The sequence below is a fragment of the Bacillus sp. SH5-2 genome (assembly GCF_008368905.1).
Classification (GTDB): domain Bacteria; phylum Bacillota; class Bacilli; order Bacillales; family Bacillaceae_G; genus Bacillus_A; species Bacillus_A luti.
Map to the genome: position 1 here is coordinate 515,282 of NZ_QOSD01000020.1, position 57,671 is coordinate 572,952.

Here is a 57,671-nt window from a genome sequence, read left to right on the forward strand (position 1 = left end):
GAGTAGGCGGACGGTATAAGAGTGCTACCAACACTACTTATACACGCTGTGCTCTTTTGTTTTATTTATTTGTAGTAACTAAATGTCTAACATCGGCGAAGGAACCCCGCCCCCGGTCCATATAGCTGCAATTTGCCCGAGTGCTGTTAATGTAGCTGTTCCATGTCCAAGTGCTGTTCCAAAAAGATTGGCAATTGAACCAGCAAGTGAAATGCCGGAAAATCCTGATCCATCTAAACCGGTAATGACACCAACGATAGTTAATGTTCCTGCCGATACATATTGGTTTAAAGGAACAGTTTGAGATAAAGCGATTCCTAAGTCATTAATGATTCCATGTGAACCTTTCGGTAAATAGTCTCCAATAATTTTTACAAATCCGCTATCTCCTAAATAAAAAAGTGCAGCAATTGGAATAACTGGGCCGAAAATTTTAAAGCCAAATTGGAGCCCTTCTATAAAATAATCGGTCGTTTTATTCAGTCCCTTTCCTTTGTAGGCGATGAGAGAAATGATGATAATCATAATAACAGTCGTTCCGCCGATTAGCGCTGTAGCATCGCTTCCTTGTAGTTTAAACTGGATCATACAAAGGATATCAAGGATATATACGATAGGGATACATATAGCGAGCCATTTTTTTATGCGAGGAGATAAAGAAATAGTAGTTTTAGATGATTCAGTTGATGAAGAGGTATCTTGCAGCGATAATCCTGTATGAAATTCTTTTCGTAAGAAGAAAAATGCGACGGAAGTTGTCACAACGCCCATAACGATAACGAGGGGAACACTGGCAGAAACAACGCTAGAAACAGGCAGACCAGCAGCGTCCGCAGTTAATTTCGGAGCGCCTTGAATAACGAAGTCACCAGATAAGGCGATGCCGTGTCCGAATAAGTTCATAGCAATGGCAACACCAATTGGCGGAAGACCGACGCGTACAGCGACGGGTAATAAAATAGCTCCCATTAAAGCGACAGCTGGAGAAGGCCAAAAGAAGAATGAAATTGTCATCATCAAAAGACCGATAATCCAGTAGGCAAGGGTGGGGGTACGAATCATTTTTGTAAATGGTGAAATCATCGTATCATTTATGCCGGTATGAACGAGTAGAGTGCTCATTGATACGATAATGGAGATAATTAATATAGTTGGTAATAGCTCAGTAATGGCGTAAATGAAACTTTGAAAAATCCCGCTAATAGCAAGAGGGATAGAATTTGTAGCGGTTAATGCTAATAAAAAGATAAAAACGATACAAATAATCGTCGTATCTTTCCGGAGAATAAAAAAGGTAATAATAGTGAGTAAACAAAGAACATAGAGAGCGTGCAATAGCGTTAATTCAACTCCCATAACATTCACATCCTTTAGGCGTTCGTGTAGTTTATTGTATGGAAGCAGTGAAAGTATGTGAGTATAGGAAAAAGAAAAAAGGTGAAATTTCATGTACTGCATTGGTAAGAATAAAAAAATGGATGTTACAATACAATTAAACCTAAAAATGGAATTTAAGGAGAAGGAGAATGGGGGAGTACGAATGAGAGAGAAAATAGGGTATTATGGTGTGCTCGTTTGTTTACTATTATCAGTTATTTCGGGGCAATTTCTTAAAAGTGAATGGATACCAGTTATATTATGTATAGGAGTATTGATTTTTGCTCCTATGTATCGCTGGAATGAATGGAAAGCATATAGTCGAAAAAAGAAAATGGTTTTTAGCATCGAGTTTGTCATTATAATTAGTACGATCCCATTTTTGTTATTAAAAGGAAATGAGATAATAGATGGAATTGTAATGTTTCAAGGGTGGTTGTTCATTGCGAAATTGCCATATTTAATTTGCACTTTAATGTTGGTAGTGGTAGTTACTAAAACAGTAAACGAAAAGTTATTCGTTAATGAATAACAGAAAATGCCACCTTATTCGGTGGCATTTTCTCATTTTACTGCATGAGCTTTTTGCATCTTTTTAATTAAACGAATTTGTCCGCGATGATTGATTTCATCTTCAAAAACGTGAAACCATTTAAAATAGTTATTTGCTGGTTTGTCATACCAAAAGTTTGTCGTTTTAAATAACCAATCATCAGGTAACGATTGAAAAGTCTCGATTGTTTTGGAACGTACTTCTTGTAATGTATTGATGTAAAATTCTATAGTGTTTCCTTTTATTTTCTCACGACCAAGATCACCTAACTCAATACCGGGTAACCAACGTTCTAATTCAGCTTCCGTCGGTTCACGGTCTTCAAAGGTATGAATTTGGTAGTAAAATTCAATAGCTGCCATATGGTACAATAGCATACCAATTGAGTTTGCTTCATCATCATACAAATAATCAAGTTCTTCAATTGTTAAGCCTTCGACAGCTTGCATCGTTGTGTAACGAGCGTAATTCATCATGGAAACAAGTTTTGAAAACTCAACTTGTAAACCATCTATTTTATCAATTACAAAATTCAATTTTAATTCCCCCTCTTTAAATGAACACTCCAGAGAAGAAATTCTATGTGCAACGAAAAAATCCTGTTAAAAACTTTAAACTATTAACAAGGAATAACAATTAGCTCTCTATTTGATTTTGTAATAACTTCATATCCGTCTTTTGTAATGACGATATCATCTTCAATTCTACAACCGCCCCAGTTTGGTATGTAAATACCTGGTTCAACGGTAACAACCATACCTTCTTCTAATGTAGCTTTACTTTCCTGGGATAGGCGAAGAGGTTCATGTATTTCTAAGCCAAGACCGTGCCCTGTAGAGTGACCAAAATATTGACCATATCCACAATCTGTAATGTAGTTTCTTGTTACATCATCGATACTTTTTGCAGTTTCTCCAGGCTTAATTGCTTCCGTTCCACGTTTTAATGCTTCGCGTATAACATTGTATATTTTTTTGAATTCTTCTGATGGCTCACCGATTGCTACAGTACGTGTTATATCGGAACAATATCCGTTGTAAAGTGCACCGAAATCTAATGTAACAATGTCACCTCGCTCGATTATTTTATTTGATGCAACGCCATGAGGAAGAGAAGAACGAACACCAGAAGCTACAATAATTTGAAATGATGAGGATGTAGCCCCTTTTTTTCGCATGAAAAATTCTAATTCATCTCGGACATCAGTTTCACTTATTCCTGGTTTTAGAAACGTAAGGATATGATGAAATGCTTCATCCGCGATATTAGCTGCGATTTTCATTGTTTCTATTTCAGGCATGTCTTTAATAAGGCGAATATTTTCAATGATTTCGCACACTTGAATCATTTCCGCATGTACGTATTTTTGTAAGTTTTTATATTGTTGCAATGTCATGTTATTTTCTTCAATTCCAAGTTTTTGAATGTTTAATTTCGATACTTGATTTGCAATTTCTTTTTCTAAATTTCCTTTATGCATTATAATTTCAGCATCTTGTATTTGTGATCTCGCTTGATCTACATAGCGAAAGTCAGTTATAAAAACAGCTTTATCCGCAGAGATTAAGACGACGCCAGCACTACCTGTAAATCCTGTCGCATATTGGCGATTTTCTTTTTTTGTAATAAGTAATCCATCAATTTCATAGTTTTGTAGTTGATTTTGGATTTTATTAATTTTTAAAGTCATGTAAATTCCCCCTATTCACAGTATTGAATAAAGCAAATAGTGTGCCAAAATATAAATTGTAGAGAAAATAAAAAGTAGCTAGCTATTTGTGAGAGGCGGGCTGCTTATAATATCTAGATTACTTTAATAATTAGTAGTGGATAAAAAACATGGAGTTGAGGTGCACTGTATTTACATACTGTAAAGAAATTTATACAGATGTGGAATAACACTGTCAATTTTTTTGAAAATATATAAAATGACAAAAGAAAGATGTTATGAATTAGTTAATGGGTATAGGAACGAATAAAAAAATGCGCTGCATACAAGCAACGCATTTTTTATATTTAAGCTTTTAATTTCATTACAGTGTCAGCATCAGGTGTTACATATACGGTTTGTTGGTTGTCGTACGTAACAAAACCAAGTTTTGCACCACTCGGTTTTTTCACATGGCGTATTTTTGTGAAATCAACAGGTACAGAGCTAGACTCTTTTGCTTTACTGTAATAAGCGGCAATTTTTGCAGCTTCTAGTAAAGTTTCTTCAGCTGGTTCTAAAGAACGAATGACAACGTGAGAGCCTGGTATGTCTTTCGTATGTAACCAAATTTCATCACGACGGGCAAATTTTGTTGTTAAATAATCATTTTGCTTATTGTTTTTACCGACGAAAATTTCAGTGCCGTCACTAGCCAAGTATCTATCTAATACTGGTTTAGTTGGTTTTTTCTTTGCGTTTTTCGTTTTACGATTGCGCATATAACCTTCTTCAGCTAATTCCTCGCGAATTTCTTCAATATCTTTTGAAGAAGCAGCTTCCATTTGTTGAAGTAAGCTATCAAAATAAAGAATTTCTTCATTTGTTTTTTTGATTTGTTCTTCTACAACAACAACTGAATTTTTTGCTTTTTGGTACTTTTGGAAATAACGTTGCGCATTGTCAGATGGTGTTTTTAAAGGATCTAATGTGATCTTTACAGTTCCACCATTTTCATCGTAATAGTTAACGACTTCAATATCTTTATCACCTTTTTTTAAAGCATACATATTGGCTGTAAGTAGTTCTCCAAAAAGTTGATATTTATCTGCTTTTCCAGCATCTTGTAACGTCTTTTCAAGTTTAATAAGTTTCTTCTCGTTTTTATTTTTTTCGTTTTGCATAAAGCGCTCTAAATCATGAGCTTGTTGTTTTACACGGTCACGCTCTGCTTTACCGAAGAAGAAGCGATCTAACAATTCACTTACGGATGAGAATGTTTTTTCTTCTCCTTGCAAGTGTGTAAGAGGGAAAAGATAAAAGAATTCTTTCCCGTTTGCAGTAATCATTGCTGGTGTATATGTATGAGTAAGTAATGGTTTTTGTATGGAGAAAAATGCTTCAGATAAAGCTTTTTCATTTACCATACCTGCAGTTTTCACTACTTCTTTTGCGAATAACGGCGATATTCCCGTAAAAGTGCCGACAAGCTGTTTATCCATATTTCCAGATAGAAAGTCCAGCGGTCTAATAAATTCATCATCCGTTTCAATCTGAAGTGGGTTAATTTTATGTTGTGCGGGCGGTGCAACGTATTCAGCGCCAGCATATACCGTTCGATGACGGTTTACGGCTAACGAAACGTGTTTTAAGCTATCTAAAATAACGTTCGTTTTCGTGTCTAATAAGATGATGTTACTGTGTCGTCCCATTATTTCAATTACTAGTGTTTTTAGTGATTCATCACCAATTTCATTTCTGCTGCGCACTGTGATTTGAATAATACGTTCTAAATCAATTTGTTCAATTTTTTCAATGAACCCACCTTCTAAATGCTTACGGAGAAGCATACAGAACATTGGTGGAAGTGCAGGTGAATCGTAATTTTGATTTGTTAAGTGTAAACGTGCATATGTCGGATGAGCGGAAAGAATCAGTTTTTGATTTTTTCCGTTTGCTCGAATATGTAATAAAATTTCGTATTTTGAAGGTTGATATATTTTTGAAATTCTTCCCGTGTAAAGAGAATTTGCAATTTCATGTGTAATCGCTCTTGTAAATAATCCATCGAATGCCATGATTAAACACTCCTTTCTAACTAAAAGTTAATTATAGCATTTTTTTGGACGAGGCTGAATAAGCTTTCAATAGAGTATGTCTGGAATCAGGAGGTCGATAGCAGGATGAACTGGTATGGAATGCGGGCACATGAAGTAGAAGAAAGAACGAATACAAATGTGAAGGTTGGACTTACGGAGAAAGAAGCAGAGGGCCGAATCAAAAAATTTGGTACAAATGAATTAGATGAAGCAAAAAGGCCTTCGGCACTAATGGTGTTTTTAGCGCAATTTAAAGATTTTATGGTACTCGTTTTGTTTGGTGCAACAATAGTTTCTGCTTATTTAGGTGAATATATTGATTCTATCGCCATTGTTGCCATTGTTATTATCAATGGAATTCTAGGTTTTTTTCAAGAGAGAAAGGCCGAAAAATCATTGGAAGCCCTAAAGGAGTTAGCCGCCCCGCAAGTTACTGTGATGCGGAATGGAAAGTGGGTAAAGGCGCCATCTAAAGCGCTTGTTTTAGGTGATATTATTAAATTTTCCAGTGGAGATCGTATTGGGGCTGATGTACGTCTCGTTGAGGCATCGAGTTTATATATTGAAGAGTCTGCTTTGACAGGAGAGTCCGTACCAGTGCAAAAAAAGGTAGAAGCATTGCAAGGGCAAGAAATTGCAATTGGAGATCAAAAAAATATGGCTTTTATGGGTACGATGATTACGAGAGGATCTGGAACAGGGGTAGTTGTAGCAACTGGTATGAATACAGCGATGGGCCAAATTGCAAATATGTTGCAAAATGCAGAGCAAATGGAAACACCACTGCAAAGAAGATTAGAGCAACTTGGAAAAATATTAATTATTGTGGCTCTTATTTTGACAGCGCTCGTTGTATTAGCTGGTGTGTATCAAGGGAATGAAGTATATCATATGTTTTTAGCTGGCGTGTCGCTAGCTGTTGCTGCTATTCCAGAAGGATTACCAGCAATCGTTACAGTAGCGTTATCGCTTGGTGTACAGCGTATGATAAAAAAGAGAGCAATTGTAAGGAAGTTACCGGCAGTAGAAACGTTAGGCTGCGCTTCTGTCATATGCTCTGATAAAACAGGAACAATGACGCAAAACAAAATGATGGTAACACATATGTGGTCAGGTGGAGAGTTATGGAAAGTGACGGGGCAAGGATACGAACCTAATGGATCTTTTATGAAAGGTGAAAAAGAAGTTGATCCAGCTCGGACAAAATCACTTTATCAATTACTTACATTTGGTTCATTATGTAACAATGCAAATATTATTCAAAAGAAAAAGGCGTATGTATTAGATGGAGATCCAACAGAAGGAGCGCTTGTAGCTGCAGCAATGAAAGCAGGGATAACGCGTGAAGCGCTGAAAGGGAAATTTGAAATTATTCGTGAATTTCCATTTGATTCGACCCGAAAAATGATGAGTGTAATTGTGCGAGATCGAGAGGGGAAAAAGTTTGTGGTGACAAAAGGGGCGCCAGATGTCCTGTTGCAAATGAGCCAAACGATCTTATGGGCGGATAGGCAGCAACCATTAAGTGAGTTGTATAGAAAAGAAGTACAGGCGGCTATTCATAGTTTAGGCAGTCAAGCACTTCGAACAATTGCAGTTGCATTTAAGCCATTAAAAGCAACTGACTCTATTGAACATGAAAGAGACGTTGAAAAAGATTTTATGTTAGTTGGGATACAAGGAATGATTGATCCGCCAAGACCAGAGGTAGAACAGGCGGTAAAAGAGTGTAAAGAAGCTGGTATTCGAACAGTGATGATTACAGGAGATCATAAAGTGACAGCAATGGCGATTGCAGAACAATTAGGAGTTTTACCAACTGGTGGACGCGTTGTTGAAGGGGTAGAACTTGCGAATATGGATGTAGAGGAATTAGAAAATGTTGTAGAAGATACGTATGTATTTGCTCGTGTATCACCTGAACATAAATTGAAAATTGTTAAGGCGCTGCAAAATAAAGGACATATAGTAGCGATGACAGGTGATGGAGTGAACGATGCCCCAGCTATAAAAACAGCGGATATTGGGATAGCGATGGGAATTACAGGGACAGATGTTGCGAAAGAAGCATCTTCACTCGTTCTACTAGACGATAATTTTGCTACGATAAAATCAGCAATTAAAGAAGGTAGAAATATATACGAGAACATACGTAAGTTTATTCGATACTTATTAGCATCAAATGTTGGAGAAATCTTAGTTATGTTATTTGCAATGTTACTTGCGTTACCATTACCGATGGTTCCAATTCAAATTTTATGGGTGAATTTAGTGACTGACGGTTTACCAGCGATGGCATTAGGTCTGGATAAAGCTGAAGGAGATGTGATGAAGAGAACGCCGCGCCATCCGAAAGAAGGAGTATTTGCTAGAGGGCTTGCTTGGAAGATTATAAGTCGAGGATTTCTCATCGGGGCAGTGACGTTAGTGGCGTTTATTATTGCGTATAATCAACATCCAAATGAACTGAAATATGCACAAACCGTAGCATTTGCGACGTTGGTACTTGCGCAGCTTATTCATGTATTTGATTGCCGTAGTGAACATTCTGTCTTCCACCGCAATCCATTTGGGAACGTGTATTTAGTAGGAGCGGTTATCATTTCTTTACTGTTAATGCTAGTAGTTATATATTATCCACCGCTACAACCGATTTTTAGCACAATGCCAATACAGGCAAGAGATTGGTTGTTAATTGGAGGGTTGTCATCAATTCCGACTTTCTTACTAGTGGGATCTTTATTAACAGGGAAAAAAAGGGGAAAGAAAAAGCCGATATTATATAAGAAGGGATTAAACTTGAAATAGTCAATGATATGAAAATGTGATATAATTTACAGAAGGTAGTAGAGCCTTGTCTCTATTACCTTTTTCATTGAGTTATTTCATGGCTTGGATGTGATAAAAATGATTTGTAGCATGACAGGATTTGGAAGGGCGAAAGTTGAAAATGATACTTTTCAAATTACAGTAGAAATGAAATCGGTGAACCACCGTTTTCTAGAGATGAGTATTCGACTTCCGAAGCAAATGATGGTATTTGAAGACAAACTTCGTAAAATAATTGCAGAACAAGTTCGACGTGGGCGCATTGAAGTGTCTATTAGTATAACGGGTGAAGGGCTTGTTGAAAGAAAATTAAGTGTGAATTGGTCGCTTCTTGAGCAGTACCAATCGATTATGGAAGCTATAAAAGGAAAGTTTCAATTACAAGATTCTATTACACTTGAGCAGTTGATGGCAATGCCAGAAGTAACAGCGATTGAAGAAATAGAAAAAGTAAATGAACAATTCGAAAACAGTTTATATGAGGCTGTTCGTCAAGCTACTCATATGTTAAAAACGATGAGAGTTGGCGAAGGAGAACGATTACATAAAGATATAGCGTATCGTTTGCAAGAGATTCACAATTGTGTAGACGCAATTATTCCACATGCACCGATGGTTACACAAAAATATCGTGAACGATTAGAGAATCGCTTAAAAGAATTACATAATCAAGATCTGGATGAACAAAGATTGCTAACAGAAGTCGCAATGTTTGCAGAGCGTTGTGATATTCATGAGGAATTAGTTCGTTTGCAAAGTCATTTAGATCAATTTCGTGAAACACTGCAGATTGAAGAGCCTGTTGGAAGGAAAATGGACTTCATCGTGCAAGAGATGCATAGAGAAATTAATACGATTGGTTCTAAGGCAAATGACTTAACAATTTCAAAATATGTGGTAGAAATGAAAAATAACCTTGAAAAAATTCGTGAACAAGTACAAAATATTGAGTAGCTTTCAAAAAATATATAAAGTTATACGTGGTGGAGAAATCGGATAGACTTACTAGGAGGCGCAAACTATGGCCATGCGGTTTTTAAATATTGGATACGGAAATATTGTATCTGCTCATCGAATTATTGCTATTGTAAGTCCGGAGTCAGCTCCTATTAAACGAACAGTACAGGAAGCACGTGAACATAACGCTTTACTTGATGCTACGTATGGGAGAAAAACAAGGGCGGTTATTGTTATGGATGATGGGCATGTTGTATTAAGTCCAATTCAGCCAGAGACGATTGCACATCGTTTGAATAATAAAGAAGATTTAAGTGAGGAAGGGTAGGTTTTACATATTTATGAGAAGTAGAAGAGGATTGCTCATCGTTCTTTCAGGACCTTCTGGGGTTGGAAAAGGAACGGTTCGAAAAGAGCTGTTTAGCCATGAGGATACACGTTTTCAGTACTCTATTTCAGTAACGACACGTAAGCCACGTGAAGGTGAAGTAGACGGTGTGGATTATTTTTTTAAAGAGAGAGAAGAATTCGAGGAAATGATTCGTAATGAAAAATTACTTGAATGGGCTGAGTTCGTAGGTAATTATTACGGAACACCGATTGACTATGTTGAAAAAACATTACAAGAAGGAAAAGACGTATTCTTAGAAATTGAAGTGCAAGGAGCAATTCAAGTTAAGAAAGCTTTCCCAGAAGGTGTATTTATTTTCTTAGCACCTCCAAGTTTATCTGAGCTAAAGAACCGAATTGTCGGTCGTGGTACAGAAACTGAAGATGTTATTGAAAATCGTTTAACTGTAGCGAAAGAGGAAATCGAAATGATGGACGCTTACGACTATGTAGTAGAAAACGACCAAGTTGAATTGGCTTGTGAAAGAATTAAAGCAATTGTGGTTGGCGAACATTGCCGCCGCGAAAGAGTAGCAAAATATTATAAAGAAATGACGGAGGGTCTATAATTATGTTAAATCCATCAATTGATTCATTATTAACAAAAATCGATTCTAAATATACACTTGTAACAGTAGCTGCAAAGCGTGCGCGTGAAATGCAACTTGCTAATAATTGTGTGATTGAACAACCTGTTTCTCATAAATGTGTTGGTAAAGCATTAGAAGAAATCGATGCAGAAGTATTAAGCTACGTACCAAGTGAAGATAGAGTAGCTGAATAAGACTTTGTCTTCGACAATTTAAAACATAGACTTTATAATTTTCTATGTAACGGTAACAACCTATTTACAAGTAGGTTGTTATTTTTTTACGGTAGGATGAAATATTGGTACTGACGAGCTGAAAATTCTATTTCGGTATTATAAGTTTGAAAAAGAAAGAGGACGAGTCATATGCTAAAAGGGAAAAAGCTACTTCTATGTGTAACAGGAGGCATTGCGGTCTTTAAAGCGGCTGCGTTAACGAGTAAATTGACACAAGCTGGTGCTATTGTAAAAGTAATGATGAGTGAGTCAGCAATGAAGTTTGTTACACCTCTTACATTCCAAGCACTTTCTCGCCATGATGTATATACGGATACATTCGATGAGAAAGACTCAGCTGTTATTGCTCATATCGATTTAGCAGATTGGGCAGATGTTGTACTTGTTGCACCTGCTACAGCCAATTGTATTGGAAAGTTAGCTAACGGTATTGCAGATGATATGATTACAACTACTTTGTTAGCTACTACAGCCCCAGTGTGGATTGCACCTGCTATGAATGTGCATATGTATGAAAATAAAATTGTTCAAAAAAATATGATGACGTTAAAAACGTTAGGGTATACATTTATTGAGCCTGGAGAAGGTTTTTTAGCGTGTGGTTATGTAGCGAAGGGAAGATTAGAAGAACCTGAAGCGATTATTGCACGGTTAGAAGAGGCTTTTTCAGAACAAAAACCACTGCAAGGAAAAAGAATATTAATAACTGCTGGCCCAACTCGTGAAAAGATTGATCCAGTCCGTTTTATGACCAATTTTTCTTCTGGAAAAATGGGATATGCGATTGCGGAAGTGGCAGCGAACTTAGGCGCTGAAGTCATACTTGTTTCGGGACCGACAGCATTAAATCCACCATTGCATGTAACTACAATGCAAGTGGAATCTGCACAAGATATGTTAGAGGCAGTTATTCAACATTATCAAAACGTAGATGTTGTCATTAAAACAGCAGCAGTTGCAGATTATCGTCCGAAATATGTTCATGATAATAAAATGAAAAAGAAAAATGGCGATGCTGTAATTGAACTTGAGAGAACAGTAGATATTTTAAAAACGTTAGGTGAAATGAAGGACAAGCAGTTACTTATCGGTTTTGCGGCTGAAACGACAAACGTAGAGGAATACGCAACGAAAAAATTGCGTGAGAAAAATGCGAATATGATTGTTGCGAATGATGTAAAGGCGCAAGGAGCTGGATTTGGTACAGATACGAATATTGTAACAATGTATAGAAAAGATGGAGAAGTTATTGAGTTGCCACTTTTAACGAAGAAAGAGGTTGCTCGTGAAATATTAAAGCAAATCGAAATGATGCTGGAAGATGATCGTTTATGAAATTTGCAAGTGTAATTGTTGATGTACCTGCTCGTCAGACAGATCGCCCATTTGATTATATTATCCCTAGAAAATGGGAAGATATTGTCCAGACAGGAATGCGTGTAGTTGTTCCGTTCGGCCCAAGGAAATTGCAAGGATTTATTATTGGGATTAAAGATTCTGTTGACGTAGAAAGTAAGAAACTAAAAACAATCCATGAAATATTGGACGTAACACCGGTTTTAAATGAGGAATTATTAAAGCTTGGGTATTGGCTTACAAGTGAAACGTTATGTTATATGATTTCAGCTTTTCAAGTAATGCTTCCGACGGCGATTAAAGCAACATATAAAAAGCGTCTACAACTTCGTGAAAAAGAAACAGTAGCATCTGAAATACTGTTTTTATTTCAGGACAAGGAAGCGATAGATTGGGAAGCAATTGAGACGCAGCCACATTTATACCGCACTATTCAACAAGAAATTAAAAAGGGCACGATTGAAGTCGTCTATCAAGTGAAGGATAAAGTGCAGAAGAAGAAACAAAGGGTAGTTCAGCCGGAGTTGCCAGAAGATAAATTGGAATTAGCGGCATTTGAACTGAAAAGTAAAAAACAACAAGATGTACTCTATTATTTTGTGGAAAATTATAAAAGTGTACCGTTGAAAGTGATAACAGAAGAATTACAAATAACAGATGCCCCAATAAAAGCACTTGTTAAAAAGGGGCTAATCTCAGAAAAGTATGTGGAAGTATACCGGAATCCGTATGACGATGATGATTTTGAACAAACGAAACCATTTCCACTTACTGAGGAACAAAAACAAGTCATTACACCGATTTTATCATCAATTACAAATGAAACTTACAATCCATTTTTACTATATGGTGTTACAGGAAGTGGAAAGACAGAAGTGTACTTACAATCTATAGCAGCAGTGCTCGAGAAAGGGAAAGAAGCTATTGTACTTGTTCCTGAAATTGCGCTAACGCCTCAAATGGTAGATCGTTTTAAAGGCAGATTTGGCTCACAAGTTGCAGTTCTTCATAGTGCGCTGTCTGTTGGAGAAAAATATGATGAATGGCGTAAGATTTTAAGAAAAGAAGTGAAAGTCGTAGTTGGTGCGCGTTCAGCTGTTTTTGCGCCTTTTGAAAATTTAGGAATTATTATTATCGATGAAGAACATGAATCGAGTTATAAGCAAGAAGATAATCCGCGGTATCATGCAAGAGATGTAGCTGTGTGGAGAGGACAATATCATAAATGTCCTATCGTTCTTGGTAGCGCAACACCGACGCTTGAATCGTTTGCAAGAGCAAAGAAAGGTGTTTATGAACTACTAACGATGGAAAAACGCATGAATGAACAAGCTTTACCAACTGTAGAGATTGTTGACATGCGTGAGGAACTTCGTGATGGGAACCGATCAATGTTTTCCAAGGCATTGCATGAAAAAATAGCAGATCGATTAGAAAAGAAAGAACAAATGGTACTCTTTTTAAATAGAAGAGGTCATTCTACATTTGTTATGTGTCGTGATTGCGGGTATGTTGTACAATGTCCGCATTGTGATATTTCGCTGACATATCATAAAATGAACCATCGTTTAAAATGTCATTATTGCAGTTACGAAGAGAATATGCCATCTGCGTGTCCTGCTTGTCAAAGTACATATATTCGTTTCTTTGGTACAGGTACACAAAAGGTAGAAGAAGAAATTACAAAACTATTTCCTGAGGCGAGAGTTATTCGAATGGATGTAGATACGACAAGCCGTAAAGGAATGCATGAAAAATTATTAAAGGCGTTTGGGGAAGAAAAGGCAGATATATTACTTGGAACACAAATGATTGCTAAAGGATTAGACTTTCCGAAAGTAACGCTCGTTGGAGTTTTAACTGCAGATACGATGCTGCACCTACCTGATTTTCGGGCGAGTGAAAAGACGTATCAGTTATTGACGCAAGTGAGTGGACGAGCGGGTAGACATGAATTGCCAGGGGAAGTTGTAATTCAAACATACACACCGGAGCATTACAGTATTGAGTTAGCAAAACAACAGCAATATGATATATTTTTCGATCACGAAATGCAAATGAGACGAATGAGGCAATACCCACCTTATTACTATGTTGTACTTGTAACTGTATCTCATCCGGAATTATTAAAGGCAGTGCAAGTGACGGAAAAGATTGTCGGTCAATTACGAATGCATTGCACGCAGCAGACGATGGTATTAGGACCAGTTGCTTCAGCAATTCCAAGGATAAAAGATAGATATCGTTATCAATGCATGATAAAATACAAACGGGAACCAAACTTAAAGAACGTGCTCAAAATGGTAAATGAACATTATCAAGCAGAAATGCAAAAAGAGCTACAAATCTCAATTGATTTTAATCCAACAATGTTAATGTAGCGGAGGGAAATATGGCAGTTTTAGAAATAGTAAAGCATCCAAATGAAGTGTTAGAAACACCATGTGAAAGAGTAATTAACTTTGATAAAAAGTTGGTAAAATTGTTAAAAGATATGCATGAAACAATGCTAATTGCGGATGGAGTTGGTTTAGCTGCGCCTCAAGTAGGTGTAAGCTTGCAAGTAGCGGTAGTTGATATTGGTGATGATACGGGAAAAATCGAGTTAATCAATCCAGCCATCCTAGAAAAACGTGGTGAACAAGTAGGTCCCGAAGGCTGTTTAAGCTTCCCGGGACTTTATGGTGAAGTGGAGCGTGCGGATTATATTAAAGTAAGAGCGCAAAATCGTCGTGGTAAAGTATTTTTATTAGAAGCGGAAGGTTTTTTAGCGCGTGCCATTCAACATGAAATCGATCATTTACACGGTGTATTATTTACATCTAAAGTGACGAGATATTACGAAGAAAACGAATTAGAATAGGCATTAAAGGAGCGGTTTTTGAATGATAAAAGTTGTATTTATGGGAACACCGGACTTTTCAGTGCCGGTGCTTCGTCGTCTTATCGAAGATGGTTATGATGTAGTAGGTGTTGTGACACAACCCGATCGTCCAGTCGGTAGAAAAAAAGTATTAACACCTACACCTGTTAAAGTTGAAGCAGAAAAACACGGTATTCCGGTGTTACAACCGTTAAAAATTCGTGAAAAAGACGAATATGAAAAAGTATTGGCATTAGAACCAGATTTAATTGTAACAGCTGCGTTCGGTCAAATTGTACCAAATGAAATTTTAGAGTCACCAAAGTATGGATGTATTAATGTCCATGCCTCTTTACTTCCAGAACTTCGTGGTGGTGCACCGATTCATTATGCAATTATGGAAGGTAAGGAAAAAACAGGTATTACAATTATGTATATGGTAGAAAAATTGGATGCTGGTGATATTTTAACGCAAGTGGAAGTGGAAATTGACGAGCGTGAAACGACAGGCTCATTATTTGATAAGTTAAGTGAAGCTGGGTCACACCTTCTATCTAAAACAGTACCGTTATTAATTCAAGGTAAGTTAGAACCAATCAAACAAAACGAAGAAGAAGTAACGTTTGCATATAATATAAAACGTGAGCAAGAGAAAATTGATTGGACAAAAACAGGTGAGGAAGTATACAATCACATTCGCGGATTGAATCCATGGCCAGTTGCTTATACGACTTTAGCAGGACAAGTTGTTAAAGTATGGTGGGGAGAAAAAGTACCCGTAACGGAAGCGGCTGAAGCAGGAACGATTGTTGCGATCGAAGAAGATGGTTTTGTTGTAGCAACTAGCAATGAAACGGGTGTTAAAATTACTGAGTTGCAACCTTCTGGTAAAAAGCGTATGAGTTGTTCGCAATTTTTACGTGGCACAAAACCTGAAATTGGAACGAAGTTAGGAGAAAATGAATGAGACAAAATGTTCGTGAGTTAGCTCTTGATGGTTTAATTCAAGTAGAAAAAAGTGGTGCATATAGCAACTTACTTTTAAATAATTTAATCGAAAAAAGTTCAATTGATCGAAAAGATATTGGTTTATTAACTGAAATTGTATACGGGACGATTCAACGTCGTGATACATTAGATTATTATTTACAACCTTTTTTAAAAAAGAAGGTTGAGGCATGGGTAAGGGTATTGCTTCGTTTATCGTTATATCAAATGATCTATTTAGACCGAGTACCAGAAAGAGCGGTTATTCATGAAGCAGTTGAGATTGCAAAGCGCCGTGGGCATAAAGGGATTGCTGGTATGGTGAACGGTGTATTACGTTCGATTCAAAGGGAAGGTGTACCTTCTTTAGAAGAAATCAAGGATCCAGTAGAACGTCTTGCAATTGCAACGAGTCATCCAGTTTGGCTTGTACAAGAGTGGGCTTCAGAATATGATTTAGAAACTGCAGGAAAAATGTGTGAAGTAAACATGTTACCGCCTGTACCAACAGCACGTGTAAATGTTGATAAAGTAACAGTAGAAGAAGCGGTTGAGTTATTGGCAAGTGAAGGTATAGAAGCAAAACGTGGTGATTTGTCAGAAGATGCAATTCAAATTGAAAGAGGGAATATAGCGCATACAGATGCGTTCAAAAAAGGTTTTCTTTCTATTCAAGATGAAAGCTCTATGCTTGTAGCACGTGCTTTAGAACCGAATGAGGGAGATGTAGTTCTAGATAGTTGTGCTGCTCCGGGCGGAAAAACAACGCATATCGCAGAGCGACTAAAAGGAACTGGTAAGGTCATGTCTCTTGATTTACATGCACACAAAGTGCGTTTAATTAAACAACAAGCAGATCGACTTGGTCTAGAAAATGTAGAAACAAAGGCATTAGATGCTAGAAAGGTGCAAGAGCACTTTGCTAATGAAACGTTTGATAAAATATTAGTAGATGCACCATGTTCTGGATTTGGTGTAATTAGACGTAAACCTGATATTAAGTTAGGAAAAGATAAAGGCGATAGTGAAAGATTATCGACGATTCAACTTGCCATACTAGAAAAAATAGCACCGTTATTAAAACAAGGTGGTCGCCTTGTTTATAGTACGTGTACAATTGAAAAAATAGAAAATGAACAAGTAATAGAGCGATTTTTACAAGAGAATCCTGAATTTGAGTGGGATACTACGATAAAAGAGCGTATGCCAGAAAAGTTAAGTCCGTATATTGATGAAGGTCAAGTACAAATTTTACCGCATTATTTTGCAACAGATGGCTTTTATATTGCTTGTTTAAGGAAGAAGGTGTAGCATCATGGAAACGACTGTAAGAAAACAAAAGAAAAATGTAGAAACGAAAAAACCATCAATTTACTCATTACAACTTCATGAAATGCAAGATTGGTTAAAGGAACAAGGAGAACCGAAGTTCCGCGCTGGACAAATTTTTGACTGGTTATATAAAAAACGCGTAAAAAATTATGAGGATATGTCAAACCTTTCTAAAGGATTGCGTGATAAATTGTCGAATTCCTTTGATATTACTACATTAAACACGTTAGTAAAACAAACGTCTTCGGATGGGACAATTAAATTCTTATTCCAGTTATATGATGGATATTCTATTGAAACGGTATTAATGCGACATGAATATGGAAATTCTATTTGCGTAACAACGCAAGTTGGTTGTCGTATTGGATGTACGTTCTGTGCTTCTACACTTGGTGGATTAAAACGAAACCTAGAAGCTGGAGAAATCGTAGCGCAAGTAGTAGAGGTGCAACGTGCGCTTGATGAAACATCCGAACGTGTAAGCTCTCTTGTTGTTATGGGAATTGGAGAACCATTTGATAACTACGATAACTTAATGGGCTTTTTACGCATCACTAACCATGAAAAAGGTCTTCATATCGGTGCGAGACATATGACAGTTTCGACGAGTGGAATTATCCCGAAAATTTATAAGTTCGCTGAAGAAGATTTACAAATTAATTTTGCGATTTCATTGCATGCTCCAAATTCAGAGTTACGTTCAAAATTAATGCCGATTAACCGTGCTTATAAGCTACCTGATTTAATGGAAGCTATTAAATACTATGTAAATAGAACAGGGCGTCGTATTACATTTGAATATGGATTATTTGGAGGAGAAAACGACCAAGTTGAGCACGCTGAAGAACTTGCTGCGCTCTTAAAAGGTGTAAAATGTCATGTGAACTTAATTCCGGTAAACTACGTACCTGAACGTGATTATGTACGAACACCACGTGAGCAAATTTTCTTATTTGAAAAGACGCTAAAAGATCGTGGAGTGAATGTAACAATTCGCCGTGAACAAGGTCATGATATTGATGCTGCCTGCGGTCAGTTGCGTGCGAAGGAGCGCAAAGAAGAGACGAGGTGACGAGATGAAAGCCGTGTTTCTATCAGATAAAGGAAAAGTTCGTCAACATAATGAAGATAGTGCAGGAGTTTTTCACAATTTAGATGGAAATATTTTAGCGGTAGTAGCAGATGGAATGGGGGGGCATCGAGCTGGTGATGTAGCTAGCTCGATGGCCATTCAATTATTCCATGATTATTGGAAGCAAACGCATAATATGAATGAGCCGAAAAAAGTAGAAGAGTGGTTACATACTAGTGTTGGAATTATTAATGAACGTATTTATGAATATTCTAAACAACATGTAGAATGTAATGGCATGGGAACAACAGTTATCATAGCAATTTGCACGCCTAATTTTGTAACAATTGGCCATATAGGAGATAGTCGTTGTTATATGGTATCAGAGGGAGAGATATCGCTTGTAACGGAAGATCATTCTCTTGTAAATGAACTTGTGAGACATGGTGAAATTTCAAGGGAAGATGCAGAATATCACCCGAAAAAGAATGTTTTGTTGAGGGCATTGGGAACAGAAGAGAAAGTCGGATTAGATGTTAAAACATTGGTGTTAGAGGAAGATGATCAATTACTTCTTTGCTCTGATGGATTATCTAATAAAGTTTCCATTGCTGATATGAAACAAATTTTACAGTTAAATGAACAACTTGAAGTTAAGGGACAACGTCTCATTCAATTGGCAAATGATCGTGGCGGAGAAGATAATATCACCCTTGTTCTTATTGATTATGCGGATTCGACAAACGAAAGTAGGTGAAGTGCAACGTGCTGATTGGAAAACGCTTAAATGACCGTTATAAGCTACTAAAAATGATTGGTGGCGGAGGAATGGCCAATGTATATTTAGCTCATGATGACATACTCGGCCGAGATGTAGCGGTAAAGATATTAAGACTCGACTATTCAAACAATGAAGAGTTTATTAAGCGTTTCCATCGAGAAGCGCAATCTGTTACAACGTTGTCGCATCCAAATATTGTGAATATGTATGATGTTGGGGAAGAGGATGGTATATATTATCTTGTAATGGAATATGTACCTGGACAAACATTGAAGCAATACATAACAGAGCGAGGGATGTTACCTATAGGAGAGGCTCTTGATATAATGGAGCAGTTAACATCCGCCATGGCACACGCCCATCATTTTGAAATTGTGCATCGTGATATAAAACCGCACAATATTTTAATTCGAGCTGATGGAGTAATAAAAGTAACAGATTTTGGAATTGCGACAGCTACAAGTGCAACAACAATTACACATACAAATTCAGTACTCGGTTCGGTGCATTACTTATCACCAGAACAAGCACGCGGCGGGATAGCAAATAAACAATCAGATATTTATTCCCTAGGAATTGTTATGTTTGAGTTGTTAACAGGAAGACAACCGTTTTCTGGCGAATCTGCTGTTGCTATAGCTTTAAAACATTTACAAAGTGAAATTCCGTCTCCAAAAAGATGGAATGAAAATATTCCGCAAAGTGTCGAAAATATTATATTAAAGGCAACTGCGAAAGATCCGTTTCATCGATATCAATCTGCTAATGCGATGAAACGAGATATTGAAACTGCACTATATCCAGAGAGGATAAATGAGCAACCATTTTACATACCGGAAGATATGGAAGCGACAAAAGCGATTCCGATTATTCAACAGGAACAATTATTCGAAAATGTAACTGATGAAACAATTGTCTTAAAGGGAAGTAAAGTGGATGAACAGACAAGAAAAGAAGATGCAGATTTAAATAAGAAGAAAAAACGAAGTAGTAAATGGCTCAAAATTTTAATTACTACATTTTTACTTTTAGCGATTGGAATAACGTTAGCGCTTACTGTTATTCCGGGATTCTTTATTCCGAAAGATGTAAAAGTCCCTGATGTGGCTGGTATGAAGTATACGACAGCAGTAAATACGTTAGTTGAAAAGGGTTTTGAGGTTACGGAACCTAATATTGTATATACAGATGATGTTGAATCCGGGGATGTCATAAAAACAGACCCTGTGGCAGGAAGAGTTGTAAAGGAAAACTCTAAAATTACTATCTATCAATCAGGTGGAAAAAAGAAAAGTAAGATGAGTGATCTCACAGGAAAAGATTTTGAGAGTATAAGGTCTGAATTAGAAGAAAAATATAAACATGTTACAATAAATTATATTGAAAATGATAGGCCAAAAGGTGAAATCGTTGAGCAAATTCCGACGCCGGATCAAATGGTAGTAGAAGAGGAACAAGAACTGAAAATTTGGGTAAGTAAAGGTCCTTATCAAATTAGACCAGGTGATTTTTCGGGATGGACTGAAAATAGCGTAAATGGTTATTTGAATGAGAGAAAACTAACTCCAGATATAAAACGAGAGTATTCCGATACTGTTGATAAAGGACTTGTAATTTCGCAATCTCCAAAACCAGGAACACCGTTAAAAGAAGGAGATAAAGTGACGATTATCATCTCGGAGGGTCCTAAGCCGAAAGTAACGAAAACAGTGAAAGTGGATAATATTTCTATTCCGTATGAATCTTCTATAATAGGTGAGAAAAAACCGCAAACGATAGAAATTTATAAAGAAGATATGCAACAAAAAATGGATAGACCAATTGAAACTAGAACGATTACAGAGTCGGCAACGATTTCTTTAGAATTTATCATCCAAGAAGGTACAAAGGGACACTATAAAATCGTAAGAGATGGAGTTACGATTATTGACAATGAAGTACCATATCCAACTCAATAATAGTGATCGCTTTCTATAAAGAAATATGATGTATTACTCTTGCCTGTTATGCTATCTACAATGTGGATGGTATAACAGGCAAAAATATATGATTCAAAAAGTTATAAAGGTGATACTGTTATAAATAATATGTCGAATTTGATGGTAGATTAAATATAGTAACCTTGGTGTAGATTTGATGGGTTTGAAATGATTATTTAAAGAATTCTAGTCCATTCAATATTAGTGACAGCTTCACTTTATACAAAATAAAGGAGAATTATATGCCAGAAGGAAAAATTATAAAAGCTCTAAGTGGGTTTTATTATGTGCAGCATGAAGAAGGAATTACACAATGTCGCGGGCGTGGTGTATTTAGAAAGAATAAAATTACGCCACTTGTAGGAGACCAAGTCGTTTTTCAAGCAGATAATCCGAGTGAAGGATACGTGCTTGAAGTATTTGATCGAAAAAACGAACTTGTGAGACCTCCTATTGCTAATGTTGATCAAGCGATTCTCGTTTTCTCTGCAGTAGAACCAGATTTTAATCCCGGATTGTTAGATCGATTTTTAGTGCTGATTGAATATCATAACATTAAGCCGATTATCTGTATTAGTAAGATGGATTTAGTGGATGAAAAAATGAGAGAGACTGTTGAATCGTATGCAAATGACTATCGTGAAATGGGATATGATGTATTATTTACTTCTATAAATACATCGGAAAGTATTGATATTTTAAAACCATTTTTAGAAGGTTGTGTTTCTGTCGTTGCAGGGCAATCTGGTGTTGGAAAATCTTCAATGCTTAACGTTTTACGTCCAGAGTTAGAACTGAAAACGAATGATATTTCCTCGCACTTAGGACGCGGGAAACATACGACAAGACACGTGGAATTAATTGCGATTGGAAGTGGACTAGTTGCAGATACACCTGGTTTTAGTTCACTTGATTTCATAGATATAGAGGTAGAAGATCTTACATATTGTTTTCCAGAGTTGAAAGAAGCGAGCCAATACTGTAAATTTAGAGGGTGTACACATCTTTCTGAACCGAAATGTGCTGTAAAGGCAGCGGTTGAAGAGGGGAAAATTACAGAATATCGTTATAAGAATTACAAACAATTCGTAGAAGAAATTAGAGAGAGAAAGCCGAGGTATTAGTTATGATTAAAATTGCACCATCGATCTTATCAGCAGATTTTTCAAAATTAGGGGAAGAGATTAAAGATGTAGAAAAAGGCGGAGCAGATTACATTCACATCGATGTAATGGATGGACATTTCGTACCAAACATTACAATTGGACCATTAATTGTAGAAGCTATCCGTCCGATTACATCGTTACCGTTAGATGTACATTTAATGATTGAAAATCCTGATAATTATATCCCGACTTTCGCAAAAGCGGGAGCGGATATTATTACTGTTCATGTAGAAGCTTGTCCTCATCTGCATCGTACAATTCAGTTAATTAAATCTCATGGTATTAAGGCGGGAGTTGTATTAAACCCTCATACGCCAGTTTCAACGATTGAGCATGTATTAGAAGATATCGATATGGTATTACTTATGACAGTAAACCCTGGATTTGGTGGACAGAAATTTATCCATTCTGTATTACCGAAAATTAAACAAGTTGCAGAAATGGTTAAAGAGCGCAATCTAGAAGTAGAAATTGAAGTTGATGGTGGTGTGAACGCTGAAACAGCAAGACTTTGTATCGAAGCAGGAGCAAATGTACTTGTAGCTGGATCAGCAGTATACAATCAAAAAGACCGCGGTGAAGCAATTCGTGTCATTCGTGGATAATGAATGAACGAATCTTTATCCTAGTGAAGCTTTTAGTTCAGTAAGCTTTCACTATTTACAAAGGGTAGAGAAAAATATGTAAAAAGGCAATCTACCGAATGGCAGATTGCCTTTTTACAATAGAAGGGGAAGGAAACATGATTATTCATATTTTAGCAGGAGGTCCTGCAGAATATTGTGCAGATTTTTCGCGATATGAAAATGAGCAAGTAGTGTGGGTAGCGGTTGATAGAGGAGTGTATCGTTTATTAAAAAGAGGTATTACTCCTACTGTTGCGTTTGGGGATTACGATTCAGTTACGGAAGAGGAATTAGTATGGATGGGACAGCAAACGAGTGAATTACATATTGTTCCGCGGGAAAAAGATCAAACGGATTTAGAAATTGCAATTAACTGGGCGTTAGAACAGAAACCGGCATTAATTCGTATTTTTGGTGCTACGGGCGGAAGACTTGATCACGGTTTAGCAAATATACAGATGCTTTTAAGAGGGTTAAAAGTAGAGATAGAAATGTGCATTGTAGACAATAAAAATGAAATAAGTGTAAAAAAAGTGGGTACACATATAATTGAAGAAAATAAAAATTTCCCTTACGTATCTTTTGTGCCGGTTACTGAAATAGTGGAAGGGATTACATTACTTGGTTTTAAATATCCTCTAACTAATAAAACAATAGAGTGGGGATCAACACTTTGTATTAGTAATGAACTCGTTGAGGAAAAAGGTACTTTTTCATTTACTTCTGGCATATTAATGGTGATAAGAAGCACTGATTAAAGAAACAATTTTGCTCCTTACATCATATAGTGAACAAGTGGAGTAATGGGGATTAGGAGGGAAACCATGAGATTTTATACAATTAAGTTACCTAAATTTCTTGGTGGAATTGTTCGTGCCATGTTAAATACCTTCAAAAAAGATTGAAAAAAGCACCTATTATCGGTGCTTTTTCCATTGGTATAGTAAAAAAAGAGCCTAGCGGCTCTTTTTTTTATTATTAAACACGTTCGATTTTGCCAGATTTTAATGCTCTAGCAGAAACGTAAACACGTTGAACTTTTCCGTCGATGCGTACGCGAACTTTTTGAAGGTTAGCGCCCCACTTACGTTTTGTAGCGTTCATTGCGTGAGAACGAGAGTTACCAGAACGAGCTTTTCTTCCAGTAATAGCACAAACACGAGCCATTTATATTTCCCTCCCTTGATACCTTACCATACGTAATTTTTCAATGTTAGTCTTTTATGCGATGCTAAAAACACTACTATAATTTAACACAACTAAAAAGAGAATGCAACACTGTAGAAAAAAGAAATCAAGAAAAATTACTTGACACCATATGTCAATGAAGAAAAGTTGAAATCAAGAAAAATTGCTTGACATATTATAGTGATACATGTTGTATAATAACAATGGACTATTTTGCTCATCATAAAACAGTGTAGTTTTCAACATAAAATATGAGAGTGAAAAAGAAAGAACGATGGAATTTTCTTTAAAAAGATTATATGATAGTAACTAAAGTAGTCTAACTCACTTTCACCATTTATGAAGGGGGAAACGAGATGTCAATTGAAATTAAAACGAAGTACGGTCAAATTGATATTAGTACAGATGTAATTGCAACAATTGCTGGAGGTGCCGCGGTAGATTGCTACGGTATTGTAGGCATGGCATCAAAAAATCAGTTAAAAGATGGATTAACAGACATTTTACGAAAAGAAAACTTCACTAGAGGTGTTATTGTTCGTAAAGATGAAGATGAAGTACATATTGATATGTATATTATTGTGAGCTATGGTACGAAAATTTCAGAAGTAGCACATAACGTGCAGACGAAAGTGAAATATACATTAGATCAAACTGTAGGACTAGCAGTAGATTCTGTAAACATCTACGTACAAGGAGTTAAAGTAATAAACTTGTAATGTGCATTAAGGAGGAAAATCTGTGTCAATTCAAAAAATTGATGGAAAACGTTTATCACAAATGATCATTCAAGGAGCGAATAATTTAACAAATAATGTTCAGCTTGTTGATGCATTAAACGTATTTCCAGTTCCAGATGGCGATACCGGTACAAACATGAACTTATCTATGACTTCAGGCGCACGTGAAGTGAAAGCAAATCCTTCACAGCATGCTGGTAAAGTCGGCGTAAGTTTAGCCAAAGGATTATTAATGGGAGCACGTGGTAACTCTGGAGTTATTTTATCTCAGTTGTTCCGTGGTTTCTCTAAATCCATTGAACAGAAAGAAGAGTTAACAACAGTTGATTTTGCTGCAGCTTTAGAAGCTGGAGTAGAGGCAGCTTACAAAGCGGTTATGAAACCGATTGAAGGAACGATTTTAACGGTTGCAAGAGAAACGGGTAAATATGCAGTAACAGTTGCGAAAAAACAGCGCGACTTTGTTTTGTTTATGGAAGACGTTGTGAAAGAAGCGAATGCATCGTTAAATCGTACGCCAGATTTATTACCTGTATTAAAACAAGTTGGCGTTGTAGATAGCGGTGGTAAAGGTCTTGTTGTTGTATACGAAGGATTTTTAGCTGACTTAAAAGGAGAAACGATTTCTTCTGATGCCCCGGCGCAACCATCTATGAATGAAATGGTACGCGCAGAACATCACCGTAGTGTACAAAGCCAATTGAGTACAGAAGATATTAAGTATGGATATTGTACGGAGTTCATGGTGAAATTAGAAGCTGAAAAAGTGAAAGAACATAATTTCTCTGAGCAAAAATTCCGTGAAGATATTAGTGTGTATGGTGATTCTCTACTAGTTGTATCTGATGATGAAATTGTAAAAGTTCATATTCATGCAGAGCATCCTGGAGACGCTATGAACTACGGGCAACGTTACGGTAGTTTAATTAAGATTAAAGTAGAAAATATGCGTGAACAGCATACTGCTTTATTAGATGAACCTACTATGATGCCTGAGCAACCAAGCCAATCGAAAGAGAAGCAACCGTACGGTATTGTAACTGTAGCTATGGGATCTGGTATTAAAACTTTATTTGAGAGCATTGGTGCGACGAAAGTTATCGAAGGTGGCCAAACGATGAATCCAAGTACGGAGGATATCGTGAAGGCGATTGAAGAAGCAAATGCTGAAAAGATTATCATCTTGCCAAATAACGGTAATATCGTGATGGCGGCAGAACAAGCAGCGTCAGTAGTGGATCAAGAAGTTATTGTTATTCGTTCTAAAACAGTTCCTCAAGGTATGGCTGCAATGTTGGCATTTAATCCAGTTGGAACGTTAGAAGAGAATGAAGATAACATGAAAGAAGCTTTATCTCATGTGAAAACAGGTCAAATTACGTATGCTGTTCGCGATACAGAAATTGACGGTGTAGCAATTCAAAAAGATGATTTCATGTGCATTGCAGATGGGAAAATTGTATCTACAAATGCTGAAAAAGTAGGAGCTGCGAAGCAATTACTAGAAGCGCTTATTGATGAGGATTCTGAAATTGTAACAATTCTACAAGGTGAAGATGCGACTGATGAAGAAGTAGCTGAGTTAGTTGAATTTGTAGAAGAGAATTTTGAAGATGCAGAAGTAGAAGTGCATGTTGGGAACCAACCAGTGTACTCTTTCATCTTCTCTGTAGAATAAAAAAAGATTCGTTTTGAAAATAAATGGATTCCTTACTTGCTAATGAGTACGAAGTAGTAATGTGAAGTTTGTTACTAGTTTGTATTCAAAGGGCTAGCATATTGAAGATAAAAAAGAGCCTTGCTGCTAATAGTGAGGCTCTTTTCTTTCGTATTGTTTATGAGGGATTTGAGTAGTTTCTCTTAGAATGCCTATGATAGAATATATAGGGTGAAAGAGAGCGATTACAGATGTTAATGAATACGCAGGTAAAGTGCAACAAAGAAAATAATGTGACGGGGTGTGAGAATTTTGAATGAAGGTGTACAAGTTCCTGTTACAGATGTAAAGGGAATCGGTGGAGAAGCATCTGAATTACTGCACGAGATGGGAATTTATACAGTTTCTCATCTATTAGAACATTTTCCGTACCGTTATGAAGACTATGCGATGAAAGATCTTGCTGAAGTAAAGCATGATGAGCGTGTAACAGTTGAGGGGAAAGTTCATAGTGCTCCTTTACTGCAATATTACGGGAAAAAGAAGTCGCGCCTTACAGTTCGTGTCCTTGTCGGTCGTTATTTAATTACTGCTGTATGTTTTAATAGACCGTACTATAAGCAAAAGTTAAAGTTAGATGAGGCAGTAACGATTACTGGTAAATGGGATCAGCATCGTCAAACGATTGCGGTATCAGAGCTTCATTTTGGACCGGTAGTACGTCAACAAGAAGTAGAGCCTGTATACTCAGTAAAAGGGAAACTTACAGTGAAACAGATGCGTCGTTTTATTGCCCAAGCGTTAAAGGAGTATGGAGACTCTATAGTCGAAGTGTTACCTGACGGTTTGCTTAGTCGATATAAATTATTACCACGCTATGAAGCGCTCAGGGCCTTACATTTTCCGGTAGGGCAAGAAGATTTAAAACAAGCACGTCGCCGTTTTGTCTATGAAGAGTTTTTCTTATTTCAATTAAAAATGCAAACGTTACGGAAAATGGAGAGAGAAAATTCGAAAGGGACGAAAAAAGAAATTCCTTCAGCAGAATTACAAGAGTTTATCGACACACTTCCGTTCCCATTAACTGGTGCGCAGCGCCGAGTTGTAGATGAAATTATGAAAGATATGACATCTCCTTATCGAATGAATCGTTTGCTGCAAGGTGATGTAGGTTCAGGTAAAACGGTCGTTGCTGCAATTGGTCTGTATGCAGCGAAATTAGCACATTATCAAGGTGCTTTAATGGTTCCAACAGAAATTTTAGCAGAACAACATTATCAATCGCTCGCGGAGACGTTTTCTCATTTTGGTATGAAGGTTGAATTGTTAACAAGTTCTGTTAAAGGTGTGAGACGTCGAGAGATTTTGGCGAAATTAGAACAAGGAGAAATAGATATCCTTGTTGGAACACATGCTTTAATTCAAGATGAGGTTATTTTTCATAGGTTAGGTCTCGTTATTACTGATGAACAACATCGATTTGGTGTAGCGCAGCGACGGGTTTTACGTGAGAAAGGTGAAAGTCCAGATGTATTATTTATGACAGCGACCCCAATTCCGCGTACGTTAGCAATTACTGCATTTGGAGAGATGGATGTTTCTATAATTGATGAGATGCCGGCGGGTAGAAAGGTAATTGAAACATACTGGGCAAAACATGATATGTTAGATCGAGTTCTCGGTTTTGTGGAGAAAGAGATAAAAAAGGGAAGACAAGCATATGTTATTTGTCCTCTTATTGAAGAGTCTGAGAAACTTGATGTTCAAAATGCTATCGACTTACATAGTATGCTAACTCATCATTATCAAGGAAAATGTCAAGTTGGGTTAATGCATGGAAGATTATCTTCTCAGGAAAAAGAAGAGATAATGGGACAATTTAGTGAAAATAAAGTGCAAATTCTTGTATCAACAACGGTTGTTGAAGTAGGTGTTAACGTACCGAATGCGACTGTTATGGTTATTTATGACGCAGAGCGTTTCGGTTTATCGCAGCTCCATCAGCTGAGGGGCCGTGTTGGACGTGGTAGTGAACAATCGTATTGTTTATTAATCGCAGATCCGAAATCAGAAACGGGAAAAGAAAGAATGCGTATTATGACTGAAACGAATGATGGATTTGTATTGTCGGAAAAAGATTTAGAATTACGAGGTCCAGGGGATTTCTTCGGAAGTAAGCAAAGTGGTTTACCAGAATTTAAGGTTGCTGATATGGTACATGATTATCGGGCGTTAGAAACAGCAAGACAAGATGCGGCGATACTAGTAGATTCGGAAGCGTTTTGGCACAACGATCAGTACGCTGCCTTGCGCACGTATCTTGATGGGACAGGTGTGTTCCAGGGAGAGAAGCTCGATTAAAGGGAGTCAACAAAAATTTTTGTTGCATTCTACTTTTAATGATTATATACTACTGTTAGTACCTAGTCATAAAAACGGATGGTGCGGTATGAAAAAAAGAAGAAGTAAAAAAGAAAGACAAGAATTATTACAACAAACAATCGAAACGAATCCTTTTATAACGGATGAAGATTTAGCTGAAAAATTTCAGGTTAGTATACAAACGGTTCGTCTGGATCGAATGGAATTATCTATTCCTGAATTAAGAGAGAGAATTAAGCATGTAGCTACAAAGCAACATGAAGAAGATGTGAAATCTTTACCGTTAGAAGAGGTTGTCGGCGAAATTATCGATATAGAATTAGATAGACACGCAATTTCTATCTTTGAAGTTAAGGTAGAGCATGTATTTAAAAGAAATCAAATTGCCCGTGGGCATCATTTGTTTGCACAAGCAAACTCACTAGCTGTTGCGGTTATTGATGAAGAATTAGCTTTAACTGCAAAGTCTACCATTCGATACATTCGTCCTGTAAAATTAGGAGAGCGTGTTGTTGCAAAAGCGCGCGTTGAAGATGTAGAGAATGATAAAGGACGGACGGTTGTCAAAGTGCGCAGCTTTGTTGGAGAAGAACTTGTTTTTACAGGCACTTTTGAAATGTATCGATCTAGTAATTATAGTGAGGAAGGTAACAACTTATGAAAATCGCAATAGATGCAATGGGCGGCGATCATGCTCCGAAGGCTGTCGTATTAGGGGCAATGAAAGCTATTAAGGAATATCCAGATTTACATATTACGTTAGTAGGAAAAGAGGGAGAAATTCGTCAACACTTAACGAGTGAAGAGCGAATTACAATTCTTCATACAGACGAAAAAATCGAATCGACAGATGAACCAGTAAGAGCGGTTCGTCGAAAAAAACAAGCTTCAATGGTACTTGCAGCAGAGCAAGTGAAAAATGGTGAAGCAGATGCTTGTATATCAGCAGGTAGTACAGGAGCTTTAATGGCGGCTGGGCTATTTGTTGTTGGTCGTATGGAAGGGATTGAACGACCAGCATTATCACCAACAATGCCAACTGTTGATGGTGAAGGTTTTGTTATGCTAGATGTTGGAGCGAATGTTGATGCAAAACCAATTCATCTATATCAGTACGCGGTAATGGGATCTGTTTACGCTGAGAAAGTAAGAGGAATTAAAAATCCTCGTGTTGGACTTTTAAACGTTGGAACAGAGGATGGAAAAGGTAACGAGCTTTCTAAACAAGTCTTTGCAATGCTTAAAGACGCACCGATTAATTTCGTTGGGAACGTAGAATCAAGAGATTTATTGCAAGGTGTAGCAGATGTTGTTGTGTGCGATGGTTTTACAGGTAATGTAGCACTGAAGTCACTAGAAGGAACAGCTCTTGCATTATTCTCTATGTTAAAAGAGCAATTAATGAGTTCGTTTACAAGTAAATTAGCAGCAGCGGTATTAAAACCAAAACTTATGGTATTAAAAGATAAAATGGATTATTCGGAGTATGGCGGAGCAGCGTTGTTTGGATTGAAAGCTCCTGTCATTAAGGCTCATGGTTCTTCTAATGACCAATCGATATTCAGTGCGATTCGTCAAACGAGAGAAATGGTAGCGAAAGAAGTTATTCCTACAATTTCAAGTGTAATGGAGAAAGAGCCACTCCAATAAGAGGAGGATTTGAAATGGGAAAACTAGCATTTCTTTTTCCGGGCCAAGGTTCACAGGCAGTTGGAATGGGTAGACAGTTAGCGGATAATAATAAAGAGGTTGCGAAAGTTTTTGAAAAAGCAGATGAGGTGTTACAGGATTCACTTTCAGAAGTGATTTTTGAAGGACCACAGGAAAAGCTAACATTAACGACAAATGCGCAGCCGGCATTATTAACAACGAGTTATGCAATTTTGACAGCTTTGAAAGAGTACGGTATTACACCTGATTTTGTAGCAGGACACAGTTTAGGTGAATATAGCGCTTTTGTGGCAGCTGGTGCATTAACTTTTGAAGATGCTGTATATGCTGTAAGAAAACGCGGGGAATATATGGAAGAGGCTGTTCCAGGCGGGGAAGGTGCAATGGCAGCTATTTTAGGTGCTGACCCAGATATGTTGAAACGAGTTACGGAAGAAGTAACAAGTGAAGGATATGCTGTGCAAATCGCTAATATGAATAGCACGAAGCAAATTGTGATTTCTGGAACGAAGCAAGGAGTAGAGATTGCATCTCAAAGAGCGAAAGAAAATGGCGCGAAGAGAGCGATTCCGCTTAAAGTAAGTGGACCGTTCCACTCTTCACTTATGAAGCCGGCAGCTGAGAAATTCCAAAGTGTTTTAAATGAAATTACAATTCGAGATACGAATATTCCAGTTATCGCGAATGTTACAGCGGACATTATTACACGTGGTGCAGATATTCAAGAAAAGCTAATCGAGCAGCTTTATTCGCCTGTATTATGGTATCCATCTGTGGAATATATGGTGAATCAAGGGGTAGATACATTTATTGAAATTGGACCTGGGAAAGTGCTTGCTGGACTTATGAAGTCGATTGATTCATCAGTGAAAGCATATGCGATATACGATGAAGAGACATTAAAAGATACCATTTCAAATTTGAGAGGAGAAAACTGATGTTAAAAGGAAAAGTAGCATTAGTAACCGGTGCTTCACGCGGGATTGGTCGTGCGATTGCGATTGATTTAGCAAAACAAGGGGCGAATGTTGTAGTAAATTATGCAGGTAATGAGCAAAAGGCGAATGAAGTAGTCGATGAAATAAAGAAATTAGGTTCGGATGCAATTGCGGTAAGAGCAGATGTTGCAAATGCAGAAGACGTTACGAATATGGTAAAACAAACTGTAGATACATTTGGACAAGTTGATATTCTTGTAAATAATGCAGGTGTAACGAAAGATAATTTATTAATGCGTATGAAAGAAGAAGAATGGGATACAGTTATTAATACAAACTTAAAAGGTGTATTTTTATGTACGAAGGCAGTATCTCGATATATGATGCGTCAACGTCATGGACGTATTATTAATATCGCTTCTGTTGTTGGTGTAACAGGGAATCCGGGACAAGCAAACTATGTTGCTGCTAAAGCAGGTGTAATTGGATTAACAAAAACATCAGCAAAAGAGTTAGCTAGTCGAAATATTACAGTAAATGCAATTGCTCCTGGGTTTATTGCGACTGATATGACGGATGTACTGGATGAAAATATAAAAGCCGAAATGTTAAAATTAATTCCTGCAGCTCAGTTTGGTGAAGCGCAAGATATCGCCAATGCTGTCACATTTTTCGCTTCTGATCAAAGTAAATATGTGACAGGTCAAACGTTAAATGTTGATGGCGGAATGGTAATGTAATAAAAGAAACGATTTCAACTAGTTTTTTTTGCTAATATTTAATATAATATTTGAGGGGAGGTGAATGGAATGGCAGATGTTTTAGAGCGTGTAACAAAAATCATCGTTGATCGTTTAGGTGTAGAAGAAACTGAAGTAGTACCAGCTGCGAGCTTTAAAGAAGATTTAGGCGCAGACTCCCTAGATGTAGTAGAACTTGTAATGCAATTGGAAGATGAATTCGAAATGGAAATTTCTGATGAAGATGCTGAAAAGATTGCTACTGTTGGCGATGCTGTGACTTACATAGAGAGTCATCTATAATGCTTAAGTGAAGTCCCGTTTTTTAGCGGGGCTTCTCGGCTTATATCTGGAGGGACCTATGCCGTACCGAAAACATAGAGAAAAAAAATACGAAACAAAATATCGTGAAGCGTTTAAAGTATTTCAAAAAGAGATAGGTATTACGTTTACAGATGAAAAATTATTGATTCAAGCATTTACGCATTCATCGTATGTGAATGAGCATCGAAAAAAACCGCATGAGGACAATGAGCGTCTAGAGTTTCTTGGTGATGCTGTATTGGAACTCACTGTATCACAGTATCTGTTTCAAAAATATCCGACAATGAGCGAAGGAGAGTTAACAAAACTACGTGCAGCTATTGTATGTGAACCATCTCTTGTTCGTTTTGCGAACGAGTTGTCATTTGGTAGCCTTGTTTTATTAGGAAAAGGTGAGGAAATGACGGGTGGACGTGAACGACCAGCTTTATTAGCGGATGTCTTTGAAGCGTTTATTGGAGCCCTTTACCTTGATCAAGGGCTAGAAACAGTTTGGGGATTCTTAAAAGAAGTTGTATATCCGAAAATTAATGAAGGTGCTTTTTCTCATGTGATGGATTATAAGAGTCAATTACAAGAATTGATTCAGCGTGATGGTAGTGGCAATATTGAATATCAAATTCTGCAAGAAAAAGGACCGGCTCACAATCGAGAATTTGTGTCACGTGTTACGTTAAATAACGTGGCATTAGGTCTTGGTAGTGGGAAGTCGAAAAAAGAAGCAGAGCAACAAGCTGCTGCAGAAGCGTTGAAAAAATTAAAAGAACAACTATAAGGAATCCCCCTTTGAATGAGGGGGATTCCTTATGCATAGAATGAAACTTTCTTTTTGTTTGTAAATAAAAGGGAGGGAAATCCGTATAATGGCCCGTTTGCATGCAGACGGCATTTATAACAACGGAGAATAGGAGGAAGGCCTTTCGTGTTTTTAAAAAGATTAGAAATAGCAGGGTTTAAATCTTTTGCTGAGCGTGTATCTGTTGATTTTGTTCCAGGTGTAACTTCTGTAGTAGGACCTAATGGAAGTGGGAAAAGTAATATTACGGACGCAATTCGCTGGGTACTTGGTGAACAATCTGCAAAATCATTACGTGGTGCAAAGATGGAGGATATTATTTTTGCGGGCAGTGATACGAGAAGAGCAGTTAATGTTGCTGAAGTAACAATAACTTTAAATAATGAAGATCAACGTTTGCCGATTGAATATAATGAGGTGTGTGTAACGCGCCGTGTATCTCGTTCGGGTGATAGTGATTTTTATATTAATAAACAATCATGTAGATTAAAAGATATTATCGATCTATTTATGGACTCTGGTATGGGAAGAGAAGCTTTTTCGATTATTAGCCAGGGGAAAGTTGAAGAGATTTTAAGTAGTAAATCAGAAGAGCGTCGTGGTGTATTTGAGGAAGCTGCGGGTGTGCTGAAATACAAACTTCGTAAAAAGAAAGCTGAAGGAAAATTAGCGGACACACAAGAAAACTTAAATCGTGTACAAGATATAATTCACGAATTAAGTAGTCAAGTAGAACCTTTAGAAAGACAAGCCTCTATTGCGAAAGATTATCTCGAGAAAAAAGAAGAATTAGAGAAAGTAGAAGCAGCGCTTATTGTACATGAAATTGAAGAATTACATGAGAAATGGGAAGCGCTTCGAAATCAGTTTGGGCATAATAAAAACGAAGAAGCTAAAATGTCAACGAATTTACAAAAAGGCGAAGAAGAGCTTGAGGAATTACGAGGACAATTACAGGCGGTAGATGAGTCTGTAGATTCTTTACAAGAGGTACTGCTTCTTTCTAGTAAAGAGCTAGAAAAACTAGAAGGACAGCGTGAGTTATTAAAAGAGAGAAAGCAAAATGCAACGACACATTGTGCACAACTCGAACAGTTAATTGTTGAATTAACAGAAAAAGCTAAAAGTTATGATGGTGAAATTGAATCGAGTACAGAAGTGTTGATGCAATTTGTAGATCAAGTAAAAGAGTTAGAGAAAAAATTGCATGATAATGAGCTATTGCTTGCAACTTTCGCTGACAATTTAGAGGAACAAATTGAGAATTTAAAAGGTGATTATATTGAACTTTTAAATCAACAAGCTAGTCATCGTAATGAGTTATCTATGATTGAAGAACAATCTAAACAGCAAAGTTCTAAAAATGAACGTCTTGATGAAGAAAACGCGAAATATGTAGAGATGCGTATGGAAATTACAGCGAAAAAGACGAAACTTGTAGAAAATTACGAACAAGTGAAAGAAAAAGTAGCTAGTATTCTTTCGAACATACAGAAGACGGAAACGGCGCTAGGGAAATGTAAGGCGCAGTATAGTGAGAATGAAACGAAACTATATCAAGCGTATCAATTTGTACAACAGGCACGTTCTCGAAAAGAAATGTTAGAAGAGATGCAAGAAGATTACTCTGGTTTTTATCAAGGGGTACGTGAAGTATTAAAAGCTAGAGAAAATAGATTGCAAGGTGTCGAGGGAGCTGTTGCAGAACTTCTGACTGTACCGAAAGAATATGAAATCGCAATGGAAATCGCTTTAGGTGCAGCTATGCAACATATCGTAGTGCAAACCGAAGAACATGCTCGTAATGCGATTTCGTTTTTAAAGCAAAATAAACATGGACGAGCAACGTTTTTACCACAATCTGTTATTAAGAGTAGATCGTTATCATTTGAGCAATTACGTATCGTAAATCAACACCCATCGTTTGTTGGTGTGGCGGCAGAACTTGTTCAGTACAACAATAAATATGAAAATGTAGTTTCGAATTTATTAGGTACGGTTATCGTTGCGAAAGATTTACGCGGAGCAAATGAGTTAGCGAAACAACTACAATACCGTTATCGCATTGTAACGATCGAAGGTGATGTAGTGAACCCTGGCGGTTCTATGACGGGTGGAGCGGTAAAACAAGCGAAATCTTCTTTATTAGGGCGCCAACGTGAACTGGAAGAGTGGACTAACAAGTTAACTGATATGGAAGAAAAAACAACGAAGTTAGAAAACTTTGTTAAAGCAGTAAAACAAGAAATTCAAGAAAAAGAAGTAAAAATACGCGAACTAAGACAAGGTGTAGAAGCAGAGCGTGTAGATGAGCAGAAATTAAGAGAAGAAATTAATCGTTTAGAATTAGAAGAACATCGTATTAACGATCGCTTATCTATTTATGATTTAGAGATTGAAGGATTCTTACAAGATCGAGTGAAAATGCAAGGGCGTAAAGAGGAGTTAGAAGGGATTTTAACGAATCTTCAAGCTGATATTACTGAGTTAGATAGTAAAATTGCCGCTTTAACAAAACAAAAAACTGAGCAACATTCTTCGAAAGAAAAAGTTCAAAAAGAAATGACTGAGTTAAAAGTGCTAGCGGCTGAAAAGCAACAGCGTTTATCTAATCAAAAAGAAAAAGTGGAACGATTGACGAAGGAAAAAGACGAAACGGATGCAACGCTTGTTAAAACGAAAGAGGATTTAGCATTCTTAAAACAAGAAATGACGTCTAATTCAAGTGGTGAAGAACAAATCACGAATATGATTGAGAAGAAAGCATATGATCGTAATCAAACTTCAGAGTTAATACGTTCTCGTCGTGAACAACGCGTATCGTTACAAGAAAGAGCTGAACATTTAGAGCGTAGTCTGAAAGAAACGACGGGTAAACATAAATATATTCTTGAAATGTTGAAAGATCAAGAAGTGAAAATAAATCGACTTGATGTAGAGCTAGAAAATAGATTGCAACATTTACGTGAAACATATACGATTTCGTTTGAAGCGGCAAAACTGAAGTATACAATGATAATGCCTGCCGAGGATGCACGTAAAAAGGTGAAGCTAATTAAACTATCCATCGAAGAGCTAGGCACAGTAAACTTAGGAGCAATTGATGAGTATGAGCGTGTAGCAGAGCGTCATACATTCTTATTAGAGCAAAAAGATGATCTAGAAGAAGCGAAAACGACATTGCACCAACTTATTACTGAAATGGATGAAGAAATGAAAAAACGCTTTTCTACTACGTTTGAAGGAATTCGAATGGAGTTTCAATCGGTATTCTCTGAATTATTTGGTGGCGGTAGAGCGGATTTAGTTATGACGAATCCAGAGGACTTATTAAATACGGGTATTGATATTGTAGCGCAACCGCCAGGGAAGAAACTGCAGAACTTAGGTTTACTTTCAGGTGGAGAGCGTGCTTTAACAGCAATTGCGCTTTTATTTGGTATTTTAAAAGTGCGCCCAGTACCATTCTGTGTACTAGATGAGGTAGAGGCGGCTCTAGATGAGGCGAATGTTGCCCGCTTTGCACAGTATTTAAAGAAGTTTAGTGATGAGACGCAGTTTATTGTAATCACACATAGAAAAGGTACAATGGAAGAGTCTGACGTATTGTATGGTGTAACGATGCAAGAATCAGGGGTATCTAAACTTGTTTCGGTTCGCTTAGATGATGGAGAAGAACTAGTGGCAAGTAAATAGGAAGGATGGGAAGTATGAGCTTTTTTAAAAAATTAAAAGAAAAAATTTCTAAACAAACAGATACGGTAACAGAGAAGTTTAAACAAGGATTAGAAAAAACAAGAAATTCATTTGCCGATAAAGTGAATGATTTAGTGTATCGTTATCGCAAAATAGACGAAGATTTCTTTGAGGAATTAGAAGAAATCTTAATTAGTGCAGATGTCGGAGTTTCGACAGTAATGGAATTAATTGATCAGTTGAAAGAAGAAGTACAACGTCGTAACATTCAAGATCCGAAAGAAGTACAAGCTGTTATTTCAGAAAAGTTAGTAGGAATTTATAAAGGTGACAGCGATTTTATTAATGAAGTTAACATACAAGAAGATCAATTAACAGTTGTTTTATTTGTAGGTGTTAACGGTGTAGGGAAAACAACGACAATTGGTAAGTTAGCTCATAAATTTAAATCAGAAGGAAAGTCTGTCTTATTAGCGGCAGGAGACACATTCCGTGCTGGAGCGATTGAACAATTAGAAGTATGGGGCGATCGCGTTGGTGTAGAAGTGATTAAACAAGGATCAGGGTCTGATCCAGCAGCAGTTATGTATGATGCTGTACAAGCTGCGAAAGCGCGTAAAGTAGACGTATTACTATGTGATACAGCAGGACGCTTACAAAATAAAGTGAACTTAATGAAAGAGTTAGAGAAAGTAAAGCGTGTAATTGAGCGCGAAGTACCAGGAGCTCCTCATGAAGTATTACTTGTTATTGATGCAACAACAGGACAAAACGGTTTAAGTCAAGCGAAAACATTCCGTGAAGCAACGAATGTTACTGGTATTGTTTTAACGAAGTTAGATGGAACTGCTAAAGGTGGTATTGTATTAGCGATTCGTAATGAAATGGATGTACCGGTGAAATTCGTTGGACTAGGAGAGCAAATGGATGACTTGCAACAGTTCGACCCAGAACAATATGTGTATGGTTTATTTGCGAACTTAGTAGAAACAGAAGAAGTATAAGCGAAAGAAGCGGTATTTTCCGCTTCTTTTTCTATAAAAAAATGTGATGTTAAGAAAAAAACTTGACACTCTTTTGTACTCCATGTAAACTAATTCATGTAAAGGGAAATCACTTAACAAAGGATGATCCAACATGCTCGAAAAAACAACGAGAATGAACTATTTATTTGATTTTTATCAATCGTTGTTAACGCAAAAACAAAGAAGTTATATGTCGCTTTATTATCTAGATGATTTATCTCTTGGTGAAATTGCGGAAGAATTTGATGTAAGTCGCCAAGCCGTGTATGATAACATTAAACGGACTGAAGCGATGCTTGAAGAATATGAAGAAAAATTAGTATTACTTCAAAAGTTTCAAGAGCGACAGCGACTTGTTGCAAAGCTAAAACAGCTAATCAGCGAAGAAGAGCATGTGAATGAAGAAATGAAACAAGTTGTTGAAGCTATCGAAAAATTAGATTAGGAGGGCGGCAATATGGCATTTGAAGGATTAGCCGACCGACTTCAACAGACAATGCAAAAAATCCGCGGCAAAGGAAAAGTTTCTGAAGCCGATGTGAAAGAAATGATGAGAGAAGTTCGTCTAGCTCTTTTAGAAGCGGACGTTAACTTTAAAGTAGTAAAAGATTTTGTAAAGCGTGTGTCTGAACGTGCTGTCGGACAAGATGTAATGAAAAGTTTGACACCTGGACAACAAGTAATTAAAGTCGTACAGGAAGAACTTACAGAACTTATGGGCGGAGAGCAAAGCAAAATTGCTGTTGCTAATAAGCCACCGACTGTTATAATGATGGTTGGTCTGCAAGGTGCGGGTAAAACAACGACAACAGGTAAGCTTGCGAATTTGCTTCGTAAAAAGCATAATCGTAAACCGATGCTTGTTGCAGCGGATATTTACCGTCCAGCAGCTATTAAACAGCTTGAAACATTAGGGAAGCAATTGGACATGCCTGTATTCTCTTTAGGAGATCAAGTAAGTCCTGTTGAAATTGCGAAACAAGCGATTGCAAAAGCAAAAGAAGATCATCACGATTATGTTTTAATCGATACAGCAGGTCGCCTGCATATTGATGAAGAACTAATGGATGAATTAGCGAAAGTGAAAGAAGTTGCGAAACCGGATGAAATTTTCCTTGTTGTCGATGCGATGACGGGACAAGACGCAGTAAACGTTGCACAAAGTTTCCATGAACAGTTAGGTTTAACAGGTGTTGTATTAACGAAATTAGATGGTGATACGCGCGGTGGTGCTGCATTATCTATTAAAGCTGTAACAAACACACCAATTAAATTTGCTGGTATGGGTGAAAAACTAGATGCGATTGAAGCGTTCCATCCAGAACGTATGGCATCCCGTATTTTAGGGATGGGAGACGTCTTAACATTAATTGAAAAAGCGCAAGCTACAGTTGATGAAGAGAAAGCAAAAGAACTTGAGCAAAAAATGCGTACGCTTTCGTTTACGCTTGACGATTTCCTAGAACAACTTGGACAAGTGCGTCAACTTGGACCGCTTGACGAATTGTTAGGAATGCTTCCTGGTGCAAATAAAATTAAAGGGCTGAAAAATGCGCAAGTTGATGAAAAGCAAATTGGGCATATTGAAGCAATTATTCGTTCTATGACTAAATTAGAGCGAGAACAACCGGAAATAATCAATGCTAGTCGTAAAAAACGCATTGCCAAAGGTAGCGGTACAACGGTACAAGAAATCAATCGTTTAATCAAGCAATTTGATGATATGAAAAAGATGATGAAAACGATGACTGGAATGCAAAAAGGTAAGAAAAAAGGACTAGGTGGATTGAAGTTTCCATTCATGTAAGGAAAAAAGATGGCTCTGTTAAGAAAAAATACTTTACAAAGCAATAGTCTTTTTGCTAATATAATTATCTGTGTGAAATAAATTCGGAGGTGCTTTATAAATGGCAGTTAAAATTCGTTTAAAACGTATGGGAGCTAAAAAAACTCCTTTCTATCGTGTAGTTGTTGCAGATTCTCGTTCTCCTCGTGACGGACGTTTCATTGAGGAAATCGGTACTTACAATCCGGTTGCTCAACCAGCTGAAGTTAAGATCAACGAAGAAGCAGCATTAAAATGGTTAGGAAATGGTGCTAAACCATCTGATACAGTTCGTAACTTATTCTCTAACCAAGGTATCATGGAGAAATTCCACTTATCTAAACAAGGTAAGTAATTGAGGCAATGACTATGAAGAAGTTAGTCGAGACGATTGTCAAGCCTCTTGTCGATCATCCTGAAGATGTAAAAGTTACACAGGAACTTTGCAACGGAGAGATAAAGTATCGATTAACTGTACATCCTGAGGATGTTGGAAAAGTCATTGGAAAGCAAGGGCGAGTTGCGAAAGCGATTCGAATGCTCTTGTATTCAGTGGGACATCATAATGATGAAAAAGTAACACTGGAAATTCAATAAACGTAAAAAGGGCGAGGAGTTATTCCTCTCCCTTTTTTAACATTTAAAGAGAGATTGCATGTTCCATATGTGAAATGGAGATGCTTAATTTATATAGAAACCAGGGGTGACATACTATTTATGACAAAATGGTTTAACGTAGGGAAAATTGTAAATACGCATGGCGTAAGAGGAGAAATCCGAGTTATTTCTCGTACTGATTTTCCGGAAGAGCGATATAAAGTAGGAAACACGTTATACATATCGAATGAAAAAGGTACAGACTATCTTCCGGTAAAGGTAACTTCTCATCGTCAACATAAGACATTTGATTTATTAACACTTGAAGGATACAACAATGTAGATGAAGTTGAGAAGCTTAAAGGTTCTTTAATAAAAGTACCAGAAGAGCAGTTAGGCGAATTAGCTGAAGGTGAATACTACTACCATGAAATTATCGGTTGCAGTGTTGTGACAGAAGAAGGAGAAGCGCTAGGGACAATCAAAGAGATTCTATCTCCTGGTGCAAATGATGTTTGGGTAATTAAACGTCCAAAGGGTCAAGACCTTTTAATTCCTTATATCGATGACGTTGTACTTCAAGTTAATATCGAAAATAAATTAGTAACCATTCATGTAATGGAAGGATTGCTATAATGAAAATTGATATTTTAACGTTGTTTCCAGATATGTTTACGGGTGTGTTTGGATCTTCAATTTTAAAGAAAGCACAAGAAAAAGAAGCTGTAGAGCTTCGTGTTGTCAATTTCCGTGATTATACAACTAGTAAGCATAATAGTGTAGATGACTATCCGTATGGTGGAGGCGCTGGGATGGTGTTAACTCCGCAACCTATCTTTGATGCGGTGGAAGATTTAACGAAAGAAACAGAGCGTAAGCCGAGAGTTGTCTTAATGTGTCCGCAAGGAGAAAGATTTACTCAGAAGAAAGCGGAAGAGCTTGCAGAAGAAGAACATCTAATCTTTGTATGTGGGCATTATGAAGGATATGACGAACGAATTCGTGAACATCTCGTAACAGATGAAATTTCTATTGGTGATTATGTATTAACTGGCGGAGAATTGGCCTCAATGGTTATTACTGATAGTGTCGTACGTCTATTGCCAGGAGTACTAGGAAACCATGCCTCGCAAGTGGAGGATTCGTTTAGTACAGGTTTGTTAGAACATCCGCACTATACACGTCCAGCTGATTTTCGTGGGATGAAGGTGCCGGATGTACTAATGTCAGGAAATCATAAAAATATTGATGAATGGCGCCATAAAGAGTCCTTGCGTCGCACGTATACACGTAGGCCGGACTTACTGGAAGAACGAGAATTATCTAAACAAGAAGAGAAATGGCTAGAACAAATTAAAGAAGGCCGATAAGGGCTTGATATATTTTCTATTGCAACAGTCCTAGCAATATGCTATTATAACATTTGTGCTACTGAAATCAGTAGCCGTATTAACGATGTTCCGCTGTAATTTATTAAGACTTTATAAGAACATCTGTTTAAAGGAGAGAATTTAATATGCAACAATTAATCGCAGAAATTACAAAAGGCCAATTAAAAACTGACCTTCCTTCATTCCGTCCTGGAGACACTTTACGTGTACACGTAAAAGTAGTTGAGGGAACTCGTGAAAGAATTCAGCTTTTCGAAGGTGTTGTAATTAAACGTCGTGGTGGCGGAATCAGTGAAACATTCACAGTTCGTAAAATTTCTTACGGTGTAGGTGTTGAGCGTACATTCCCAATTCACACGCCAAGAATCGCGAAAATCGAAGTACTTCGCCGTGGTAAAGTACGTCGTGCTAAGTTATACTACTTACGTAACCTTCGCGGTAAAAAAGCACGTATTAAAGAAATTCGATAAGACATGTATGGGAGCTTGTAAATGCGCAAGCTCCCTTTTTCCAATCTATATAAAATTTTGATATAATACGAGCAGCTTACATAACCGTGGAGGGGAAATACATGAAGAAAGAAAAAAGTTCACTTTGGGAATGGATCAAGGCAATTTTGATTGCTGTTGTATTAGCGGGCGTTATTAGACAGTTTTTCTTTGCGCCAATTCTTGTAGATGGAGTATCGATGGCATCTACTTTACACGATCGTGATCGAATGATTGTCAATAAAATTGGTTATCACATAGGAGATCCGAAACGATTTGATATTATCGTATTCCGAGCAACGGAAGATAAGGACTATATTAAGCGTATTATTGGCCTACCAGGCGATGAAATAGAGTATCGTAATGATAAACTATATGTTAACGGAAAGGCTTATGAGGAGCCGTATCTAGACAAGCAGAAAAAACAAATTGCTGACGGACCGCTTACATATGATTTTACTCTTGAAGAAATGACAGGGAAGAAAACTGTTCCAGAAGGTCAATTATTTGTTTTGGGCGATAATCGTCGTTTTAGTAAAGATAGCCGTTCAATTGGAACCATTTCAATGGATCAAGTGATTGGTAAAGCAAATATGCTATATTGGCCGTTAAAAGATGCTCGTATTGTGAAATAAAAGAAAAGAAAAAGAAGGTGGCAACATGGTAATTCAATGGTTCCCGGGACATATGGCAAAGGCTAGACGCCAGGTAACAGAAAAATTAAAGTTAATTGATGTTGTAATTGAGCTTGTAGATGCTCGATTACCTTTATCATCTCGAAATCCAATGATCGATGAGATTATTACGCATAAACCGAGGCTTGTTGTTTTAAATAAAGCAGATATGGCAGATGATCGTTTAACGAAACAATGGATTGCATATTTTAAAGAAAAAGGTCATATGGCAATTTCAATTAATGCACAAGCTGGACAAGGTATGAAGGAAATTGCAGCGGCTTGTAAAGTGTTGGTTAAAGAAAAGTTTGATAAAATGGTTGCTAAAGGTATTAGACCGAGAGCGATTCGTGCATTAATTGTAGGGATACCGAATGTTGGTAAATCTACGTTAATTAATAAATTGGCAAAGAAAAATATTGCTAAAACAGGTGACCGTCCAGGTGTGACAACAGCTCAACAATGGATTAAAGTTGGTAAGGAAATGGAATTGTTAGATACGCCGGGTATTCTATGGCCTAAATTTGAAGATGAGTTAGTGGGTCTTCGTTTAGCGACAACGGGTGCAATTAAAGATTCCATTTTAAATTTACAAGATGTAGCTGTTTACGCATTCCGTTTTATGGAGAAGCATTACCCAGAACGTTTGAAAGAGCGATATAATTTAAATGACATTCCAGAAGATATTGTGGAGTTATTCGATGCAGTTGGAAAAAATAGAGGCTGTTTAATGGGCGGCGGAATGATTGATTATGATAAAACATCTGAGCTTGTGCTTCGTGAGCTTCGTGGTGGCAAACTTGGGAAAATGACGTTTGAAACACCAGAAGAGTTTGCAGAGCAGATAGAAGATGTAGAAAAAATAGAAGAAGTATAAGACGTGCGTTTGTGCGTCTTTTCTTTTTGGATACGTTTAAAAGGAGTGTAAAAGGATGCAAAAAATGACTATACAAGAAGCGGAAAATATACTGCAAGAAATTATAAGTGAAGAAGATGAACATTTTCAATTGTTATTGAAGGATGAGCGAAAAGGTGTTCAAAAGCTAATTTTGAAGTGGTATAAACAAAAAGAATTAGCGCAAAAAGAAAGAGAAAAATTTCTGGAAATGTCAAAGTACGAAAATGCATTACGTGAAAAAGGTCTCACATATATCGCAGGTATTGATGAAGTGGGGCGTGGACCGTTAGCTGGGCCTGTTGTGACAGCGGCTGTTGTCCTTCCGGAAGATTTTTATATCCCGGGTTTAAATGACTCGAAAAAGCTGAGTGAGGCGAAGCGAGAGCGTTTTTATGGTGAAATTAAAGCGCAAGCCATTGCAATTGGAGTTGGAATTGTATCACCACAAGTTATTGATGAAATAAATATTTATCAAGCGACGAAACAAGCGATGTTAGATGCTGTTGCGAATTTATCTTGTACACCACAATATTTATTAATTGATGCAATGAAACTCCCTACACCAATTCCGCAAACATCGATCATTAAAGGTGATGCAAAAAGTGTTTCTATTTCAGCTGCATCCATTATTGCGAAAGTAACGAGAGATCGTATGATGAAAGAGCTTGGAGAAAAGTATCCTGCATATGGATTTGAACAACATATGGGATATGGAACAAAACAACATTTAGAAGCGATTGAAGCGCATGGAGTGTTAGAGGAACATCGAAAATCGTTTGCACCTATTAAAGATATGATTCAAAAATAAGCTGCGAAAACGCAGCTTATTTTTTATTTTGACATATAAACATTACTATTTTCAAAAAAGAATAAAGCGATTTCAGTTTTCTGACACTTTATTGTAGACAGCGTGCCAATCATCTTATACAATGGCAATGTAATGTTTTTTAAACATTAAAAAACTTTTCGAGTAAAACAGGAAAACAGGGGAGGATGGGACCATGAATATCCATGAGTACCAAGGTAAGGCAGTCCTTAGAAGCTATGGGGTTAGCGTTCCGAACGGGAAGGTTGCATTTACAGTAGAAGAAGCTGTAGAAGCAGCGAAAGAATTAGGAACGGATGTATGTGTAGTAAAAGCACAAATTCACGCTGGTGGACGCGGCAAAGCTGGCGGAGTAAAAGTTGCAAAAAATTTAGATGAAGTTCGTACATATGCAGAGAGCATTTTAGGAACTACACTTGTAACACATCAAACAGGTCCTGAAGGTAAGGAAGTAAAACGCTTACTTATCGAAGAAGGTTGCGATATTAAAAAAGAATATTATGTAGGTCTTGTGTTAGATCGTGCAACTTCTCAAGTTGTTTTAATGGCGTCTGAAGAAGGCGGAACAGAAATTGAGGAAGTAGCAGAAAAAACACCTGAAAAAATCTTTAAAGAATATATTGATCCAGCAGTAGGCTTACAAGGCTTCCAAGCGCGCCGAATCGCATTTAACATCAATATTCCAAAAGAGCTTGTAGGACAAGCTGTGAAGTTTATGATGGGCTTATACCGTGCGTTTATCGAAAAAGATTGCTCTATCGCTGAGATTAATCCACTTGTTACAACAGGTGACGGTAAAGTTATGGCATTAGATGCAAAATTAAACTTTGATTCTAATGCATTATATCGCCATAAAGACATTTTAGAACTTCGTGATCTTGAAGAAGAAGATGCAAAAGAAATTGAAGCTTCTAAATATGACTTAAACTACATTCCTTTAGATGGAAATATCGGTTGTATGGTTAATGGTGCAGGTTTAGCGATGGCTACAATGGATATCATTAAACATTACCATGGTGATCCAGCTAACTTCTTAGATGTTGGTGGCGGTGCAACAGCTGAAAAAGTTACAGAAGCATTCAAAATTATCCTTTCTGACAAAAATGTAAAAGGTATCTTCGTTAACATTTTTGGTGGCATCATGAAGTGTGATGTTATCGCAGAAGGTGTTATTGAAGCGACAAAGCAAGTTGGCCTTGAGTTGCCTTTAGTTGTACGTCTTGAAGGTACAAACGTAGAGTTAGGTAAGAGAATTTTAAATGAGTCTGGCTTAAATATTGTTGCAGCAGAATCTATGGCAGACGGTGCACAAAAAATTGTTTCACTAGTGGGCTAATAGAAAGCGGGGGAGAAAAATGAGCGTATTAGTTAATAAAGATACAAAAGTTATTGTTCAAGGTATTACAGGTTCTCAAGGGTTATTCCACACAAAGCAAATGATTGAATACGGTACGAAAATTGTCGGTGGTGTAACACCAGGTAAAGGTGGCACTGATATTGAAGGTGTACCAGTATTTGATACAGTAGAAGATGCAGTGAAGGCAACAGGCGCAAACGCTTCAGTTGTATACGTTCCACCCGCTTTTGCGGCTGATGCAATTATGGAAGCAGTTGATGCAGAAATTGATTTAGTAGTATGTATTACTGAAGGAATTCCTGTATTAGATATGGTAAATGTAAAGAGATATATGGCGGGTAAACATACACGTTTACTTGGACCAAACTGCCCAGGTGTTATTACGCCTGATGAATGTAAAATCGGTATTATGCCAGGATACATTCATAAAAAAGGTCATGTAGGTATCGTATCTCGCTCTGGTACATTAACGTATGAGGCTGTACATCAGTTAACACAAGAAGGTATCGGCCAATCTACTGCTGTAGGTATCGGCGGGGACCCTGTTAACGGTACAGACTTTATTGATGCGTTAAAAGCATTTAATGAAGATGAAGAAACACATGCTGTAATTATGATTGGTGAAATCGGCGGTACAGCGGAAGAAGAAGCAGCTGAATGGGTAAAAGCTAATATGACAAAACCTGTTGTAGGCTTCATTGGTGGCCAAACTGCGCCTGAAGGCAAACGTATGGGCCATGCTGGAGCAATCATTTCTGGTGGTAAAGGAACTGCTGCAGAAAAGATTAAAACAATGGAAGCTTGTGGTATTAAAGTAGCAGAAACACCAGCTGTTATGGGTGAAACATTAATCTCTGTTTTAAAAGAAAAGGGATTATTTGAGACTTGTAAAAACTATTAATCTTTTTGAAAGACACCTTCTTATTAGAGGTGTCTTTTTATAGTTCTTCTGTTTACATAATAAAAATTATGGGTAAGGAGAAGTGAGATGAAACGAGAACGATTATTGCATCTTCATTACATGCTAGCAGACCATTGGAAGGCGATAGAAAGGTTACTATATGTCGATCCAGAATTGAAAAAAATATACACCTTTAATTCAAAACAAATGGAACATTACACAGGAATATCCTCGAAAAAATCTTCAGAACTAGTAAGTTTTCTTCAAACGTCAAATCTACCGCAATATATATCTTATTTAGAAAAAAATCGGTTCTTTTATTTGACTATATGGGATGAAGATTATCCACAATTATTACGTGAAATACAAGATCCTCCCTTTGTTTTATATGGAAAAGGAGAAAAGAATTTCCTCAAAAAAACAAATAAACTAGCGATTGTTGGAACGAGAGAGCCGACTTTATATGGTCATGAGAGTTTAAAGTTTATTGTACATCCATTATTAGAAAGAGAGTGGCTTATCGTTAGCGGGTTTGCAAGGGGGATAGATACAATCTCTCATGAAATTACAGTAAAGCAGCATTGCCCGACTATTGCGGTATTGGGACACGGATTATCTTATATGTATCCGAAAGAAAATAGACATTTATATGAAGCGTGGAAGGAATATATATTGTTATTAACAGAGTATCCGCCGCACTATGCACCGAAAAAATGGTATTTTCCAAAAAGGAACCGGATTATTAGTGGTATAAGTAAAGGGGTTTTAGTTGTAGAAGCGAAATCGAGAAGTGGAACACTTATTACTGCGGACCTTGCGTTAGAGCAAAATAGAGAGGTATTTGCGCTTCCTGGACCTATATTTATAGAGGGTGCATCGGGAACAAATCATCTTATTCAACAAGGTGCAAAACTAGTAAGAAATGCAGAAGATATCTTAGAAGAGATTTTAAATTAACCTTATATTTTTATGTTTTTATTAAACAATTATTGACAAATGGTAGATTGGCACTGTATGGTATATTCATTCTTGATTGACAAAAACAAGAGAAATCAATAAGATTAATGAAGACTTGAATCCACCTCTTAAGGAGGCACTAGCATGTCAGATTACCTCGTAATCGTGGAGTCGCCTTCTAAGGCGAAGACCATTGAGAAATATTTAGGAAAAAAATACAAAGTTGTCGCGTCTATGGGACACGTTCGCGATTTGCCAAAAAGTCAAATGGGGATAGAAGTGAAAAATAACTTCACCCCGAAGTATATTACCATTCGTGGTAAAGGTCCCGTCTTAAAAGATTTAAAATCAGCGGCAAAAAAAGCAAAGAAAGTCTATCTCGCGGCCGATCCAGACCGCGAAGGGGAAGCAATTGCTTGGCATTTAGCAAATACGCTAAATGTGGACGTTGAATCAGATTGCCGAGTTGTGTTTAATGAGATTACAAAAGATGCAATCAAAGAATCATTTAAACATCCGCGTGCGATTAATATGGATTTAGTAGATGCACAACAAGCAAGACGTATACTTGATCGCCTTGTTGGTTACAATATTAGTCCTTTATTATGGAAGAAAGTAAAAAAAGGATTAAGTGCAGGACGCGTACAATCTGTAGCAGTTCGTTTAATTATCGAACGTGAAAGAGAAATTGAAAGCTTTGAACCTGAAGAATTCTGGACAATTAAGACAGAATTTGTGAAAGGGAAAGACACATTTGAAGCAAGTTTTTACGGTGTAGATGGTGAGAAAGTTCAATTAACGAATGAAACGCAAGTGAATGAAATAATTGAACAGATGAAAGATAATGCGTTTTCAGTTGAAAATGTAACGAGAAAAGAGCGCAAACGTAATCCTGCATTACCATTTACAACATCTTCCTTGCAACAAGAAGCTGCACGTAAGTTAAATATGCGAGCAAAGAAAACAATGATGCTTGCACAGCAATTGTATGAAGGGATAGATCTTGGAAAGCAAGGGACTGTAGGTCTTATTACGTATATGAGAACTGACTCAACACGTATCTCAGAAACAGCTCAAACAGAGGCTCGTACTTACATCACTGAGGCGTTTGGTACGGAATACATAGGAACAGAAAAGAAGAAGGAAACGAAAAAATCAAATGCGCAAGATGCGCATGAGGCGATTCGTCCTACTTCGGTAATGAGAAAGCCAGAGGAACTAAAAAGTTTCTTAAGCCGTGACCAACTTCGGTTGTATAAATTGATTTGGGAGCGATTTGTTGCAAGTCAAATGGCGTCTGCTATAATGGATACTGTGACAGCGAGACTCATTAATAACAATGTTCAGTTCCGTGCTAGTGGATCGGTTGTAAAGTTCCCAGGATTTATGAAAGTGTATGTAGAGTCGAAAGATGATGGGGCTGAAGAAAAGGATAAAATGTTGCCGCCTTTAGAAGTAGGGGAAACTGTATTTTCTAAGGATTTAGAACCGAAGCAGCATTTTACACAACCTCCGCCGCGTTATACAGAGGCCCGTTTAGTAAGAACACTTGAAGAACTTGGAATTGGAAGACCATCTACGTACGTGCCAACACTTGAAACGATTCAAAAACGTGGATATGTAGGCTTGGATAATAAACGCTTCGTTCCAACTGAACTTGGTGAAATAGTAATTGAACTCATTTTAGAGTTTTTCCCAGAAATTATTAACATTGAATTTACTGCCAATATGGAGCAAAGCCTTGATGAAGTAGAAGAAGGAAATGCGAATTGGGTAAAAATTGTTGATGATTTCTACGTAGGCTTTGAACCGCGTCTAGAAAAAGCGGAAAAAGAAATGCGTGAAGTGGAAATTAAAGATGAACCAGCTGGGGAAGACTGTGAATTGTGTGATCACCCAATGGTCTTTAAAATGGGTAAATACGGGAAATTTATGGCTTGCTCGAATTTCCCAGATTGTCGTAATACAAAACCGATTGTGAAAGAAATCGGTGTTACTTGTCCGAAGTGTGATAAAGGTCAAATTATTGAACGCCGTAGTAATAAAAAGAAACGTCTTTTCTATGGATGCGGTACGTATCCAGAATGCGACTTTGTATCTTGGGATAAGCCGATTGGCCGTAAGTGTCCGAAGTGCGAAGGTATGCTTGTAGAGAAAAAGTTGAAAAAAGGCGTGCAAGTACAATGTATTTCGTGCGATTATGAAGAAGAACAACAAATGTGAGCGTAACTGCTCACATTTTTTTCGGGAAGAAAAGGAAAGGTGATATATATGACAACACAAGTAGTAAACGTCATTGGCGCAGGTCTTGCAGGAAGTGAAGCAGCTTACCAAATTGCAAAACGCGGCGTTCAAGTTAGATTATACGAAATGAGACCAGTAAGGCAAACGCCGGCTCACCATACAGATAAATTCGCTGAATTAGTATGCAGTAACTCACTTCGTGCAAACACATTAACAAATGCAGTTGGAGTTATTAAAGAAGAAATGCGTTTAATGGATTCAGTAATTATTCGTGCAGCGGATGAATGTTCTGTACCAGCTGGAGGTGCTTTAGCTGTAGACCGTCATGAATTTGCGGCGAAAGTAACTGAGTATGTGAAAAATCATCCAAACGTAACTGTTATGAATGAAGAGATCACTGAAATTCCAGAAGGACCAACTATTATTGCAACAGGTCCACTTACTTCTCCTGACCTTTCTGCACAATTAAAAGAACTAACAGGTGAAGATTATTTTTACTTCTATGATGCTGCAGCGCCAATCGTTGAAAAAGACAGCATTGATATGAATAAAGTATATTTAAAATCACGTTATGATAAAGGTGAAGCAGCATATTTAAACTGTCCAATGACAGAAGAAGAATTTGACCGTTTTTATGAAGCTTTAATTGCTGCTGAGACAGTGCCTTTAAAAGAATTTGAAAAAGAAATTTTCTTTGAAGGTTGTATGCCGGTAGAGGTTATGGCAAGTAGAGGAAGACAGACGCTAGTATTTGGACCGATGAAGCCTGTTGGGTTAGAAGATCCGAAAACAGGGAAAACGCCATATGCTGTTGTTCAGTTACGTCAAGATGATGCAGCAGGGACGTTATACAATATTGTAGGTTTCCAAACGCATTTAAAATGGGGACCACAAAAAGAAGTATTACAGCTAATTCCAGGGCTAGAAAACGCAGAGATTGTACGTTATGGTGTAATGCATCGTAATACGTTTATTAATTCACCTAACTTGCTTCGTCCAACATATCAATATAAACAGCGTGATGATTTATTCTTCGCAGGTCAAATGACGGGTGTAGAGGGATATGTTGAATCGGCGGCGTCAGGGTTATTAGCGGGTATTAACGCTGCTCGACTTGTAAAAGGTGAAGAGCCAGTTGTATTACCACCTGTAACTGCAATGGGAAGTATGGCGAACTATATTACAGCGACAAATGCGAAAAACTTCCAGCCAATGAATGCGAACTTCGGTTTATTCGCACCGTTAGAGAAGAAAATTAAAAAGAAAGCAGAACGAAATGAAGCGTACGCTACACGCGCTTTAGAAACGATTCAAAATTTTGTAAATATTTAGTTAAATATCTTGCAAAGGCTACTAAGTTGTGATACGATTTAGTAGCCTTTATTGAGGTGAGTTATGTGAATGTGGAGAAATTGTTACAATTATTCATTGGATATTTACAAATTGAAAGAAATTATTCAAAATATACAATTGCAAGTTATCAAAATGATTTAGAACATTTTGTGCAATTTATGGAGCGAGAAGGTATATCCTCTTTTTTAGATGTTACATACGCGGATGTTCGTTTGTACTTAACGACGTTGCACGATGAAAAGTTAGCCCGTAAATCTGTCGCAAGAAAAGTATCAAGCTTACGAAGTTTATATCGTTTTTTGATGCGTGAAGGTTATCGGACAGATAACCCGTTTGCACTTGCGTCACTCCCCAAAAAAGAATTGTCAATCCCAAAGTTTTTATATGCTGAAGAATTAGAGGAATTATTCGAAGTTTCTGATACAGAGACGCCGCTAGGTCAAAGGAATCAAGCGTTATTAGAGTTGATGTATGGGACTGGGATTCGTGTGAGTGAATGTGTCAATTTACAACTTACCGATATTGACTTCGCAGTGGGAACAATTTTAGTGATGGGAAAAGGAAAAAAACAAAGGTATATTCCGTTCGGAAGCTATGCACAGGATGCTTTAATTACTTATATAGAGAACGGGAGAAAACAGTTAGCGAACAAGACTGAAGAACACTCTCATATGGTATTTTTAAATGCGAAGGGTACGCCGCTAACAAGCCGTGGTGTACGTTATGTGTTAAACGAACTCATTAAGAAGGCTTCATTGACAATGCGGATAAGTCCCCATATGTTAAGGCATACATTTGCTACACATATGTTAGATGAAGGGGCGGATTTACGTACTGTACAGGAGTTATTAGGTCATGAAAATTTGTCGACGACACAAATTTACACGCATGTTTCTAAAGAAAGATTACGTTCTGTTTACATGAAGCATCACCCGCGGGCATAAATTGCTTTTAAAGCTATAAAAACATATAAAGGGGTTTTTTCTATGGGAAATTTCCACGCTACAACGATATTTGCAGTTCATCATAATGGAGAATGTGCAATGGCTGGAGATGGCCAGGTAACAATGGGAAATGCTGTTGTAATGAAACATACAGCTCGTAAAGTTCGCAAGCTTTTTCAAGGTAAAGTTTTAGCTGGTTTTGCAGGTTCAGTTGCTGACGCATTCACCCTTTTTGAAATGTTTGAAGGGAAATTAGAAGAGTATAATGGCAACTTACAGCGTGCCGCTGTTGAAATGGCAAAACAATGGCGTGGCGATAAAATGTTACGTCAGCTAGAAGCGATGCTCATTGTTATGGATAAAACAACGATGCTCCTTGTTTCAGGTACAGGAGAAGTGATTGAACCGGATGATGGTATTTTAGCAATTGGATCTGGTGGGAATTATGCGCTTTCAGCAGGTCGTGCTTTAAAGCAATTTGCAAGTGAACACTTAACAGCGAAACAAATTGCGAAAGCGAGTTTAGAGATTGCTGGCGATATTTGTGTTTATACAAACCACAACATAATTGTGGAAGAATTGTAGAATCGTAAGGGAGGCATTTTATATGCATTTACATTTTACTCCACGTCAAATTGTGGAAAAATTAGATCAATACATTATCGGTCAAAAAGATGCGAAGAAAGCGGTTGCTGTAGCTTTGAGAAATCGATACCGCCGAAGTAAATTAGCTGAAGATTTACGTGATGAAATTGCGCCTAAAAATATTTTAATGATTGGACCGACAGGTGTTGGTAAAACAGAGGTAGCACGACGAATGGCGAAACTCGTTGGAGCACCTTTTATTAAGGTTGAAGCTACGAAATTTACAGAAGTTGGATATGTAGGTAGAGATGTAGAGTCGATGGTACGTGACCTTGTGGAAACGTCAGTTCGCATCGTGAAAGAAGAAATGGTAATTAAAGTACAAGACAAAGCAGAAGAGCAAGCGAACCAACGTCTTGTTGAAATTTTAGTGCCAAGTCCGGAGAAGCAATCTGGATTTAAAAACCCATTAGAAATGCTTTTTGGTGGGGCTCAAAATTCGAATCAAACATCTGATGTGCAAGAAGATGTTGAAATCGAAAAGAAACGTCAAGATGTGGAAAGAAAGCTTGCTGCAGGACTTCTGGAAGATGAAATCGTATCGATTGAAGTGACTGAACAACAGTCTTCTATGTTCGATATGTTACAAGGAACTGGTATGGAACAAATGGGAATGAATTTCCAAGATGCATTAGGAAGTTTTATGCCGAAAAAAACGAAAAAACGTAAACTTTCTGTAAAAGAAGCGAGAAAACTCTTGACAAATGAAGAGGCACAGCGCTTAATTGATATGGATGAAGTTACACAAGAGGCTGTTTATCGTGCTGAACAGCTCGGGATTATTTTTATCGATGAAATTGACAAAATTGCTGGTAAGCAGTCGAATAGCGTAGATGTATCACGTGAAGGCGTGCAACGTGACATTTTACCAATTGTAGAAGGATCGAATGTTGCGACAAAATACGGATCAGTAAAAACGGATTATATTTTATTCGTTGCAGCTGGAGCGTTTCATATGTCTAAACCGTCGGATTTAATTCCGGAATTGCAAGGGAGATTTCCGATTCGAGTAGAATTAACAAAATTATCGACAGATGATTTTGTGAAAATATTAATCGAGCCTGACAATGCGCTAATTAAACAATATATGGCATTATTAGCGACTGAAGGTATAGAAATTGAATTTTCAGACGATGCTATTCGTAAGATTGCTGAGATTGCTTATCAAGTTAATCAGGATACAGATAATATTGGAGCAAGAAGACTTCATACGATTATGGAGAAGCTCCTTGAAGATTTATCGTTTGAAGCATCTGAAATTACGTTAGAGAAAATAACGATAACACCTCAATACGTTGAGGAGAAATTAGCAACAATTGCTAAAAATAAAGATGTGAGCCAGTTTATTTTGTAATAGTGTCATCAGGTGACTCGCCCTAGTTTCCAAGTGATGAAAAAATATGTGAGTAATATGTAGGAGGAACTTTTGAAATGGAATTATTAGCAAAAACGAGAAAATTAAATGCGTTATTACAGAGCGCAGCAGGGAAGCCTGTAAACTTTAGAGAAATGTCTGACACAATGTGTGAAGTAATCGAAGCGAACGTATTCGTAGTAAGTCGTCGTGGTAAATTACTAGGTTATGCGATTCACCAACAAATCGAGAATGAGCGTATGAAACAAATGCTTGCAGAGCGTCAATTCCCAGAAGAATATACACAAAGCTTATTCAACATTACAGAAACATCTTCAAACTTAGATGTAAACAGTGCTTACACAGCATTCCCAGTAGAAAATAGAGAATTATTCGGTCAAGGTTTAACTACAATCGTACCGATCGTTGGTGGCGGTGAGCGTCTAGGCACATTAGTGTTAGCTCGTCTTGGTCAAGAGTTCTTAGACGATGATTTAATCCTTGCTGAATACAGTTCAACTGTAGTAGGTATGGAAATCTTACGTGAAAAAGCAGAAGAAATCGAAGAGGAAGCACGTAGTAAAGCTGTTGTTCAAATGGCGATTAGCTCATTATCTTACAGTGAGTTAGAAGCAATCGAGCACATCTTCGAAGAATTAAATGGAACAGAAGGTTTACTTGTTGCAAGTAAAATTGCTGATCGCGTAGGAATTACTCGTTCTGTAATCGTAAATGCACTACGTAAATTAGAAAGTGCTGGTGTTATTGAGTCTCGCTCTTTAGGTATGAAAGGAACATACATTAAAGTGCTAAACGACAAGTTTCTACAGGAACTTGCTAAATTAAAAACAAACTAATTTATAAAACTCTCCTCATTTTTTGAGGAGAGTTTTTGTGTATAAAAGATTGATGGTGTTTGTAAAAAGTGTCATAATCGTGTTCTTTGTAAAAGCTATGAATTGAATTTCATTTTTTTGCTTAAAAGAAATGCAGGTTGGTAATACTAGAATTCGAGTGTAAATAAAGAAAGTTTTACATTGTTCGCATTTTCGACTTGATTGTAATATTTCAGTATGATATAGTAAGCAGTGGTGTCAGTACAAAGTACACACGTTTACTGATTTAAGTGTTGGTGCTACGTTTGTAGTTTCGCTTAGAGATGAAGTAAACGGAGGATATCAAAAACCATTTAGGAGGAACTATATTATGTCAGTAATTTCTATGAAGCAATTGCTTGAAGCTGGTGTTCATTTCGGACATCAAACTCGTCGTTGGAACCCAAAAATGAAGCGTTACATTTTCACAGAGCGTAACGGTATCTACATCATCGACTTACAAAAAACTGTGAAAAAAGTTGAGGAAGCTTACAGAACGATGCGTGACATCGCTGCTGAAGGTGGAGACATCTTATTCGTAGGTACTAAAAAACAAGCACAAGAAGCTATTAAAGAAGAAGCAACTCGTGCTGGTATGTACTTCGTTAACCAACGTTGGTTAGGTGGAACTTTAACAAACTTCCAAACAATCCAAAAGCGTATCAAGCGTCTTAAAGACATCGAAAGAATGCAAGAAGATGGTACTTTCGAAGTACTACCTAAGAAAGAAGTTGTTCAACTTAAAAAAGAGTTAGAGCGTCTTGAGAAATTCTTAGGCGGTATTAAAGATATGAAAGGTCTTCCAAGTGCATTATTCGTAGTAGACCCTCGTAAAGAGCGTATTGCAGTTGCTGAAGCACGCAAATTACACATTCCAATCATCGGTATCGTTGATACAAACTGTGATCCAGACGAAATCGATCACGTTATCCCAGCAAACGATGATGCAATTCGTGCTGTAAAACTTCTTACATCTAAAATGGCAGACGCGATCCTTGAAGCAAAACAAGGTGAAGAAACTGTTACTGCGTAACAAAGTTGGAAAGGTGATAAGGGGTTCGGCCTTTTATCACCTTTTTTAAGGTATAAACACCTTTATAAAAGGTATAAATACATATTTTAGGAGGATGAAAAGTATGGCAATCACTGCACAAATGGTAAAAGAATTACGTGAAAAAACTGGCGCAGGTATGATGGACTGCAAAAAAGCTTTAACAGAAACTAATGGCGACATGGAGAAGGCAATTGACTTCTTACGTGAAAAAGGTATTGCGAAAGCTGCTAAAAAAGCAGACCGCATTGCTGCTGAAGGTTTAACTTTCATCGAAACAAACGGTAACGATGGTTTAATCTTAGAATTAAACTCAGAAACTGATTTCGTTGCGAAAAACGAAGGTTTCCAAACATTAATTAAAGAATTAGCTGCTCACCTATTAACTAACAAACCAGCTAACGTTGAAGAAGCTATGGCTCAAACAATGGAAAACGGTAAAAAAGTTGAAGAGCACATCAACGAAGCAATCGCTAAAATTGGTGAAAAACTTACACTTCGTCGTTTCGAAATCGTATCAAAAACTGATGCAGATGCATTCGGTGCTTACCTACACATGGGTGGACGCATTGGTGTATTAACAGTTCTTGAAGGTTCTACTGATGAAGCAGCTGCTAAAGATGTTGCAATGCACATCGCTGCAGTTAACCCTAAATACATCGACCGCGATGCTGTAACAGCTGAAGAAGTTGAGCATGAGCGTCAAGTATTAACACAACAAGCATTAAACGAAGGCAAGCCTGAAAAAATCGTTGCAAAAATGGTTGAAGGCCGTCTAGGCAAATTCTTCGAAGAGATTTGCTTACTTGACCAAGCATTCGTTAAAAACCCTGATATGAAAGTTCGTCAGTTCGTTGAGTCTAAAGGCGGAACATTAAAAGGATTCGTTCGCTACGCAGTTGGCGAAGGTATCGAAAAACGCGAAGACAACTTTGCTGAAGAAGTAATGAACCAAGTAAAAGGTAGCAACTAATACAGATTAGGGAACACTTTGTGTTCCCTTTTTTAAAATAAAGATGTAAGCAATTGGAGGTTCATTATGAGTAAACCGAAATATAATCGTGTCGTTTTAAAGCTAAGCGGAGAAGCTTTAGCTGGCGAACAAGGATTTGGAATTAACCCGGCTGTTATTAAATCAGTTGCGGAACAAGTGAAAGAAATTGCAGAACTTGATGTAGAGGTTGCTGTTGTTGTTGGCGGCGGGAACATTTGGCGTGGGAAAATTGGAAGTGAAATGGGCATGGATCGTGCAGGAGCAGATTACATGGGCATGTTAGCTACAGTTATGAATTC

56 protein-coding genes (1 of these 56 cut by a window edge) are annotated in these 57,671 nt (G+C 37.3%); 51 read left to right on the forward strand and 5 right to left on the reverse strand.

Annotated features, from left to right (window positions below; all coding sequences use genetic code 11):
* Positions 1-78 precede the first annotated feature (78 nt).
* Entirely contained in the window at positions 79-1,356 is a 1,278-nt protein-coding gene (locus DN410_RS17950; RefSeq protein ID WP_149177484.1) for a hypothetical protein, read from the reverse strand.
* A 184-nt stretch (positions 1,357-1,540) separates the two neighbouring features.
* Between DN410_RS17950 and DN410_RS17955 the strand changes: the two genes are divergently transcribed.
* Positions 1,541-1,909, forward strand: coding sequence for a YoqO family protein (locus DN410_RS17955; RefSeq protein ID WP_149177485.1), 369 nt, complete (start codon positions 1,541-1,543; stop codon positions 1,907-1,909).
* Positions 1,910-1,941: 32 nt separating this feature from the next.
* Here DN410_RS17955 and DN410_RS17960 read toward each other — a convergent pair whose 3' ends face one another.
* The 3 genes from DN410_RS17960 to DN410_RS17970 form a co-directional block, all read right to left on the reverse strand.
* A complete protein-coding gene (locus DN410_RS17960) occupies positions 1,942-2,466 on the reverse strand; it encodes a DinB family protein (RefSeq protein ID WP_149177486.1) in 525 nt (174 codons plus the stop codon).
* Between the two features lie 83 nt (positions 2,467-2,549).
* Positions 2,550-3,620, reverse strand: a complete 1,071-nt coding sequence (locus DN410_RS17965) for a M24 family metallopeptidase (RefSeq protein WP_149177487.1) — start codon at positions 3,618-3,620, stop codon at positions 2,550-2,552.
* 326 nt (positions 3,621-3,946) lie between these two features.
* Positions 3,947-5,656, reverse strand: a complete 1,710-nt coding sequence (locus DN410_RS17970; protein WP_149177488.1) for an Rqc2 family fibronectin-binding protein — start codon at positions 5,654-5,656, stop codon at positions 3,947-3,949.
* Positions 5,657-5,761: 105 nt separating this feature from the next.
* On the opposite strand from DN410_RS17970, the gene DN410_RS17975 reads away from it, so the two are divergent.
* The 17 genes from DN410_RS17975 (at position 5,762) to spoVM (ending at position 23,746) form a co-directional block, all read left to right on the forward strand.
* Positions 5,762-8,485, forward strand: coding sequence for a calcium-translocating P-type ATPase, SERCA-type (locus DN410_RS17975; protein ID WP_149177489.1), 2,724 nt, complete (start codon positions 5,762-5,764; stop codon positions 8,483-8,485).
* 99 nt (positions 8,486-8,584) lie between these two features.
* The gene (locus DN410_RS17980; RefSeq protein WP_149177490.1) at positions 8,585-9,460 is read left to right on the forward strand and encodes a YicC/YloC family endoribonuclease; all 876 of its coding nucleotides are present in this window, start codon (positions 8,585-8,587) and stop codon (positions 9,458-9,460) included.
* Between the two features lie 67 nt (positions 9,461-9,527).
* Positions 9,528-9,791, forward strand: coding sequence for an extracellular matrix/biofilm regulator RemA (remA, locus tag DN410_RS17985; protein ID WP_001251456.1), 264 nt, complete (start codon positions 9,528-9,530; stop codon positions 9,789-9,791).
* Positions 9,792-9,804: 13 nt separating this feature from the next.
* On the forward strand, positions 9,805-10,422 hold the full coding sequence (gmk, locus tag DN410_RS17990; protein WP_001257740.1) for a guanylate kinase: 618 nt from the start codon (positions 9,805-9,807) through the stop codon (positions 10,420-10,422).
* Between the two features lie 2 nt (positions 10,423-10,424).
* Positions 10,425-10,637, forward strand: coding sequence for a DNA-directed RNA polymerase subunit omega (gene rpoZ / locus DN410_RS17995; protein WP_149177491.1), 213 nt, complete (start codon positions 10,425-10,427; stop codon positions 10,635-10,637).
* A 171-nt stretch (positions 10,638-10,808) separates the two neighbouring features.
* Positions 10,809-12,014 carry a bifunctional phosphopantothenoylcysteine decarboxylase/phosphopantothenate--cysteine ligase CoaBC gene (coaBC, locus tag DN410_RS18000; protein ID WP_149177492.1) on the forward strand — a complete coding sequence of 402 codons (1,206 nt, stop codon included), beginning with the start codon at positions 10,809-10,811 and terminating at the stop codon, positions 12,012-12,014.
* Positions 12,011-14,416 carry a primosomal protein N' gene (priA, locus tag DN410_RS18005; protein ID WP_149177493.1) on the forward strand — a complete coding sequence of 802 codons (2,406 nt, stop codon included), beginning with the start codon at positions 12,011-12,013 and terminating at the stop codon, positions 14,414-14,416. Before coaBC ends, priA begins: the two co-directional genes overlap by 4 nt.
* 11 nt (positions 14,417-14,427) lie before the next feature.
* Positions 14,428-14,898 (forward strand): peptide deformylase, encoded by a 471-nt coding sequence (def, locus tag DN410_RS18010; RefSeq protein WP_000279467.1) that lies wholly within the window; start codon positions 14,428-14,430, stop codon positions 14,896-14,898.
* 22 nt (positions 14,899-14,920) lie between these two features.
* Positions 14,921-15,865, forward strand: a complete 945-nt coding sequence (gene fmt / locus DN410_RS18015; RefSeq protein ID WP_149177494.1) for a methionyl-tRNA formyltransferase — start codon at positions 14,921-14,923, stop codon at positions 15,863-15,865.
* Positions 15,862-17,196, forward strand: a complete 1,335-nt coding sequence (rsmB, locus tag DN410_RS18020) for a 16S rRNA (cytosine(967)-C(5))-methyltransferase RsmB (RefSeq protein ID WP_149177495.1) — start codon at positions 15,862-15,864, stop codon at positions 17,194-17,196. The genes fmt and rsmB overlap by 4 nt, the downstream gene beginning before the upstream one ends.
* A gap of 4 nt (positions 17,197-17,200) precedes the next feature.
* Positions 17,201-18,289: a dual-specificity RNA methyltransferase RlmN gene (gene rlmN / locus DN410_RS18025; protein WP_000450551.1), complete on the forward strand. Its 1,089-nt coding sequence runs from the start codon at positions 17,201-17,203 to the stop codon at positions 18,287-18,289.
* Positions 18,290-18,293: 4 nt separating this feature from the next.
* Positions 18,294-19,046: a Stp1/IreP family PP2C-type Ser/Thr phosphatase gene (locus tag DN410_RS18030; protein ID WP_149177496.1), complete on the forward strand. Its 753-nt coding sequence runs from the start codon at positions 18,294-18,296 to the stop codon at positions 19,044-19,046.
* A gap of 8 nt (positions 19,047-19,054) precedes the next feature.
* A complete protein-coding gene (prkC, locus tag DN410_RS18035) occupies positions 19,055-21,028 on the forward strand; it encodes a serine/threonine protein kinase PrkC (protein ID WP_149177497.1) in 1,974 nt (657 codons plus the stop codon).
* Between the two features lie 263 nt (positions 21,029-21,291).
* Positions 21,292-22,173 (forward strand): ribosome small subunit-dependent GTPase A, encoded by an 882-nt coding sequence (rsgA, locus tag DN410_RS18040; RefSeq protein ID WP_071713221.1) that lies wholly within the window; start codon positions 21,292-21,294, stop codon positions 22,171-22,173.
* A 2-nt stretch (positions 22,174-22,175) separates the two neighbouring features.
* Positions 22,176-22,820, forward strand: coding sequence for a ribulose-phosphate 3-epimerase (gene rpe / locus DN410_RS18045; protein ID WP_149177498.1), 645 nt, complete (start codon positions 22,176-22,178; stop codon positions 22,818-22,820).
* A gap of 98 nt (positions 22,821-22,918) precedes the next feature.
* Positions 22,919-23,599, forward strand: coding sequence for a thiamine diphosphokinase (locus tag DN410_RS18050; RefSeq protein WP_149177499.1), 681 nt, complete (start codon positions 22,919-22,921; stop codon positions 23,597-23,599).
* Positions 23,600-23,665: 66 nt separating this feature from the next.
* On the forward strand, positions 23,666-23,746 hold the full coding sequence (gene spoVM / locus DN410_RS18055) for a stage V sporulation protein SpoVM (protein WP_001213599.1): 81 nt from the start codon (positions 23,666-23,668) through the stop codon (positions 23,744-23,746).
* 73 nt (positions 23,747-23,819) lie between these two features.
* On the opposite strand, the gene rpmB is transcribed toward spoVM, so the two are convergent.
* Positions 23,820-24,008 (reverse strand): 50S ribosomal protein L28, encoded by a 189-nt coding sequence (gene rpmB / locus DN410_RS18060; RefSeq protein ID WP_000124776.1) that lies wholly within the window; start codon positions 24,006-24,008, stop codon positions 23,820-23,822.
* A gap of 377 nt (positions 24,009-24,385) precedes the next feature.
* Here rpmB and DN410_RS18065 point away from each other — a divergent pair, with 377 nt between their 5' ends.
* The 33 genes from DN410_RS18065 to pyrH all read left to right on the forward strand — a co-directional run.
* Positions 24,386-24,748: an Asp23/Gls24 family envelope stress response protein gene (locus DN410_RS18065; protein ID WP_000021109.1), complete on the forward strand. Its 363-nt coding sequence runs from the start codon at positions 24,386-24,388 to the stop codon at positions 24,746-24,748.
* Between the two features lie 22 nt (positions 24,749-24,770).
* Positions 24,771-26,447, forward strand: a complete 1,677-nt coding sequence (locus DN410_RS18070) for a DAK2 domain-containing protein (protein WP_149177500.1) — start codon at positions 24,771-24,773, stop codon at positions 26,445-26,447.
* Between the two features lie 291 nt (positions 26,448-26,738).
* Positions 26,739-28,787 (forward strand): ATP-dependent DNA helicase RecG, encoded by a 2,049-nt coding sequence (gene recG, locus DN410_RS18075; protein ID WP_149177501.1) that lies wholly within the window; start codon positions 26,739-26,741, stop codon positions 28,785-28,787.
* An 88-nt stretch (positions 28,788-28,875) separates the two neighbouring features.
* Positions 28,876-29,469 (forward strand): transcription factor FapR, encoded by a 594-nt coding sequence (gene fapR / locus DN410_RS18080; protein ID WP_000747352.1) that lies wholly within the window; start codon positions 28,876-28,878, stop codon positions 29,467-29,469.
* The gene (gene plsX / locus DN410_RS18085; RefSeq protein ID WP_149177502.1) at positions 29,466-30,458 is read left to right on the forward strand and encodes a phosphate acyltransferase PlsX; all 993 of its coding nucleotides are present in this window, start codon (positions 29,466-29,468) and stop codon (positions 30,456-30,458) included. The genes fapR and plsX overlap by 4 nt, the downstream gene beginning before the upstream one ends.
* 14 nt (positions 30,459-30,472) lie before the next feature.
* The gene (gene fabD / locus DN410_RS18090; protein WP_149177503.1) at positions 30,473-31,417 is read left to right on the forward strand and encodes an ACP S-malonyltransferase; all 945 of its coding nucleotides are present in this window, start codon (positions 30,473-30,475) and stop codon (positions 31,415-31,417) included.
* The gene (gene fabG / locus DN410_RS18095) at positions 31,417-32,157 is read left to right on the forward strand and encodes a 3-oxoacyl-[acyl-carrier-protein] reductase (RefSeq protein ID WP_149177504.1); all 741 of its coding nucleotides are present in this window, start codon (positions 31,417-31,419) and stop codon (positions 32,155-32,157) included. Before fabD ends, fabG begins: the two co-directional genes overlap by 1 nt.
* Before the next feature lie 69 nt (positions 32,158-32,226).
* Positions 32,227-32,460, forward strand: coding sequence for an acyl carrier protein (gene acpP / locus DN410_RS18100; RefSeq protein ID WP_000786062.1), 234 nt, complete (start codon positions 32,227-32,229; stop codon positions 32,458-32,460).
* 58 nt (positions 32,461-32,518) lie between these two features.
* Entirely contained in the window at positions 32,519-33,256 is a 738-nt protein-coding gene (gene rncS / locus DN410_RS18105; RefSeq protein ID WP_149177505.1) for a ribonuclease III, read from the forward strand.
* A 147-nt stretch (positions 33,257-33,403) separates the two neighbouring features.
* Positions 33,404-36,973, forward strand: coding sequence for a chromosome segregation protein SMC (smc, locus tag DN410_RS18110; protein ID WP_149177506.1), 3,570 nt, complete (start codon positions 33,404-33,406; stop codon positions 36,971-36,973).
* Between the two features lie 14 nt (positions 36,974-36,987).
* Positions 36,988-37,977, forward strand: coding sequence for a signal recognition particle-docking protein FtsY (gene ftsY / locus DN410_RS18115; protein ID WP_149177507.1), 990 nt, complete (start codon positions 36,988-36,990; stop codon positions 37,975-37,977).
* A 133-nt stretch (positions 37,978-38,110) separates the two neighbouring features.
* Positions 38,111-38,443 (forward strand): putative DNA-binding protein, encoded by a 333-nt coding sequence (locus tag DN410_RS18120; RefSeq protein WP_000891062.1) that lies wholly within the window; start codon positions 38,111-38,113, stop codon positions 38,441-38,443.
* Between the two features lie 12 nt (positions 38,444-38,455).
* Positions 38,456-39,805: a signal recognition particle protein gene (gene ffh, locus DN410_RS18125; RefSeq protein WP_000863460.1), complete on the forward strand. Its 1,350-nt coding sequence runs from the start codon at positions 38,456-38,458 to the stop codon at positions 39,803-39,805.
* Between the two features lie 100 nt (positions 39,806-39,905).
* Positions 39,906-40,178 carry a 30S ribosomal protein S16 gene (gene rpsP / locus DN410_RS18130; protein ID WP_000268750.1) on the forward strand — a complete coding sequence of 91 codons (273 nt, stop codon included), beginning with the start codon at positions 39,906-39,908 and terminating at the stop codon, positions 40,176-40,178.
* A 14-nt stretch (positions 40,179-40,192) separates the two neighbouring features.
* On the forward strand, positions 40,193-40,420 hold the full coding sequence (locus DN410_RS18135; RefSeq protein WP_000737393.1) for a KH domain-containing protein: 228 nt from the start codon (positions 40,193-40,195) through the stop codon (positions 40,418-40,420).
* A 120-nt stretch (positions 40,421-40,540) separates the two neighbouring features.
* Positions 40,541-41,056, forward strand: a complete 516-nt coding sequence (gene rimM / locus DN410_RS18140; protein WP_149177508.1) for a ribosome maturation factor RimM — start codon at positions 40,541-40,543, stop codon at positions 41,054-41,056.
* On the forward strand, positions 41,056-41,790 hold the full coding sequence (gene trmD / locus DN410_RS18145; RefSeq protein ID WP_149177509.1) for a tRNA (guanosine(37)-N1)-methyltransferase TrmD: 735 nt from the start codon (positions 41,056-41,058) through the stop codon (positions 41,788-41,790). The genes rimM and trmD overlap by 1 nt, the downstream gene beginning before the upstream one ends.
* A 146-nt stretch (positions 41,791-41,936) precedes the next feature.
* On the forward strand, positions 41,937-42,281 hold the full coding sequence (gene rplS / locus DN410_RS18150) for a 50S ribosomal protein L19 (RefSeq protein WP_001186515.1): 345 nt from the start codon (positions 41,937-41,939) through the stop codon (positions 42,279-42,281).
* A gap of 101 nt (positions 42,282-42,382) precedes the next feature.
* On the forward strand, positions 42,383-42,934 hold the full coding sequence (lepB, locus tag DN410_RS18155) for a signal peptidase I (protein WP_071713230.1): 552 nt from the start codon (positions 42,383-42,385) through the stop codon (positions 42,932-42,934).
* A 25-nt stretch (positions 42,935-42,959) separates the two neighbouring features.
* Positions 42,960-43,850, forward strand: coding sequence for a ribosome biogenesis GTPase YlqF (gene ylqF, locus DN410_RS18160; protein WP_000236694.1), 891 nt, complete (start codon positions 42,960-42,962; stop codon positions 43,848-43,850).
* 55 nt (positions 43,851-43,905) lie between these two features.
* Complete coding sequence (locus DN410_RS18165) at positions 43,906-44,679, forward strand: ribonuclease HII (protein ID WP_149177510.1); 774 nt, start codon at positions 43,906-43,908, stop codon at positions 44,677-44,679.
* Positions 44,680-44,872: 193 nt separating this feature from the next.
* Complete coding sequence (sucC, locus tag DN410_RS18170) at positions 44,873-46,033, forward strand: ADP-forming succinate--CoA ligase subunit beta (RefSeq protein WP_149177511.1); 1,161 nt, start codon at positions 44,873-44,875, stop codon at positions 46,031-46,033.
* Positions 46,034-46,052: 19 nt separating this feature from the next.
* Positions 46,053-46,955: a succinate--CoA ligase subunit alpha gene (gene sucD, locus DN410_RS18175; RefSeq protein ID WP_000115179.1), complete on the forward strand. Its 903-nt coding sequence runs from the start codon at positions 46,053-46,055 to the stop codon at positions 46,953-46,955.
* A gap of 87 nt (positions 46,956-47,042) precedes the next feature.
* Positions 47,043-47,912 (forward strand): DNA-processing protein DprA, encoded by an 870-nt coding sequence (gene dprA / locus DN410_RS18180; protein ID WP_149177512.1) that lies wholly within the window; start codon positions 47,043-47,045, stop codon positions 47,910-47,912.
* Positions 47,913-48,056: 144 nt separating this feature from the next.
* Positions 48,057-50,135, forward strand: coding sequence for a type I DNA topoisomerase (gene topA / locus DN410_RS18185; RefSeq protein ID WP_149177513.1), 2,079 nt, complete (start codon positions 48,057-48,059; stop codon positions 50,133-50,135).
* Positions 50,136-50,183: 48 nt separating this feature from the next.
* Positions 50,184-51,488, forward strand: a complete 1,305-nt coding sequence (trmFO, locus tag DN410_RS18190; protein ID WP_062923086.1) for an FADH(2)-oxidizing methylenetetrahydrofolate--tRNA-(uracil(54)-C(5))-methyltransferase TrmFO — start codon at positions 50,184-50,186, stop codon at positions 51,486-51,488.
* Positions 51,489-51,553: 65 nt separating this feature from the next.
* On the forward strand, positions 51,554-52,453 hold the full coding sequence (gene xerC, locus DN410_RS18195; RefSeq protein WP_149177514.1) for a tyrosine recombinase XerC: 900 nt from the start codon (positions 51,554-51,556) through the stop codon (positions 52,451-52,453).
* 42 nt (positions 52,454-52,495) lie between these two features.
* Positions 52,496-53,038 carry an ATP-dependent protease proteolytic subunit HslV gene (hslV, locus tag DN410_RS18200; protein WP_149177515.1) on the forward strand — a complete coding sequence of 181 codons (543 nt, stop codon included), beginning with the start codon at positions 52,496-52,498 and terminating at the stop codon, positions 53,036-53,038.
* Positions 53,039-53,060: 22 nt separating this feature from the next.
* On the forward strand, positions 53,061-54,452 hold the full coding sequence (gene hslU / locus DN410_RS18205; protein ID WP_149177516.1) for an ATP-dependent protease ATPase subunit HslU: 1,392 nt from the start codon (positions 53,061-53,063) through the stop codon (positions 54,450-54,452).
* Positions 54,453-54,529: 77 nt separating this feature from the next.
* Positions 54,530-55,309: a GTP-sensing pleiotropic transcriptional regulator CodY gene (gene codY / locus DN410_RS18210; RefSeq protein WP_000421290.1), complete on the forward strand. Its 780-nt coding sequence runs from the start codon at positions 54,530-54,532 to the stop codon at positions 55,307-55,309.
* Positions 55,310-55,658: 349 nt separating this feature from the next.
* The gene (gene rpsB, locus DN410_RS18215; protein ID WP_000111485.1) at positions 55,659-56,360 is read left to right on the forward strand and encodes a 30S ribosomal protein S2; all 702 of its coding nucleotides are present in this window, start codon (positions 55,659-55,661) and stop codon (positions 56,358-56,360) included.
* A 103-nt stretch (positions 56,361-56,463) separates the two neighbouring features.
* Positions 56,464-57,351, forward strand: a complete 888-nt coding sequence (gene tsf, locus DN410_RS18220) for a translation elongation factor Ts (RefSeq protein ID WP_060631984.1) — start codon at positions 56,464-56,466, stop codon at positions 57,349-57,351.
* A gap of 66 nt (positions 57,352-57,417) precedes the next feature.
* Positions 57,418-57,671: the 5' portion of a UMP kinase gene (pyrH, locus tag DN410_RS18225; protein WP_000042663.1), read on the forward strand. The gene runs 469 nt beyond the window's last position; the window shows 254 of its 723 coding nt (coding positions 1-254); the start codon lies at positions 57,418-57,420; its stop codon lies beyond the right edge, outside the window.

Excerpts from the sequence above, each read along its gene's own strand:
- DN410_RS17950 (WP_149177484.1), bottom strand. The coding sequence starts at position 1,356 with ATGGGAGTTGAATTAACGCTATTGCACGCTCTCTATGTTCTTTGTTTA.
- DN410_RS17955 (WP_149177485.1), top strand. The coding sequence starts at position 1,541 with ATGAGAGAGAAAATAGGGTATTATGGTGTGCTCGTTTGTTTACTATTA.
- DN410_RS17965 (WP_149177487.1), bottom strand. The coding sequence starts at position 3,620 with ATGACTTTAAAAATTAATAAAATCCAAAATCAACTACAAAACTATGAA.
- DN410_RS17970 (WP_149177488.1), bottom strand. The coding sequence starts at position 5,656 with ATGGCATTCGATGGATTATTTACAAGAGCGATTACACATGAAATTGCA.
- DN410_RS17975 (WP_149177489.1), top strand. The coding sequence starts at position 5,762 with ATGAACTGGTATGGAATGCGGGCACATGAAGTAGAAGAAAGAACGAAT.
- DN410_RS17980 (WP_149177490.1), top strand. The coding sequence starts at position 8,585 with ATGATTTGTAGCATGACAGGATTTGGAAGGGCGAAAGTTGAAAATGAT.
- remA (WP_001251456.1), top strand. The coding sequence starts at position 9,528 with ATGGCCATGCGGTTTTTAAATATTGGATACGGAAATATTGTATCTGCT.
- gmk (WP_001257740.1), top strand. The coding sequence starts at position 9,805 with ATGAGAAGTAGAAGAGGATTGCTCATCGTTCTTTCAGGACCTTCTGGG.
- rpoZ (WP_149177491.1), top strand. The coding sequence starts at position 10,425 with ATGTTAAATCCATCAATTGATTCATTATTAACAAAAATCGATTCTAAA.
- coaBC (WP_149177492.1), top strand. The coding sequence starts at position 10,809 with ATGCTAAAAGGGAAAAAGCTACTTCTATGTGTAACAGGAGGCATTGCG.
- priA (WP_149177493.1), top strand. The coding sequence starts at position 12,011 with ATGAAATTTGCAAGTGTAATTGTTGATGTACCTGCTCGTCAGACAGAT.
- def (WP_000279467.1), top strand. The coding sequence starts at position 14,428 with ATGGCAGTTTTAGAAATAGTAAAGCATCCAAATGAAGTGTTAGAAACA.
- fmt (WP_149177494.1), top strand. The coding sequence starts at position 14,921 with ATGATAAAAGTTGTATTTATGGGAACACCGGACTTTTCAGTGCCGGTG.
- rsmB (WP_149177495.1), top strand. The coding sequence starts at position 15,862 with ATGAGACAAAATGTTCGTGAGTTAGCTCTTGATGGTTTAATTCAAGTA.
- rlmN (WP_000450551.1), top strand. The coding sequence starts at position 17,201 with ATGGAAACGACTGTAAGAAAACAAAAGAAAAATGTAGAAACGAAAAAA.
- DN410_RS18030 (WP_149177496.1), top strand. The coding sequence starts at position 18,294 with ATGAAAGCCGTGTTTCTATCAGATAAAGGAAAAGTTCGTCAACATAAT.
- rsgA (WP_071713221.1), top strand. The coding sequence starts at position 21,292 with ATGCCAGAAGGAAAAATTATAAAAGCTCTAAGTGGGTTTTATTATGTG.
- rpe (WP_149177498.1), top strand. The coding sequence starts at position 22,176 with ATGATTAAAATTGCACCATCGATCTTATCAGCAGATTTTTCAAAATTA.
- DN410_RS18050 (WP_149177499.1), top strand. The coding sequence starts at position 22,919 with ATGGCAGATTGCCTTTTTACAATAGAAGGGGAAGGAAACATGATTATT.
- spoVM (WP_001213599.1), top strand. The coding sequence starts at position 23,666 with ATGAGATTTTATACAATTAAGTTACCTAAATTTCTTGGTGGAATTGTT.
- rpmB (WP_000124776.1), bottom strand. The coding sequence starts at position 24,008 with ATGGCTCGTGTTTGTGCTATTACTGGAAGAAAAGCTCGTTCTGGTAAC.
- DN410_RS18065 (WP_000021109.1), top strand. The coding sequence starts at position 24,386 with ATGTCAATTGAAATTAAAACGAAGTACGGTCAAATTGATATTAGTACA.
- fapR (WP_000747352.1), top strand. The coding sequence starts at position 28,876 with ATGAAAAAAAGAAGAAGTAAAAAAGAAAGACAAGAATTATTACAACAA.
- plsX (WP_149177502.1), top strand. The coding sequence starts at position 29,466 with ATGAAAATCGCAATAGATGCAATGGGCGGCGATCATGCTCCGAAGGCT.
- fabD (WP_149177503.1), top strand. The coding sequence starts at position 30,473 with ATGGGAAAACTAGCATTTCTTTTTCCGGGCCAAGGTTCACAGGCAGTT.
- fabG (WP_149177504.1), top strand. The coding sequence starts at position 31,417 with ATGTTAAAAGGAAAAGTAGCATTAGTAACCGGTGCTTCACGCGGGATT.
- acpP (WP_000786062.1), top strand. The coding sequence starts at position 32,227 with ATGGCAGATGTTTTAGAGCGTGTAACAAAAATCATCGTTGATCGTTTA.
- rncS (WP_149177505.1), top strand. The coding sequence starts at position 32,519 with ATGCCGTACCGAAAACATAGAGAAAAAAAATACGAAACAAAATATCGT.
- ftsY (WP_149177507.1), top strand. The coding sequence starts at position 36,988 with ATGAGCTTTTTTAAAAAATTAAAAGAAAAAATTTCTAAACAAACAGAT.
- DN410_RS18120 (WP_000891062.1), top strand. The coding sequence starts at position 38,111 with ATGCTCGAAAAAACAACGAGAATGAACTATTTATTTGATTTTTATCAA.
- ffh (WP_000863460.1), top strand. The coding sequence starts at position 38,456 with ATGGCATTTGAAGGATTAGCCGACCGACTTCAACAGACAATGCAAAAA.
- rpsP (WP_000268750.1), top strand. The coding sequence starts at position 39,906 with ATGGCAGTTAAAATTCGTTTAAAACGTATGGGAGCTAAAAAAACTCCT.
- DN410_RS18135 (WP_000737393.1), top strand. The coding sequence starts at position 40,193 with ATGAAGAAGTTAGTCGAGACGATTGTCAAGCCTCTTGTCGATCATCCT.
- rimM (WP_149177508.1), top strand. The coding sequence starts at position 40,541 with ATGACAAAATGGTTTAACGTAGGGAAAATTGTAAATACGCATGGCGTA.
- trmD (WP_149177509.1), top strand. The coding sequence starts at position 41,056 with ATGAAAATTGATATTTTAACGTTGTTTCCAGATATGTTTACGGGTGTG.
- rplS (WP_001186515.1), top strand. The coding sequence starts at position 41,937 with ATGCAACAATTAATCGCAGAAATTACAAAAGGCCAATTAAAAACTGAC.
- lepB (WP_071713230.1), top strand. The coding sequence starts at position 42,383 with ATGAAGAAAGAAAAAAGTTCACTTTGGGAATGGATCAAGGCAATTTTG.
- ylqF (WP_000236694.1), top strand. The coding sequence starts at position 42,960 with ATGGTAATTCAATGGTTCCCGGGACATATGGCAAAGGCTAGACGCCAG.
- DN410_RS18165 (WP_149177510.1), top strand. The coding sequence starts at position 43,906 with ATGCAAAAAATGACTATACAAGAAGCGGAAAATATACTGCAAGAAATT.
- sucC (WP_149177511.1), top strand. The coding sequence starts at position 44,873 with ATGAATATCCATGAGTACCAAGGTAAGGCAGTCCTTAGAAGCTATGGG.
- sucD (WP_000115179.1), top strand. The coding sequence starts at position 46,053 with ATGAGCGTATTAGTTAATAAAGATACAAAAGTTATTGTTCAAGGTATT.
- dprA (WP_149177512.1), top strand. The coding sequence starts at position 47,043 with ATGAAACGAGAACGATTATTGCATCTTCATTACATGCTAGCAGACCAT.
- topA (WP_149177513.1), top strand. The coding sequence starts at position 48,057 with ATGTCAGATTACCTCGTAATCGTGGAGTCGCCTTCTAAGGCGAAGACC.
- trmFO (WP_062923086.1), top strand. The coding sequence starts at position 50,184 with ATGACAACACAAGTAGTAAACGTCATTGGCGCAGGTCTTGCAGGAAGT.
- hslV (WP_149177515.1), top strand. The coding sequence starts at position 52,496 with ATGGGAAATTTCCACGCTACAACGATATTTGCAGTTCATCATAATGGA.
- hslU (WP_149177516.1), top strand. The coding sequence starts at position 53,061 with ATGCATTTACATTTTACTCCACGTCAAATTGTGGAAAAATTAGATCAA.
- codY (WP_000421290.1), top strand. The coding sequence starts at position 54,530 with ATGGAATTATTAGCAAAAACGAGAAAATTAAATGCGTTATTACAGAGC.
- rpsB (WP_000111485.1), top strand. The coding sequence starts at position 55,659 with ATGTCAGTAATTTCTATGAAGCAATTGCTTGAAGCTGGTGTTCATTTC.
- tsf (WP_060631984.1), top strand. The coding sequence starts at position 56,464 with ATGGCAATCACTGCACAAATGGTAAAAGAATTACGTGAAAAAACTGGC.